The organism is Halodurantibacterium flavum (genome assembly GCF_042681825.1).
In the GTDB taxonomy this organism is placed as follows: domain Bacteria; phylum Pseudomonadota; class Alphaproteobacteria; order Rhodobacterales; family Rhodobacteraceae; genus Halodurantibacterium; species Halodurantibacterium flavum.
The window spans coordinates 1-55,085 of record NZ_JBHUGH010000038.1 but is presented as its reverse complement, the minus strand read 5'-3'; the positions used below and the strand labels follow the sequence as shown (position 1 = coordinate 55,085).

The window sequence follows — 55,085 nt, the reverse complement described above, 5'->3', positions numbered from 1 at the left end:
CGCTTGCCATGGGCAAGATGGGCGCCGCGGAACTGAACTATTCCTCGGACATCGATCTCATCTGCCTGTTCGACGAAACGCGGTTCGATCCTGCGGATTATCACGACGCCCGCGCCGCCTTCATCCGCGTGACGCGCAGGATGACCACGCTTTTGTCCGATACCACGGCGGGGGGCTATGTCTTCCGCACGGATCTGCGGCTGCGCCCCGATGCCTCGGTCACGCCGGTCTGCCTGTCGATGGAGGCGGCGGAACGTTACTACGAGAGCCTGGGCCGGACCTGGGAACGGGCGGCCTATATCAAGGCCCGGCCCTGCGGCGGCGACCTCAAGGCGGGCGAGCGGTTTTTGCGCGCGCTGACGCCCTTTGTCTGGCGCAAGCATCTGGATTTTGCCGCCATCCGCGATGCCCATGACATGCGGCTGCGTATCCGGGACCACAAGGGGCTGAATGGCCGTCTGGTTCTGGAAGGGCATGACATGAAGCTGGGCCGCGGCGGCATCCGGGAAATCGAGTTCTTTACCCAGACGCGCCAGATCATCGCCGGGGGGCGCGATCCCGATCTGCGGCAGCGGGCGACGGTGCCGGGGCTGCGGGCGCTTGCTGAAAAGGGTTGGGTCGGTCATGCCGAGGCGGCGGAGCTGATCGACCTCTATCGCGCCCATCGAGAGGTAGAGCATCGGCTGCAGATGGTGAACGACGCGCAGACCCACGCCCTGCCGACCGTGCCCGAGGGGTTCGACCGGCTTGCGCGGTTCATGGGGCAGGGCGATACCGCGCGTTTCCGGGCTGACCTGCTGGACCGCCTGCAACGCGTCGATCAGTTGACCGAAGGCTTCTTTGCGCCGACCGAGGCTGCGGCAGAGCCCGATCTGTCGGACCATGCGGCAAAGATCGTCGAGGGCTGGCGCAGCTATCCGGCACTGCGATCCGCCCGCGCGGTCGAGATATTCGAGCGGGTCCGGCCCGAGATCCTGCGCCGCCTGCAACGCGCCGCCAACCCGGACGAGGCGCTGACCCAGTTCGACGGCTTCCTTGCGGGGCTTCCGGCGGGGGTGCAGCTTTTCTCGATGTTCGAGGCCAATCCGCAGCTTACGCAGCTGATCGTGGACATCGCGGCGACGGCGCCCGGGCTGGCGCGGTATCTGTCGCGCAATGCGGCGGTTCTCGATGCGGTGATCGGCGGCGATTTCTTTTCCCCATGGCCCGGGGTGGCGGCTTTGGCCGGGGCGCTTGAACAGCGGCTGGCAGAATCGCCCGACTATGAACGCTGCCTTGATGCGGCCCGCCGTTGGGCCAAGGAATGGCATTTCCGGGTGGGCGTGCATCATCTGCGGGGTATCGTCGATGCCGCCGAGGCCGGGCGCCAATATGCGGAACTTGCCGAGGCGGTGGTCGCGGGCGTCTGGCCCGGTTGCCTGGCGGAATTCGCGCGCAAGCACGGGCCGCCGCCGGGACGCGGCGCCGTCGTGATCGGCATGGGCAGCCTTGGGGCAGGGCGGCTGAACGCGCGGTCCGACCTCGACCTGATCGTGATCTACGACGCGGCGGGGGTTGAGGCGTCGGACGGCCCGCGTCCGCTCGCCGCACGCACGTATTATGCCCGGCTGACGCAGGCGCTGGTGACGGCGGTGACGGCGCCCATGTCGGAAGGGCGCCTTTATGAGGTCGATATGCGGCTGCGACCTTCGGGGCGTCAGGGACCGGTCGCCACCAGCCTGCAGTCCTTTCGCGCCTATCAGGCGGAAGAGGCCTGGACCTGGGAACATCTTGCGCTGACCCGCGCCCGGGTGATGGCCGGCCCCGCCGAACTGGGGGCAGAGGTGGAGTCGTTCCGGCAGGAGCTTCTGGCACGGAAATCCGACGGGCCGCGGGTCATCACGGATGTGGCCGAGATGCGCGCCCGGCTGCGGACCGCAAAGCCCGCCGAGGGAGAGTGGGACGCGAAATCCGGGCCCGGACGCCTGCAGGATATCGAACTTATGGCCCAGACGGCGGCCCTGCGATCAGCAAGCCCCGCCCGCGCGACCGAGGCGCAGATCCGCGCCGGCGTGCGACATGGCTGGATCGCGGCTGCGGATGCCGAGACCTTGCTGCGGGTCTACCGGATGCTCTGGCGGTTGCAGGCGGGAACGCGGCTTTTGACGGACCGGCCGCTCGATCCGGCCGAGGTGGGCGAGGGCGCCTGTGCCTTCCTGCTGCGCGAACTCGATGCGACGGGGATCAACGACCTGCGGTCCCGGCTGGACAAGGCGACCCTGGACACGGCAGAAATAATCGACCGCTACATCGGGCGCGGGGACAGCGCCTGACATGGGGAGAAGCACAATGCAGCCGCAAGACGCCGACCCGAAGGGGCTGATCCGCGAAAGCTACAGGATCGAGGGCATCACCGAGGCGGAATGCCGTTCGATCTTTGTCGACTGGGCGCTGAGCCTGCCCGTCGGCGTCGATCAGGCCGAGGCGCTGCGCAGCCTGATCGCGGGCCATGGACGCGAAGGGCATCCGATGACCACGGTCCTGTCGGCCGGTCTTGCCGAAAGCGTGCCGCCCCGCAGGCGCGGCGGGCGCGCGGGACGGATGGCCGAACGTTAACGGGGCAGCGAGGCTGCCTCGCGGGCCAGCGTCTCGATCGCGGCCCAGTCGCCTGCCTGCATCCGGTCCTTCGGGGCGACCCAGCTGCCCCCCACGCAGAGCGTGTTCGGGAGCGACAGATAGGTCGGTGCATTCGCAAGCGTGATGCCCCCGGTCGGGCAAAAGCTGACCTGCGGCAGGGGCGAGGCGAGCGAGCGGAGCGCGGGGGCGCCGCCCACGGCCTCGGCCGGGAAGAACTTTTGGGTAGTATAGCCGCGCTCCAGCAGGGTCATGACCTCGCTCGCCGTCGCCGCGCCCGGCAGCATCGGCAGGCCCCGTGCCTCTGCCGCGTCCAGCAGGCGATCGGTCGCGCCGGGAGAGACGCCGAACTGCGCGCCCGCCTCCTTGGCCGCCGCCACATCCTCGGGTGTCAGCAGCGTTCCGGCGCCGACCACCCCACCCGGCACCGCAGCCATCGCCCGGATGGCATCAAGCGCGACCGGCGTCCGCAGCGTCACCTCCAGCACCGGCAGGCCGCCCGCCACCAGCGCCTCGGCCAGAGGGCGGGCATGGGCAAGATCGTCGATCACCAGCACCGGAATGACGGGGGCGAGGCGGCAGATCTCGGCGGCGCGGGCGCTTGCTTCGGTCGGGGTCATGACAGGCTCCTGATCAGATGACGACGCCGGCGCCTGCGGTCGCAGGCCCGACAGAGGCGCGGAAGGCGCCGAACAGCTCTCGCCCAAGACCATGGGCATTGGCCGAAAGGTCTGGCACGACCGGCGCCCGGTCGTCAAACCCGTCCGCCATGACATCGAGCGTGCCCGCAACCGCGTCCAGACGCACGAGATCCCCATCGCGCAGCCGAGCGAGCGGACCGCCATCGGCCGCCTCGGGGCTGACATGGATCGCGGCCGGCACCTTGCCCGAGGCGCCCGACATGCGCCCGTCCGTCACCAGCGCGACCTTCAGCCCGCGATCCTGCAGGACGGCAAGCACCGGCGTGAGCGAATGCAGTTCGGGCATCCCGTTCGCCTTTGGCCCCTGAAAGCGGACGACGACGATGGTGTCGGAGGTAAATTCGCCCCGCTGGAAGGCCGCCTTGACCGAGGGCTGGTCGTGGAACACGCGCACGGGCGCCTCGATCACATGGCGGTCCGGCGAAACGGCCGAGACCTTGATGACGCCGCGCCCGAGGTTTCCGGCAAGCTGCTTCAGCCCGCCCTGCTTCTGGAACGGGTCCGACGCCGGGCGCAGGATGCGGTCGTTCAGCGTTTCGCCCGCGCCCGCGCCCCAGGTCAGCGCGCCGTCCACCAGCTTTGGTTCCTGCGTGTAATGGGCAAGTCCCTCGCCCGCCACGGTGCGGGTGTCGTCATGCAGAAGGCCCGCCGAAAGCAGTTCGCCGATCATGTAGCCCAGTCCGCCGGCTGCGTGGAAATGGTTCACGTCCGCCAGCCCGTTCGGATAGACCTTGGCCATCAGCGGAACCACGTCCGAAATCTGCGCGAAATCTTCGATGTCGAGAACGATGCCGGCCGCGCGCGCCATCGCGGGCAGGTGCAGGACAAGGTTCGTCGAGCCGCCCGTGGCCATCAGCCCCACGATCCCGTTCACGAACGCGCGTTCGTCGAGGATTTCGGAAACCGGCCGGTAATCGTTGCCAAGCGCGGTGATCGACAGCGCGCGTTCGACGCCGGCGACCGTCAGCGCCTCGCGCAGGGGGGTGTTCGGGTTGACAAAGCTCGACCCCGGCAGATGGAGCCCCATGAACTCCATCAGCATCTGGTTGGTGTTCGCGGTGCCGTAAAAGGTGCAGGTGCCCGGCCCGTGATAGCTGGCCATCTCGGCGGCCATCAGCTCTTCCCGCCCGATCTCGCCCGTGGCAAAACGCTGCCGGACCGCCGATTTTTCGTCGTTCGGCAGGCCCGAGGTCATGGGGCCGGCGGGCAGGAACACGGCCGGGATATGGCCAAAGGTCGCCGCCGCAATCACCAGCCCCGGCACGATCTTGTCGCACACTCCAAGATAAAGCGCCGCGTCAAAGACGTTGTGGCTGAGCGCGACACCAGCGGCGAGGGCGATGACATCGCGGGAAAAGAGCGACATCTCCATCCCGACCTGTCCTTGCGTGACCCCGTCGCACATCGCGGGCACACCCCCGGCGACCTGCGCCGTGCCGCCGGCCGCCCGTGCGGTGCGGCGGATGATCTCGGGATAAACCTCGTAGGGCTGATGCGCCGACAGCATGTCGTTATAGGCGGTGACGATCCCGATATTCGGCGCGCGCCCTTCGGCAAGGGCCGTCTTGTCCGGCCCCATCGCGGCATAGGCATGGGCCTGGTTACCGCAGGTCAGATGCGCGCGGGCAGGCCCTTCCTCGGCGGCGCGGGCCATGCGGGAAAGATAGGCGTCCCGCAAGGGGCGGGACCGTTCGCGGATGCGGTCGGTGACCTGTTCGATCGTGGTGTCGAGTGGCATGGCGCTCCTCGTGTCATCTGGTCCGGGCAAGGCCTGGACGTCGCTGTGGGCTTGGGCAGATGCCTAACACAGTCCGTTAGCGCTAACAAGTCAGGCCGCCGCGCCTTCACGGGAGGATGGGGAAGGGCGCCGCCGATGGCAAGGGCCAAAGGTCGGCCGTGCGGTTGCAGCATTGCGGTCGCTGCATGGCAGCATTGAGGACGTGTCGATGGTAAAGTCAGCCCGGCTGACCTAAATTCAGTCCCACGGGAGGGTTGATCCAACCCAGAGGATGACAGAGATGACCAAAGAGATTTACGGCGACTATTCGGTGACCGACATCGCAGCGATCGAGCTCCGTGCCCGTCAGATGCGCGCCGAAGCCACCCGCGAGATGTTCAGCGCCCTCGGCGCATGGATCGCACGTCGGGTTGCCGCACTGCGTGGCCGCGCACACCAGCCGGCCTGATCTACCATACGATTTCGCGTTCAGGCGCGGTTTGCTGAAAATCCCGGCCCGTTGCGGCCGGGATTTCTGTTTGTGCTTCCTGTCCGTGTCCGCTGCCGCTAGAGGAAGGGCATGACCTATCCCATCATCCGCCTCCGTCCGAAAACCGACGCCCGCGCCATCCGTCACGGAGCGCCCTGGGTCTTTGCCGATGAACTTGTGACGGACCGTCGCACCAAGGCGCTGGCCCCCGGCACGATCTGCGAATTGCAGGATGAGGCCCGCAGCCCGTTGGGGATCGTCACGGTCAACCCGAATTCCAAGATCATCGCCCGGATGCTCGACCGCGATCCGGCGGCGGTGATCGATGGCGCATGGCTCTCACTTCGGATGCGCCGGGCATTGGCGCTGCGCGAACGTCTGTTCGACCAGCCCTATTACCGGCTTGTCCATGCCGAGGCTGACGGATTCCCCGGCGTCGTCATCGACCGTTTCGGCGATCTGGCGGTGATCCAGCCAAATGCCGCCTGGTCCGAGACCATGATCGACCTGATCGCCGAGACGCTGTGCGAGGCGACGGGCGTGACCCGGGTCGTCAAGAACGGGTCGGGCCGGGCGCGGGGCCTGGAGGGCCTGCCCGAGGAAATGGTCGTTCTGCGCGGCGCGGTCGAAGGACCGGTGCCTGTGCCGATGAACGGCGCCACCTACATGGCCGATGTGCTGGGTGGGCAGAAAACCGGGCTTTTCTATGATCAGCGTCCCAACCACGCCTTTGGCGCGCGGCTCGCGCCGGAGGGACGGGTTCTTGATGTCTTCAGCCATGTGGGCGGCTTTGGCCTTGCGGCGCTGGCCGGCGGTGCGCGATCGGCGCTGGCCGTCGACGGGTCGGCACCGGCCCTGCGCCTCGCCGAGGCGGGTGCCGAAGCGAGCGGTTTTGCAGACCGGTTCCAGACGCGGCAGGGCGACGCCTTTGCGGTGATGGAACAGCTTGCCGCCGAGGGCGCCCGGTTCGAGTTCGTCGTCTGCGACCCGCCCGCTTTTGCGCCGGCCAAGCCCGCGCTTCAGGCGGGCCTGCGCGCCTATGAACGTGTGGCGCGGCTTGCGGCGCCGCTGGTGGCGCCGGGCGGATACCTGTGCCTCTGTTCCTGTTCCCATGCCGCCGATCTTGCCGCCTTTCGCACGGCGAGCATCCGGGGCATCGGGCGCGGCGGGCGCCACGCGCAGATGATCCACACCGGTTTCGCCGGCCCGGATCACCCGATGCTGCCGCAACTGGCTGAAAGCGGATACCTCAAGTCGATCTTTTTCCGGCTGGACTGATGCGGGCGTTTCTGGACGCCTGCGTTCTTTATCCCACCGTCCAGCGCGAAATCCTGTTGGGCGTGGCGTCCACGGGGCTTTTCCAGCCGCTCTGGTCGTCCCGCGTGCTGGAGGAATGGGCCCGCGCCACGATCAAGCTGGGGCAAGAGGCTGCGGCACGGGCCGAGATTGCCGACCTGCATCAGAACTGGCCGGACGCCGAAGTCGGGATCCCCGAAGAGCTTGAGGCGCGGCTGTTGCTGCCCGATCCGGCGGATCGCCATGTTCTTGCCGCAGCGCTCGGCGCCGGGGCTGACCTGATCGTGACCGAGAACCTGCGGGATTTTCCGCTTCGCGCCCGTGAGGGAATGCGGATCGAGGCGCCGGACCCCTTTCTGCTGACCCTCTGGCAGACCTCGCCCCAGCCGGTCGCAATGGCGGTCGAAGCCGTGCGCGCCAAGGCAGAGACGCTTTCCGGTGAGCCCCAGCCGCTCCGCCCCCTGCTGAAACGCGCGCGTCTGCCACGGCTGGGAAAGGCGCTCAGCCGATAGAGCGGCGCCAGCGTTCCTCATTCGCCTCGATCGCGGCGATGCGATCCTCGGTGCGGGGGTGGCTTGCCAGCCAGACCGGCGGGCCGCCTGCCGCACCCGTCAGCCCGGGCAGTTTGCGGAACAGCGACTTTTGCGGCCCCGTCCCGATCCCGGCCTTGACCAGCAGCGCAGAGGCATAGGCGTCGGCCTCATATTCATCCTGTCGCGACAGGCGCGCAGCCAAGAGCATCGTAACCCCGTTCGCGATCAGGATGCCCAGCCCCGGCAGGAAACGGTTCAGCACGGATGCCAGCGCCATGCGGATCGCGTTCTGGCCCGAAAAGTCGATCATCCGCCGCTTGGAATGGCCCAGGGCCACATGCCCCAGCTCATGCGCGATGACGCTCGCCATCTCTTCGGCGGTCACGGCGCCGGAGCGGTATTTGTCATAGAAACCCCGGGTCAGGAAAATCCGCCCGTCTGGTGCGGCCAGACCGTTCACCGGTTCCACATCATAGATGTTCACGGGGATGGAGGCGACGTTCAGCGCCTCGGCCATCCGGTCGCAGATCGCCCGCAACGTCGCGTCCGCCATGGGCGTCGACCGCGCGTCCAGCTCCTGCTTGGTCCGCCAGACCGAAAAGCGGTACATCAGGTAGGCATAGGCGATTGCCAGGAGGAGGGGGGTCAATCTGAGCATGTCGGCAATATGGGGCCTTGGCCCGCCTCTGGCTAGGTGAGCATTCGAACCCCGCGCCCGATCCCGTCAAGCGTGAGGGGGACCATGCGGTTCTCGAACAACTCACGGATGAGGTGGAGCGACTGGCTGTAGTGCCAGCGGCTTTCCGGCAGCGGGTTGATCCACAGGTTTCCCGGCCATTGCATGCGGGCGCGCGTCAGCCAGACCTGCCCGGGTTCGGCGTTCCAGTGTTCGTTCGCGCCGCCGGGATGCGTGATCTCATAGGGCGACATGGTGGCATCGCCGACAAAGATGCACTTCCAGTCATGGCCATAGGTGCGCAGGATCTCGGCCGTAGGGATCTGTGCATCCCAGCGGCGGCGGTTCTCGCGCCAGACACCCTCATAGAGGCAGTTGTGAAAGTAGAAATATTCCAGATGCCGGAATTCCGAACGGGCGGCGCTGAACAACTCTTCTACGGCGCGGACATGCGGGTCCATGCTGCCGCCCACGTCCAGGAACAGCAAAAGGCGCACCCCGTTGCGCCGTTCCGGCCGAGTCTGAACGTCAAGCCAGCCCCGTTCCGCCGTCGCGCGGACGGTTCCGTCGAGGTCGAGTTCCTGCGCCGCGCCATCACGCGCCCAGCGACGCAGCCTGCGAAGCGCGACCTTGATGTTGCGCGTCCCCAGTTCGACCGCATCATCCAGATCGCGGAATTCCCGCCGGTCCCAGACCTTGACGGCGCGGCCATGATGGCCCTGATCCTGCCCGATCCGCACGCCTTCCGGGTTGTGGCCATAGGCGCCGAAGGGGCTGGTGCCAGCGGTGCCGATCCACTTGTTGCCGCCCTGATGACGGCCCTTCTGTTCCGCCAGACGCTGGCGCAGGGTTTCCATCAGCCTGTCAAAGCCGCCAAGCGCCCGGATCGCCTCGCGTTCTTCGGCGCTCAGATGTCGTTCGGCGAGCTTTTCCAGCCATTCGCGCGGCAGGTCCAGCGCCTCCAGCACCTGATCCGCAGATATGGTCTCCAGCCCCGCGAAGCTGGCGGCGAAGGCCCGGTCGAACCGGTCGATATGGGCCTCGTCCTTCACCAGCGCGGCGCGCGCGAGGTAATAGAACCCCTCCGGGTCATAGGTGACAAGACCTGCGGCAAGCCCCTCCAGAAAGGCCAGAAACTCCCTCAGCGAGACCGGCAGGTCTGCCGCGCGAAGGTTCCGGAAGAAGGGCAGGAACACCGCTTACATCGCCCTTTCGAGAAAGATGGTGAGGAAGACGCCCAGAAGGCCCAGCATGATCGCCCAGCCCGCACCGTATTGCGCCATGTCGAGCCGGTTGCCGCCGCGCCCCCGCGCCTGCAAGGCCCCGATGATGGCCCCGATCACAACCCCGGCGATAACGATCATCGTGCTCTGTCCCCTGCTGTTCGCCCGAGGCTCGCGATTTCGGCCAGCCGCGCCCGGACCTCTTCATCCGAGCCGAACCCATAGCGCGCCCACCCAAGGCTGTCGAGGCGGTCGGCCTGCGCCTCGGTGCCGCGCCCCAGATCGTCAAGCGCGGTGGCGCGCAGCATCAGGAGGCTGGCAAGCAAGGCCGCGTTCTGGGCCTGATAGGCTGGCTCCATCGCCCGGTCCGTCAGGGCAACGGTGTTCTGCGGCTGCCCTGCGACCAGCGCAAAGGCCGCCATCTGCATGTCGATATGGGCCACATGCACCTGCGCATCCGGCAGATCGCGCCAGACCAGCCCCGCACGCAGAAAGGCCGCTGCGGCCAATGTGCTGCTATCGGGTGCGGCTGCCCGGCCGAGCGCGAAGTAGCTGAGCGCGAGCCTGCTGTCCGTCCAGCCGAGCTCCTGCGCCCGCCCCACGGCGTAATGCGCCGCCTCCAGCCGGTCGGGCCGGCGCACGGGGTTCAGGGCGACATTGATCGCGCCCAACCAGTCGCGCGGAGTTTCGCCCGGATCGGCGGCGGGTCCACGCCGCTCGCCCGCCGGATTGATGCGCCGCAGGATCGCGGGCAGGCGGGCCGCCACCTCATCCCGCGACATGCCCGACCGCAGTTCGGGCGCGTAATAGGCGCGCAGGATCAGCATGTCGAACCCGGTCAGGACCGAATGAAAGTTGTCGTCGTTGAAGATCGTGTCCGACAGCCGGTAAAGGTCGTTCAGCGGCCCCAGCGCCTGCGCAATTTCCTCATGCAGGCAGTCGCGGATTTCCTGCGGGTTGGTATCGTAGGGGATGAAGACCGAGAGCGTTTCGCGCCGTTCGAGCGTCGTCCAGTCCAGGAGGCCAGAACGGCGGTTCTGCCGGAATTCCGTCCAGCTGCCGACACGCGGTACTACAAAGCAGGCCGTTTCTGGGGCATAGGTCGCCAGCATACGGCCCGGCAGGAACTCGACCACGATATTCGCAGCGGCAAGATCCGTCGTGGTGGTGATGTCGATGCGTGCCTCCGACCGGAGCCGCTCGATCAGGATCGCCAGATCGCGCAGCGCGATATCGGGGGCCGGGCCGGCGACGGCAAGCGTGACGGGCCCCTCGAACCGGGTAAAGACCGGCAAGGGGCGACCGTCCTCCAGCCAGAAGGAAAGTTCGAGAAAGTCACGGGCGAGGTCGCCATTGGCGCGGACTGGCGCAGCCGGGCGCGCGGCGGGAAAGACGCGCATCTCGGGCAGGGGGGCCGCTTCGGGATAGGCAGCCGGCCTGGGCGCGGCGCTGCAGGCCGTCAGGACAAGGGCCAGAAGGAGGACGACATATCTCACGGACCGGCAGACCGCGGCGACGAAGTGTCAGAAAAAGGCATCCCGATCTCCCGGAGGTTCAGCGCCCTGACCGGGCCATGAAGGCGAGCCTCTCAAAGAGCTGCACGTCCTGTTCGTTCTTGAGAAGCGCCCCGTAGAGGCGCGGCAAGGCGGTTTTCGCGTCCGCGCGCAGATCCTCGGGCGATAGATCCTCGGCCAGGAGCAGTTTCAGCCAGTCGAGCACTTCGGAGGTCGAGGGCTTTTTCTTCAGCCCCGGTGTTTCCCGGATCTCGTAGAACTGCGTGAGCGCCCGGGTCAGCAACGCCTCCTTTATGCCCGGATGATGCACCTCGACGATCTTCTTCAGCGTCTCGGCATCGGGGAAGCGGATGTAGTGAAAGAAGCAGCGGCGCAGAAATGCGTCAGGCAGCTCCTTTTCATTGTTCGAGGTGATGATGACGATCGGTCGCTGCACTGCACGAATCGTCTCGCCCGTCTCGTAGACGTGGAACTCCATCCGATCGAGTTCCTGCAGCAGATCGTTCGGAAACTCGATATCGGCCTTGTCGATCTCGTCGATCAGCAGGACGACGCGGTCCACGGCCTCGAACGCCTGCCAGAGCTTGCCCTTGCGGATATAGTTCGCGACATCATGCACCCGCGCATCGCCAAGCTGGCTGTCGCGCAGGCGGCTGACGGCATCGTATTCGTAAAGCCCTTGCTGCGCCCGCGTGGTTGATTTGACATGCCATTCGATGATCGGCAGCCCCAGCGCCGTCGCCACCTGGCGCGCCAGTTCGGTCTTGCCGGTGCCGGGTTCGCCCTTGACGAGCAGCGGGCGTTCCAGCGTCACCGCGGCATTGACGGCCACCCGCAGGTCTTCGGTGGCGATATAGGTCCCGGTGCCACTGAACTGCATTCTCTGCCCGATCTTCTGCGTTTTTCTATGTCACGACGATAGACGCCCGCTCATTTTCCCGCAACCGGCTCTATCGCCTAGTGACATTGCCACGGGCTTGCGCTAAACGCGGGGCCGGGAAGGGTGCCGGATGCAAATGACTGAAAAACCTGACGCCGTGCTGTCTGCATCCGGTCTGCATAAGGAAACCGAGATGAAGGCAGAGGTCTTTCTCCCCGAGGATTATCGCCCCGCCGAGGACGAGCCTTTCATGAACGAGCGGCAGCTCGAATATTTCCGCCGCAAGCTTCTGGCATGGAAATCCGAGCTTCTCGACAACAGCCGCGAAACGCTGGAAGGGTTGCAGGACAGCGCCCGGAACGTTCCCGACATCGCCGATCGTGCGAGCGAGGAAACCGACCGCGCCCTGGAACTGCGTACGCGGGATCGCCAGCGCAAGCTCGTCTCCAAGATCGACGCTGCGCTGCGGCGGATCGAGAACGGGGAATACGGCTATTGCGAGGTGACGGGCGAGCCGATTTCGCTGCGCCGCCTCGATGCGCGCCCCATCGCCACCATGACGCTGGAGGCGCAGGAGCGGCATGAGCGTCGCGAAAAGGTGCATCGTGACGACTGATCCTGCAGGGGACTGACGGAATTCAGGCACCGGGGTGGCAGCGCCCCGGTGTTTTCATCTTCGGGATACGTTTCAGGGGCGCAGATGCTCATCGGGCAAAAGGTCACGGTCCTTGGCGCTGGCATAGCGGGGCTTTCGGCAGCCCTCGCGCTCGCGCTTCGGGGGGCAAGCGTCACCGTCCTTGAACAGGCGGACGCGATCCGCGAGGTGGGCGCCGGGCTCCAGATCAGCCCGAACGGTGTGGCGGTGCTGAGGGCGCTGGGGCTCGGCCCGGCGCTGGCCGACGCAGGCACGCGCGGTACTGCGGTGGTGCTGCGCGACGGGGCCTCGGGCAAGCAGGTGTTGCGGCTTGACCTCGCCGGGCTGCGGCCGGAACAGGGATATTACTTCGTCCATCGCGCGGATCTGATCGCCACACTTGCCGATGCGGCGCGTGACGCCGGGGTGCGCATCCACCTGCTGCAGCATGTGACCGAGGTGACGCTGGGCCCGCACCCGCCACGCCTGAAGAACGCCCTGGGCTCGGAATGTGAAACGCCGCTGGTAATCGGGGCGGACGGATTGCGATCCGTCGTGCGGCAAAAGCTGAACGGGACCATAGCGCCGTTCTTTACCCATCAGGTCGCCTGGCGTGCGGTGATCCCCGGCCAGCCCGGCCCTGCCGAGGCCGAGGTTTTCATGGGGCCGGGCCGCCATCTGGTCAGCTATCCGCTTCGGGATGGGGCGCTGCGCAACATCGTCGCCGTCGAGGAACGTCGCCGCTGGGCCGAAGAAGGCTGGCAGCATGAGGACGATCCGCAGAACCTGCGCACCGCCTTCGCGGGTTTTGGCGACCGGGTCCAAGGGTGGCTCGAGGGGCTGGACAAGGTGCATCTCTGGGGTCTCTTCCGTCATCCGATGGCGGAACGCTGGTTTCAGTTGAACGAGGCCGGGCAGGGCGCGGTGATCCTGGGGGATGCGGCCCATCCGACACTGCCGTTCATGGCGCAGGGCGCCAATATGGCGCTGGAGGATGCCTGGGTGCTCGCCGCATCCATCGCCGGACATGACACGCTGGGGGCGGCGCTTGCGGCCTATCAGGCCGCGCGCCAGCCTCGGGTGCGCGCGATTGTCGAGGCCGCGAACCGGAACGCGCGTGCCTATCACCTGCGCGGGCCGGCGCGGACGCTTGCGCATATGGGGCTGAAGGTGGGCGGATGGCTGCTGCCGGATGCGCCGCTCCGGCGGTTCGACTGGATCTATGGCCACGATGTGACCGCCTGATCAAGCTGCGTGATCACTCTGCCGCAAGGCGGATCACCGGCTCCATCTGGTCAAGCACCTCATCGGAAAGATGACATTTCATCTGGTGTCCGTCGCGCAGGCGCATGGGCGGAACCTCGGTCTCGCATTTGTTGCCGGGCACGAGGTGCTTGCGATGGCAGCGGGTCTGGAACGGGCAGCCGGGGGGCGGGTTCATCGCCGAGGGTATGTCGCCCTCCAGCACGATGCGCTGTTTCTGGACCCGCGTATCGGCGATAGGCACGGCGGACAAAAGCGCCTCGGTATAGGGGTGATAGGGTGGGGCAAAGACTTGATCGGTCGTCCCCATCTCGACCACATGGCCAAGGTACATCACCATCACGCGGTCGGACAGGTAGCGCACGATCGACAGGTCATGGCTGATGAACAGCAGGGTGGTGCCGTTCCTGCGCTGGATATCGTTGAGCAAGTCGGTCACGGCCGCCTGCACGCTCACATCCAGGGCAGAAACGGGTTCATCCGCGACGACGATCCGCGCGCCCCCGGCAAAGGCACGGGCGATGCCCACGCGCTGCTTCTGGCCGCCCGACAACTGGCGCGGTTTGCGGGCGGCAAATTCGCGCGGCAGCTTTACAAGGTCCAGCAGTTCGAGCATCCGCCTTTCGCGGTCGGCCTCGCTCTCACCCTCTCCGAATACCTCCAGCGCGCGGATGATCTGGCGGCCCACGGTCATCGAGGGGTTGAGCGTGTCGAACGGGTTCTGGAACACCATCTGAAGGTCGGCGATGGCCTTGGCCCCGCGCTTTTCGATCGGCACGTCCTGCACCGCCCGGTTGCCAAGATGCAACTGCCCACCCGTCGCCGTTTCCAGCCCCATCAGCACCTTGGCGAGCGTTGACTTGCCACAGCCGGATTCGCCGACGATGGCCAGCGTCTCACCCGCGCGGGCCTCGAAGGTCAGGGTCTCGTTCGCCTTGACGACGCGGTTGCCCGAAACCTCGTAATATTTGCGCAGATCATCGGCCTTCAGCACCACATCGCCGATGGGCGCCCGCCCGTTCTGGCGTGGCGGGCTGGGCGGATTTTCCCAGTCGATTTCGTCCAGACGGATGCAGCGGCTTTCGTGGCGCGCCCCGGCGGGCAGCATCGGGATCGGCTGCGCGTCACAGCGTCCGGCCATGAAATAGTCGCAGCGCGGTCCGAAATTGCACCCCGGCGGGCGTTGATGGGGCAGGGGAAAGTTCCCCGGGATCGCCACCAGCGGCCGCGACGTCCGGTCTGCCCCCGGCAGGGGGATCGCGCGGAACAGGGCCTGCGTATAGGGGTGCCGCATTTCGTCGAATACGGTTGCCACGTCACCGGTTTCCACGGCCTCGCCGGAATACATCACGCAAAGCCGGTCGCAGACATCAAGCACAAGCCCGAGGTTGTGACTGATGAAGAGCATCGAGGTGCCGTATTTCCGGCCAAGGTCGCGCACCAGATCGACGATCCCCGCCTCGACCGTCACATCGAGCGCGGTCGTCGGCTCATCCAGGATCAGCAGCGCCGGCTGCGACATCAGCGCCATCGCGATCACGATCCGCTGCTGCTGCCCGCCCGAAAGCTGATGCGGATAGGCGGCAAGGATGCGGTCGGGGTCGGGCAGGCGCACATCCTCGACCATCCGCCGGGCCTGTGCCATCGCCTCGCGCCGCGAGGTGCCGCGATGGATCATCGGAACCTCGGCCAGCTGCGCGCCGACGGTCATCGCCGGGTTCAGGCTTGCCATCGGTTCCTGATAGATCATCGCGATTTCCGAGCCCCGGATCGCGCGCAGATCGCGGTCGGACATGGTGGTCAGATCGCGGCCCTTGAAGCGGATCGTCCCGCCCGTGATCCGCCCGTTCGCCCCGAGGTCGCGCATGACCCCCAAGGCTACGGTCGACTTGCCGCAGCCGCTTTCGCCGACAAGGCCCATCGCCTCGCCCGGCATCACGGTGCAGGAAAAATCCATCACCGCCGGAATTTCGTGCCGCCGGGTGAAGAAGCTGATCGAGAGGTTCTTGATTTCGAGGATCGGCTCCATGGTCAGTCCTTCAGGCTTTCCTCGCGCAGACCGTCCGCGAGAAGGTTGAGGCCGAGAACGAGGCTCATCAGGGACAGGGCCGGCACCAGTGCGGGATGCGGATAGACCGACAAAAGCCTGCGCCCGTCATTGATGGTGGACCCCCAGTCGGGACTTTCGGGGCTGACGCCAAGACCGAAGAAGCCGAGCGTCCCCAGCAGGATCGTCGTATAGCCGATCCGCAGGCAGAAATCGACGATCAGCGGGCCCCGCGCGTTTGGCAGGATCTCCCACAGCATGATGTACCACGGGCCCTCGCCCCGGGTCTGTGCCGCGGCCACATAGTCGCGCGCGCGGATGTCCATCACCAACCCCCGCACGATGCGGAACACGGTCGGCGCGTTCACGAACACCACGGCGACGAAGACGTTCAGAAGGTTCGCGTCCATCCGCCAGACGCCCAGCGGATCGGCATTGAAGGCAAGCCCGGAATAGGCCCAGAGGCCGATCGCCAGCGTCAGCCCGACATAGATATTGCGCCGCAGCGGCGAGGTGAAATAGCGGCTGTTCCAGAGGACCGTGAGGAACAGGATCGGGAAGAGGAAGAGCACGGCGGCCAGCACGGTGGGGATGCCGGTCTGCCGGATTTCGGGCGTCACAAGCAGGTAGAACAGCAGGATGACCGGGAAGGCCAGCACGAGGTTTGCAAGAAACGACAGGAAGGTGTCGAGGCGACCGCCAAAATAGCCGGCGGGCAGACCCAGCATGATCCCCATCATGAAGGCGAATGCGGTCGCGGGCGGTGCGATGGCCAGAACCCGCCGTGCGCCCATCACCATGCGCGAAAAGACGTCCCGTGCCAGACTGTCGCCCCCGAAAAGGTAATAGGGATACTGGTTCCCGGCATTGCCGAGCGGACTGCCCGGCACCGCATTGCGCATCCCGCTGAGCTGCGACAGCGGGTTATGGGTGATGATCATGTCCGCGAAGATCGCCGTGAAGGCCCAGAAGAGCACGAGGCCGAGCCCGATCATGCCGACAGGGCTGTCGAACAGCCGGCCGTAAAGACCCAGCCGCCGCTTGAAGGTGATCGACACGCCGAAGGTCAGAACAAGCGCGATCCAGACCGGAAGGAACTGCATCGCCACCCGCAGAAAAATCTCGCCCCAGCCGAGGGTTTCCATCCCGCCCTCCTAGGCCAGCCGGATACGGGGGTTGAGCAGCACATACCCCACGTCCGAAATCAGTTGCGTCGTCAGCACGACCACCACCGCCACGACCGAGCAGGCGAGCAGAAGGTCGATGTCGTTGTTGCCCGCCGCCTGCACCAGCGTCCAGCCGAACCCCTTGTAGTTGAAGAGCGTCTCGACAATCACGACCCCGTTCAGAAGCCACGGGAACTGCAGCATGATGACGGTGAAGGGTGCGATCAGCGCGTTTCGCAGCGCGTGGCGCAGGACGATATTGCCAAAGCTCACGCCCTTGAGCCGCGCGGTGCGGATATATTGCTGCGTCATCACCTCGGCCATGCTGGCGCGGGTCATCCGGGCGATATAGCCCGTTCCGTAAAGCGCGATGGTGGCCACCGGCAGGGCAAAGTTCCAGAAGGTGATGCGGGTCTCGGCGCTGGTCGCGGTGCCAAGAAACAGCGTCCGCCCCGAGATCAGGCCCCATTCCGCCAAAAGCGGCGAAAGCCCCACCGTCGATGACGCGAGAAGGGTGATGAGCACGACGCCCGACACATATTCCGGTGTGGCGGTGCTGGCGATGGCAAAGGTCGAAAGGGTGCGGTCGGTGCGGCTGCCCTCGCGCATTCCAGCCAGAACGCCAAGGATCAGCGCCGACGGCACCATCACGATCATCACCCAGAACATGAGCCAGCCTGTGGCCGACAGGCTCCAGCCCAGAACGGTCGCGACATCGCTTCGCAGGGTGGTGGAATAGCCCCAATGGCCCTGCAGGACCCCGCAAAAGGCCGGAGCGTCCTCAGGCGATTGACCGCGCGCGATGCAGCGCCCGCGCCCGTCCTCCGCGACCCAGCCGGGCACCACCCCCAGCCATTCGCCATAGCGCAGCAGGACGGGCCGGTTGAAGCCGTTCCGCTCGATCCAGCTTGCGACCTCGGCATCGGTCATCCGGCTGGACGCTTCGGTCCGCGCGAGCTTTTCGAGGTTCGGCGGCAGGTTCGTCAGGTAAAAGACGATGAACGTCAGGCAGAGCGCCGTCAGCAACATCGTCGCCAGACGGCGCAGAATGAACTTCAGCATCCGGGAACCTCTGGCATCGCGGGCGGGAGGAGAGGCAGGCGGCAAGGCCGCCCGCCGCCGTCACGGAAGCCGAGGTCAGGCTTCAAGCCAGTACTTGTAATGGTGCATTTCAAAGGTGGGGTGCATTTCCGCGCCCCTGACATGCGGTTTGGTGTGACGGTAAAGCGAGCGCCAGTAGGGCTGGATCAGCACGCCTTCCTCTTGCATGATTTCCTGAATCCGGTGCATGACCTCGCGCCGCTCGTCCGCGTCCGCAATCGACATGGCCTGCGCCAGAAGGCGGTCGAATTCCTCGTTCGAGAAGGCGGTCTCGTTCCAGGCCACCCCGGACCGGTAGGCGAGCGAGAGGGTCTGCACGCCCAGCGGCCGCATGTTCCATTCGGTCGCCGAGAAGGGATATTTGGTCCAGTCGTTCCAGAAGGTCGCACCCGGCAGGATGGTGCGGCGCACGTTGATCCCCGCGTCGCGCAGTTGGGCAGCCACGGCATCGCAGGTCGCTGCCTGCCAGTCATCGTCAAGCGAGATCAGCTCGAATTCCGTATCCGCGTGACCGGCCTCTTCCAGCAATGCGCGCGCGCCTTCCGGGTCGACCGTCAGCGGCGGAAGCTCGGCATATTCCGGGTGGATCGGGCAGACGTGGTGGTTTTCGCCGATTTGACCCAGGTCGTTATAGCCAAGTTCCAGCACGATCTCGTTGTTGACGGCCATCTGCAGGGCGCGGCGGACGCGCACGTCCTCATATTCGGGGGCGTCCTGGTTGAAGCGGACGGCGAGCGTGGCCGCCGTGATCGCCTCGGACCGTTCCCAGCCGATCGCGTCCATGATGTCGATGAAATCGCCGGTGGTCTGGTAGTTCATGTCGATCTCGTCGGCCTCGGCGGCGGCCACCCATGCGGCGCCGTCCGTGCCGTAATCGGTGAACTCGATCCGGTCGAGCCACGCACCCTCACCCCACCACTGATGTTCGGTGTTCTTGACGAGGACCGCACGAAGCCCGGGTTCAAAGCTTTCCGGGATGAACGGGCCCGTGCCGATGGGGTTCGCAAGGAGGTCACCCCCGTCATAGGACGGGTGCACGACGGCGGCGGGATAATCCGCAAGGTTCGCGATCACCGCGATATCGGGCTCCGAGAGGGTCAGGCGAAGCGTATGTTCGTCCATCACCTCGACCGCGCCTTCGCGCAACTGGTTCGTTTCCGGGTCGATGAGGGCCGCCATACGACCTGCCATCGAGTTCCCTTCGAGTTCCCCGTCGCACCAGCGGGCGATGTTGTGCGCCACGTCCTCGGCGGTAAAGGCATCGCCGTTGTTCCAGGTCACGCCCTGACGGACATGGAAGACGTATTCGGTCGCGTCGTCGTTCACCTCCCAATCCTCCAGCAGGATGGGGGTAAAGGTGCCGTCGGCGTTATACTCGACCATGTATTCGAGCCAGCCGCGATAGAAGTTCGCGATCTGCGACCAGTCGGCCAGCCGCGGGTCCTTGAGCGCCTTGAGCTCCATCTGGATGCGGAGCGTGCCGCCTGCGGTCGGTGTCTGTGCCGCGGCCTGCGGGGCGGCAAGACCGATCAGCCCATAGGCCACGGTCGCCGAAGCGCCGAGCGCGCTTGCCCGGGTCAGGAATTCCCGCCGGCTCAGCAGGCCCTTGCGATATTCTTCTGCGTAAAGCGGGACTGCCGGGTGAAGGCGGTCCGTGGGGGTCTTGCGCGTCATCGTCAGCTCCCTGTTCACCATTCTCGGTCTGGTCTTGCCGGTCCGCGCTGCCCTTGGACCCGCATGTCCTGCGGGTCGTTCGCTACATGGGCCGGAGTTTCATTCCGCACGGTTTCGCGCGGCGCGTCTAGGCGGAATTTCGGCAATCCGTGTTTCAGTTGCGACATTCGCGCATAAAGAAAACGACATCAGCAGGAAGGTCAACCCGCTGATTTCCTTTTGCGCCTCTTGCAGGGTCCATGGCCGCTTTTGGGGCGCGTGTGCCTGTCACGGGAGCGCGATGGCCGTCCACTGCTTCATCCGGTTGCGGAACCATGTCCGCTGCCGCTTTGCATATTGGCGGCTGGCGAGCTTTGCGGCCTCGACAGCCTCGGGCAGCGGCATCCGCCCTTCAAGATGCGCCATGAGTTCCGGCGCACCGATGGCCCGCGCCCAGGCTGCGCCGGGGTCCCGGAAGGCCATGTTCGACCGCACCTCCTCCAGCGCGCCGGCGGCCATCATCTGATCGAAACGGCGGTCGATGCGCTGCGCGAGCCAGTCGCGGTCGGGGCGCAGCACCAATGCATGGGTCTTGTTCAGGGGCAGGGGCGGCGGCCCGGTTTCGTCCTGCCAGAGGGCGAGCCCGCGCCCCGTGGCCCGCAGCACTTCCCATGCGCGCTGAACGCGGGCCGGGTTGCGGATGTCGATGCGGTCGCGCGTTGCCGGGTCGAGATCTCTCAGCAGCGCCTCGAACCCTTGTTCATGGCGGATGCGGTCGGCCTCGGCGCGCAGCTCCGGCGGCGTCGCGGGCATCTCGACCAGCCCGTCCGTGAGCGCCGCAAAGTAGAGCCCCGTGCCGCCGACGATCACCGGCGCCTGCGCCTGCGCCAGAAGTGGCATCACCTCTCGCAGCCACTGGCCGGCCGAATAGGGCTCTCGCCCCACATGACCGTACAGAAGATGGGGCACACGCGCCTCTTCATCGGCCGAGGGGCGCGCGGTGAGAACGCGCCAGCAGCCATAGACCTGCAGCGCATCGGCATTCACGACCGCACGGCCCTGCGCTTCTGCGATCCGCAGCGCGAGCGCCGATTTTCCCGAGGCGGTCGGCCCCGCGATCAGGACCGGCCGCCGGGGATCGAGCGTCGCGATGATATCGTCGGCCTGCTTCATTGCCCTCTGCCTGCCACCCTGCCTGCCGGTGCCGATCCTGCCCGTTGGGCGGTTGAACATGGGGCGGTTTTCCGACATTTTGCGCGCCAGTAAAACAGGCGATCGCGCGGCCCCCGGGTCAGCGCCAGCGAAAGACGATATCCATGACCCAGGAAGACGAGCCGCAGAAGGGCGTAACCTACAAGCGCGTTCTGCTCAAGATTTCGGGCGAGGCGCTTATGGGCCCGCAAGGCTACGGCCTGCATCCGCCCACCGTTCAACGCATCGCGCAAGAGGTGAAATCGGTCCACGATCTGGGCGTCGAGATCTGCATGGTGATCGGCGGCGGCAACATCTTTCGCGGCTTGCAGGGCAGCGCCCAGGGGATGGAGCGGACGACCGCCGACTACATGGGGATGCTTGCGACCGTGATGAACGCGCTGGCCATGCAGTCGGCGCTGGAGGAACTCAACATCTTTACCCGGGTGATTTCCGCGATTCCGATGGATCAGGTCTGCGAGCCCTATATCCGTCGCCGCGCCGTCCGCCACCTGGAGAAAAAGCGCGTCTGCATCTTCGCGGCGGGGACGGGCAACCCCTATTTCACCACCGACACGGCTGCGACGCTGCGCGCAAACGAAATGGCCTGCGAGGCGATCTTCAAGGGCACCAAGGTCGATGGCGTCTATGACAAGGACCCGGTCAAGAATCCGGATGCGAAACGCTATGACCGGGTGAGCTATGACGAGGTGCTGCAAAAGAACCTCGGGGTCATGGATGCCTCGGCGATCGCGCTGGCGCGCGACAACAACCTGCCCATCATCGTGTTTTCACTGGACGAACCCGGCGGCTTCCGCACCATCCTGCGCGGCGAAGGGACCTATACCCGCGTGCATGGCTGACCTCTGCAGGACCTTGCTCCGGGTATCCATTCATTAACTTTGTCACTATACCGTGCACATAACCACGAAAGAGAACAGCATGTCAGAAGACATCGAAATCGACCTCGACGATCTGAAGCGCCGCATGGAAGGCGCGATGGCCGCTCTCAGGCAGGAATTCGCGTCGCTGCGCACGGGGCGCGCCTCGGCGACGATGGTGGAACCGATCATGGTCGATGCCTATGGCTCGCCCACGCCGATCAACCAGGTGGGCACCGTCAACGTGCCCGAACCGCGCATGGTCACGATCAACGTCTGGGACAAGGCGCTGATCGGCAAGGTGGAACGTGCGATCCGTGATTCCGGGCTGGGCATCAACCCGGTCGTGGACGGGCCGATCATCCGCCTGCCGATCCCCGAACTGAACGAGGAACGGCGCCGCGAACTGACCAAGGTGGCTGCCCAATACGCCGAACATGCACGGGTCGCGATCCGCAACGTCCGCCGCGACGGCATGGACCAGCTCAAGAAGGCCAGGGCCGCGGGGATGAGCGAGGACGAACAGAAGATCTGGTCGGATGAGGTCCAGGAACTCACCGATGCGTCCATCGCTGCAGTGGACAAGCTATTGGAAAACAAACAGCAGGAAATCATGCAGGTCTGAGACCGCACGGCAACTGCACGGGCGCCCGCGGGGCAGAGGGGACGATCTTGGCCGCAAAAGACATCACTGTGCAGATGCCGGCCCATGTGGCCATCATCATGGATGGCAATGGCCGTTGGGCGCAGATGCGGGGCTGGCCGCGCCTTGTCGGCCATCGCCGCGGTGTGGAACGGGTGCGCCAGATCGTGCGCGCCTGCCCCGATCTCGGCGTGCGCTATCTGACGATCTACGCCTTCTCGACCGAGAACTGGAAACGTTCGACCGAAGAGGTTCTCGGCCTGATGACGATGTTCGGCCGCTATATCGAGCGGGAATCCGAAACCTTGAAGGCCCAGGGCGTCCGCGTGCGCTTCATCGGCGACCGCAGCCGGCTCAACGCAAATCTTCAGCGTCTGATGGCGGGGATCGAAGAGCGCACTGCAGAGAACGAGTCGCTCAACCTGACGGTCGCGATCAACTATGGCGGCCGGGATGAGATTGCCCGTGCCGCCCGCGCGATGGCCTGCGCCCTGACCGAAGGGCGCATCTGCGCCGAGGAGATCACGGCCGACACGCTGGGCGCCTGGCTCGACACGGCCGATCTGCCCGATCCCGACATCATCATCCGTACCAGCGGCGAAACGCGGACCTCGAACTTCCTCCTATGGCAATCCGCCTATAGCGAGTATGAGTTCACGCCGACGCTCTGGCCGGATTTCTCGCCGGGTGAGCTTGGCGACATCCTTAACCGCTTTGCCTTGCGCGAGCGGCGTTTCGGAGCTGTGACTGCATGACTCAAGGCCCTGCCAGGTTTGGCGACCTGCTGCCGCGCGCCCTTTCGTCGCTTGTGATGGGAATCATCGGCATTGCCGCCATCTGGGCCGGCGGCTGGTGGTTTCTTGCGCTCGTGGCGTTTGCCGTGGGCGCGATGCTCTGGGAACTCCACGCCATGCTGACGCCGGCGCCGCGCCGGCGCCACGGCGCGCTCCTGGCGGCGATGGCAGGGGGGGCGGTGTTCCTGTCAGGGATATTCCCGGTCGGTCTGGTCCTGCCGCTCGCGCTTTTGCCTTCGGTCGCCGGGATCGGCCTGTTGCGCGGCAACCGAAGTCTTTTTGCCGGCTACGGGGCGCTGATCGTGCTTGCGGGCTTCGGGCTTTTCCACCTGCGGCAGGAATTCGGGCTGATCTGGGTCTTCTGGCTGGCGGGTGTGGTCGTGGCGACCGACGTCTTTGGCTATTTCGCCGGGCGGGTGATTGGCGGGCCGAAGTTCTGGCCGCGGGTCAGCCCCAAGAAAACGTGGTCGGGAACGGTTGCGGGATGGGTGGCCTCGGCCGTGGTCGGGGGTGTCGTCATGGCCATGACCGGCGCCTCGGTCGAGCTGCTCGGCATGTCGGTCGCGATGTCGATGGCCGCGCAACTCGGCGACATCACGGAAAGCGCGGTCAAGCGCAAGGTGGGGGTCAAGGATGCCTCGCATCTCATTCCCGGTCATGGGGGGCTTCTGGACCGGTTCGACGGGATGCTGGGCGCCGCGATCTTCCTGATGCTGGTGGAGCGGTTGGTGGACTTCCCGCCCTTCGGGCCGGCTGCGGCGGGGCTCTGACATGCGGCGCATCTCGGTTTTCGGGGCGACCGGCTCGATCGGCGTCAACACGCTCGATCTTGTCGCGCGCAGCGGCGATCAGGTCGACGCGCTGACCGGCGGCCGGAATGTTGCGCTTTTGGCGGAACAGGCGCGGCGCCATGGTGCAGCCCTTGCCGTCACCGCGCATCCCGAATGCTACGCTGATCTCAAGGCGGCGCTCGCCGGCAGCGGGACAGAGGCGGCGGCCGGGCCGGACGCCCTGCTCGAGGCGGCAGAACGACCCGCCGACTGGATCATGTCGGCCATCGTGGGTGCGGCGGGCCTCGCGCCCGGGTTTCGCGCGCTTGCGCAGGGGACGACACTTGCGCTCGCCAACAAGGAAAGCTTGGTCACGGCAGGGCCGCTCCTCATGGCCGAGGCGCGGCGCCAAGGGGCCACGATCCTGCCGGTCGACAGTGAACATTCGGCGATATTTCAGGCCCTCCGCGGTGAGGATATGGCCACGGTCGAGCGGGTGATCATCACCGCCTCGGGTGGTCCCTTCCGGGACTGGTCCGCCGAACGGATCGCCAAAGCGAGCCCAGCAGAGGCCGTCGCGCATCCGAACTGGGCCATGGGTCAGCGGATATCCATCGACAGCGCCTCGATGTTCAACAAGGCGCTGGAAGTCATCGAGACAAAGGAATTCTTCGGGATCGAGAGCAACCGGATCGAGGTTCTGGTCCATCCCCAGTCGATCGTCCATGCGCTGGTCGGCTTTTGCGATGGTGGCCTGATGGCGCATCTCGGACCGGCGGACATGCGCCACGCGATCGGCTTTGCCCTGCACTGGCCCGCGCGCGGACCTGTACCTGTGGAACGTCTCGATCTGGCGCGGCTTTGCGAGTTGCGGTTTCAGGCCCCGGATGAGGCGCGCTTTCCGGCTCTCCGCCTCGCGCGGGAGGTCATGGCGGCGGGCGGTATGGCCGGCGCGGTATTCAATGCGGCAAAAGAGGTGGCGCTGGATCATTTCATCGCCCGCGCCATCCCGTTCAACGCAATGGCCGAGGTGGTGGAAGAGACGCTTACGCGGCTATCGGCCGCAGAGGGGTTCACATCCGCGCCGGATAGTCTTGATTCCGTACTGGCAATGGACCATCTGGCCCGCAAAGGCGCGGCTGACGTGATCGCCGGGCGACCGACACAGCAGGGGTAATTTCGTGGATATCATCGGGTTGATCCCGTCATTTGGCGGCCTGATCTGGACGCTTGCCGCCTTTGTCGTCGCCTTGTCGATCATCGTCGCGGTTCATGAATACGGCCATTACATCGTCGGCCGCTGGTCGGGCATCCATGCCGAGGTGTTCTCGCTCGGCTTCGGGCCGGTGCTTTTTTCGCGGGTGGACCGTCGCGGGACGCGCTGGCAGGTGGCGTTGCTGCCGTTGGGGGGATACGTAAAGTTCCTCGGCGACGCGGATGCCGCATCGGCCACTGCTGATAGCTCGGCCATTGCGGGCATGGACCCGGCGGCGCGCCGCAGAACCATGCAGGGCGCCCCGCTTTGGGCGCGCGCGGCGACGGTTGCGGCGGGGCCGTTCTTCAATTTCGTGATGTCGATCATCGTCTTCGCCGGGTTTTTCATGGTGCAGGGCGTCGCGACCGATGTTCCGACGGTCGGACGCATCACCGATCTGCCCACGGCGTCGCAGGGCACGTCTCAGGGTTTGGCCGAGGGCGACCGGATACTCGCCATCGAGGGACGCGAGACGCCGGATTACCCCGCCTTCTACGCCGCAGCGGGGGCAACGCAGCCGGCGCCCACTGTCGATTATCGCGTCCTGCGCGACGACCGCGAGCTTGTGGTCGAGGGGCCGTTTCCCCTGCCGCCCCTGGTGGGCACGATCCAGTTGCAATCTGCGGCCGCCGCGGCGGATCTGGAGCCGGGGGACGTCATCCTTTCGGTAAACGGCGAGCCGATCAGCAGCTTTGACGAATTGCCGGAACGGGTTGCGGCCTCGGGCGGGCAGTCGCTTTTGCTGGAGGTGTGGCGCGGAGGTGAGACGTTCGAAGTAACGCTCGTGCCCCGGCGCTCGGACGTTCCGACTGCCTCGGGCGGGTTCGAGACCCGGTGGCTGATCGGGATCACAAGTGCGCCGGCCTTTGAGCCCGAAACCCGCGCCACAGGCCCGTTCGAGGCGCTGAATCGCGGGGTGCAGCAGACCGTGTTCATCGCGCAGACGAGCCTCTCGGGCCTCTGGCACATGGTCACGGGGGCGATCAGTTCGTGCAACCTGCGCGGGCCCATCGGGATCGCCGAAACCTCGGGCGCGGCGGCGGCGCAGGGGGTGGAGTCCTTCGTGTGGTTCATCGCGGTTCTTTCGACGGCAGTGGGGCTTCTGAACCTCTTTCCGGTGCCGGTTCTGGACGGCGGTCACCTCGTGTTCCACGCGTGGGAGGCCGTGACCGGCCGCCCGCCAAGCGAGCGTGCGCTCCGTATCCTGATGACCGCCGGATTCGCGATGCTTCTGACCCTCATGATCTTTGCCCTGACCAATGATATCTTCTGCCCCTGAGGGTGCTGCGCCTTTTGACAAGGGGGCGTCTTGCGGCTACTCAGGTGCCAAGGAACGGACAGGGGCAGAAAATGCTGAACAGGATTTCGGGCGGAACAAGCCGACGGCCGGCGCTTGCACGCGTTTCGCATGTCGCATTGGCAGCCATGCTTGCGGTTGCGGTGCCCGCCGGAACATGGGTCGCACCCGCCTTTGCCCAGTCGTTCCGCTTTGACAGCGTTCAGGTCGAGGGGAACCAGCGCGTCGATGCCGGCAGCATCCTGACCTATGCCGGGATCAACCAAGGCGAGACGCTGGACGCAGGCGAACTCAACGCCGCGCTGCAACGCATCCGGAATTCGGGCCTCTTTGAGGAGGTGAGCCTGGAGCCGCAAGGCAGCCGGCTGGTGATCCGCGTTCAGGAATATCCGACGATCAACGTCATTGCCTTTGAGGGCAACGATCGGATCAACAACGAGCGTCTTGCGACCGTCGTCCAGTCGCAGGCCCGCCGCGTCTATTCGCCCGCGCAGGCCGAGGCCGATGCCGCCGCGATCACCGCCGCCTATGCGCAGTCGGGGCGGCTGGCCGCAACGGTTGAGCCCCGTATCATCCGGCGCAGCGACAACCGCGTCGATCTGGTTTTTGAGATCCGCGAGGGGAATGTCGTCGAGATCGAGCGGATCGCCTTTGTCGGCAACCGCAGCTTCAGCGACCGGCGCCTCCGCAACGTGCTGGAAACGCGACAGGCGGGCCTCCTCCGCCGCTTTGTCCAGAGCGATACGTTCATCGCCGAGCGCATCGACCTCGACCGCCAGTTGCTGACGGATTTCTACCGCTCGCGCGGCTATATCGATTTTCAGGTCCTTTCGGCCACGCCGCAACTTGCGCGCGAACGTGACGGGTTCTTCGTGACCTTCACAGTGCAGGAAGGCCTGCAGTACCGGATCGGATCGGTCACGGCTGTCTCGGAACTGCCCGAGGTCGATGCGACCGAGTTCCAGCGCCTGATCGGCACGCGCCCGGGCCAGATCTACTCGCCCGCCCGGATCGATAACGATATCGCGCGTATGGAAAACCTCGCGCTGCGGCAGGGGCTGACCTTTGTCCGGATCGACCCACGCATCACGCGGAACGAACGTGGGCAGATCCTCGACGTGCAATATGTCCTGACGCGGGGCGAGCGGCTTTTCGTCGAGCGGATCGACATCGAAGGAAACTCCCGCACGCTTGACCGGGTGATCCGGCGCCAGTTCCGCACGGTGGAAGGCGACCCGTTCAGCCCGCGCGAGATCCGCGAAGGCGCCGAGCGTATCCGCGCGCTCGGGTTCTTTGCCGATGCGCAGGTGAACGCGCGGCAGGGGTCGTCGGCCGATCAGGTGATTGTCGATGTGGATGTCGAGGAACAGCCGACCGGTTCGCTGTCCTTCGGGGTGAGTTATGGCGTCTCGGCTGGTATCGGTTTCGCCGCCAGCCTGTCAGAGCAGAACTTTCTCGGGCGTGGCCAGTATGTCGATCTGACGATCAACACGACGTCAAGCAACCGCGCCTTCAGCTTCAACTTCATCGAGCCGGCGTTTCTGGAACGGGATCTCGCGCTCAAGTCCAACCTCTACTGGACGCGCACCGACCGCGATTTCGCAAGTTACAACACCCGCACCGCGGGCTTCCGCCCCGCGCTGGAATTCCCGATCAGCGAGCTGGGCCGGCTTGAAGTGCGCTATACCATTTCGCGCGATGAAATCCTGGATGTGGACCCGGAGACGTCCTCGCCGATCATCGTCGCCGAACAGGGCGCGCTGATCACGAGCGCCCTGGGCTACACCTACAGCTTTGACACCGCGCGCAGCCGCATCGACCCGAACCGGCGTTTTGTGTTCCGCATCAGCCAGGATTTCGCGGGCCTTGGCGGCGATGTCGAATCCGTCACGACCACCGCGCTTGGCCGGTTCGAGACGCGGGTCTGGAACGAGGACGTTCTGCTGCGCGCCGAGCTCGAGGGCGGGGCGCTGACCATGATCTCGGGCGAAAGCCGGGTCATCAACCGCTTCAACCTCGGCAGCCGGATGCGCGGGTTCGAGCCGAACGGTGTCGGCCCCCGCGATCTGGAGGCACCGAACGAAGACGCGCTTGGCGGCAACTACTTTGCCATCGCGCGGTTCGAGGCCGAATTCCCTCTGGGCCTGCCGGATGAATACGGCATTTCGGGCGGCGTTTTCATGGATGTCGGGACGCTCTGGGGTCTTGATAACACCATCGGCACCAACGGGGTCGAGGTCGATGACGGCATCAATATCCGGGCGGCCGCAGGCGTGTCGCTGTTCTGGACCACGCCGATCGGACCGTTGCGGTTCAACTTCTCGCATCCGCTGCGCCAGCTCGACTATGACCGTGAGCAGAATTTCGACCTCACGGTTTCGACCCGGTTCTGAGGCGCGATGAGGGCGCTTTTCCTGATCCTCGCGCTGCTCCTTCCGGGGGCGGCTGCGTCGGCACAGGAGACGCGGCCCATTCTGACGCTGCACTCGGACCGGCTTTTTGAACAGTCGCAGTTCGGTCAGCGTATCCAGGAGGAGATCGACGGCGCCTATCAGGAGCTTTCGGCCGAAAACCGGCGCATCGAGGCCGAGCTTGAGGCGGAAGAACGCGATCTGACCCAGCGCCGCAGCCAGATGACGCCCGAGGCGTTCCGTCCTCTCGCAGAGGCCTTCGACGCAAAGGTGGTCGAGATCCGCCGTGAGCAGGAAGCGAAAAGCCGCGATATCGCCAGCCGTAGCGAAGAAGGGTTTCAGGCCTTCATGCAGGTCGCGGTGCCCGTGCTCGGGACATTGATGTCCGAACATGGGGCCGAAGTCATCCTTGAAGCGCGTTCCGTCTTCATCGCGGCCCAGCGGGTCGATATCACCGCCGAGGCTGTTGCGCGCATCGATGAGGCAATCGGGGACGGGACCGATCTTGCGCCCGACGGAGATGATCCGCCGCTGGCGGTTCCGCCGGCCGCTGGCGGCACGGAGGGTGGCCCCGTCGTCCTGACACCGCCGAACGGGATGCAGCCGCCGACGCCTGAGGCGCCACAGGACTGACGGGCCCGTCATGGGCCGGCTTCTTGCCTCATGCGGGGGGAGTTGCTAGTTCAGGGGCAGACCGCCCACGCCGGAACCCCGGCCGACCGGCGCCGCGCTGCAAGGAGAGCACGAATGACCGAAACCCCGGCAAATCCCTGGGCCGACACGCAAACCGCGGATATCCAGCTGATCCAGCGCATCATCCCGCATCGTTATCCGTTCCTCTTTCTTGACCGTGTGGAAGAGATCGAGCTTGGCACCCGTGCCGTGGGCGTCAAGAACGTGACCATGAACGAGCCGTTCTTTCAGGGCCATTTTCCCGGTGTTCCGGTCATGCCCGGCGTTCTGATGATCGAGGCGCTTGCCCAGACCTCGGCGGCGCTGGTCGGGCTGACGCTCGACCTGGTGGACAAGGAGCCGCTGGTTTATTTCATGAATGTCGATGGCTGCAAGTTCCGCCGCAAGGTCGTGCCCGGGGACGTGCTTAAGCTGGAGGTGGTGACCAAGCGTGGCGGCGGTCGCGTCTGGAAGTTCCAGGGCACGGCAAGGGTCGACGGCGAGGTTGCGACCGAGGCAGAGTTCACCGCCATGATCGATCTGCGGAACGGGCGCTGATGCTCGGCGCAGGGATCCATTCCGACGCCCGCATCCACCCTTCGGCGGTGGTGGAAGACGGGGCAACGATCGGCGCGGGGGCCGAAATTGGCCCATTCTCCGTGATCGGCCCCGATGTAACCCTGCACGATGGCGTCATCGTCAAGAGCCATGCCGTTGTCACAGGCTGGACCGAGATCGGTGCCGGAAGCGTGATTTTCCCCTTTGCCAGCGTGGGCGAGGTGCCGCAGGATCTCAAGTATCGTGGCGAGCGCACGCGCCTGATTGTCGGCCAGCGGAACCGCATCCGTGAGGGCGCGACACTGAACACCGGCACCGAGGGAGGCGGCGGCGTGACCCGCGTGGGCGATGACTGTCTTTTCATGTCGGGCGCCCATGTCGGCCATGACGCACAGGTGGGCAGCCGGGTCGTCGTCGCGAACCAGTCCGCCATCGCAGGGCACTGCGTGATCGAGGATGACGTGATCATCGGCGGCCTTTCGGGAATTCATCAATGGGTACGCGTCGGGCGCGGGGCGATTATCGGCGCGGTCACGATGGTGACGAACGACGTAATTCCCCACGGTCTCGTTCAGGGGCCGCGCGGAACGCTTGACGGCTTGAACCTGGTGGGCCTCAAACGGCGCGGGATTGCCCGAGAGGAAATTGCCGCCCTGCGCGCGGCCTATGGAAAACTCTCGTCCGGCGAGGGTGCATTTCAGGAACGCGCCAAGGCGTTGCAGAGCAGCGAGAGCGCGCTTGTTCGCGAGATTGCGGCATTTATCCTTGCAAGCTCCGACCGTTCGTTCCTGGCACCGAGGACATGATGGCGCGCACCGCAATCATCGCTGGCGCGGGGGACTTGCCGGGATTCCTCGCAGGGCACCTGAAAGACCCTGTCGTCGCGCATCTCGACGGTTATCGCCCCGAGGGGGAGTTTCCGGCGCTTGAGAGTTTTCGGGTCGAGCGGCTGGCGCCGTTTCTCGCGCGACTGCATGAACTGGGCGTGTCGGACGTGATCTTTGCCGGGGCTATACAGCGCCCCCGTCTCGACCCCGAGCAATTCGATCCGCAGACGGCCATGATGGTCCCGCGTATCCTTGCGGCGATGCAGCAGGGCGACGATGCCACCCTGCGCGCGGTGATCGCCATATTTGAAGAGGACGGGTTTTCGGTTCTGGGTGTGCCGGATGTCGCGCCGGACCTCCTGCCGGCCGAGGGGGTTCTGTCGACCCGCCAGCCTGATGCGCGCGACCGTCAGGATGCAGCGCGCGCTGCTGCCATCGTTGCAGCACTGGGGGCGGTCGATGTAGGTCAGGGTGTCGTTGTGGCGCGGGGGCTTTGCCTTGCGGTCGAGGCATTGCCGGGAACAGACGTGATGTTGCGCCAGGTGGCCGCGTTGGACGCGTTGCGCCCTGGCGGGGCCGGGCTCCTGTTCAAGGCCGCCAAGGCGGGGCAGGATCGTCGCATTGATCTGCCTGCGCTTGGGGCCCAGACCGTGCGCCTTGCCCATGCGGCAGGGCTGGCCGGTGTCGCCTTTGCGGCGGGGGATGTGCTGTTGCTCGACCGTGACGGGATGACCGAAGAGGCCGATCGCCTTGGCCTCTTCCTCTGGTCGCGTGGGTCGGAATGAATATCTTTCTCATCGCGGGCGAGGCGTCGGGCGACCGGCTTGGAGCGGCCTTGATGGCAGGGTTGCGGCGGGCCGCGCCCGAGGTGCAGTTTTACGGCGTCGGCGGGCCTGCAATGCAGGCCGAGGGCCTGCAAAGCCTTTTCCCTATGGAGGACCTTTCCGTCATGGGGCTTGCAGAGGTGCTGCCGAAATACCGGCACCTGCGCCGGCGCCTGCATGAAACGGCCGAGGCGGCCCTCAAGGTCCGGCCGGACGCCCTGATCGGGATCGACAGCCCGGATTTCTGCCTGCGCGTGGCACGGCTGGTCCGGGCGCAGCGGCCGGACCAGCGGGTGATGCACTACGTCGCCCCCTCGGTCTGGGCTTGGCGGCCTGCACGGGCGCAAAAGATGGCGCAGGTCGTCGATCATGTTCTGGCGCTTCTGCCCTTTGAGCCGGCTTATATGGAAGCCGCCGGGATGACCTGTGACTTCGTCGGCCATCCGGTGGTCTCTGAACCCAGAGCCACTGCGCAAGAGGCGGCAGCCTTTCGCCGCGACCTGGGGGCAGACGGACCGCTGGTCATGGTGCTGCCCGGGTCACGTCGCGGCGAAGTTTCGCGGCTGGCGCCGCGCCTTGGGGGTGCGCTGCGCCTGATCGCGGGCGCACATCCGGATGCGCAGTTCATCGTGCCACGGGTGCGGGGGACGGCCGATCTCGTCGCAGAACTGAGCCGCGACTGGCCCCGTCCGCTGCACCTTCTGGACCCGCAGGATGCGGGAGAGAAACGCGCGGCCTTTGCCGCTGCGGATGTGGCGATTGCAGCCTCGGGCACCGTCTCGCTGGAACTCGCGGCGAATGCGGTCCCGATGGTGATCGCCTATGACTTCAACTGGCTGTCGCGCGCGATCCTGCAACGCATGGTGCGGCTGGATACCGTGACGCTTGTGAACCTCGTTTCGGAAACGCGGGCGGTGCCAGAGTTTCTGGGAAAGAACTGCCGGCCGGAGCCTATTGCCGCCGCTGCGTTGAGGCTGATCGCGGGCGGCCCGGAACGGGCCGCGCAGCTGAAGGCAATGGCGGTGACGATGGAACGGCTTGGCGCAGGGGGCGACCCGCCCGGTGACCGGGCGGCACGCTCTGTTCTCGGGGCGCTTGATTAGCGGCCCTTCCAGATCCACCCGCCGCCAAAGACGCGGGTGCTTTCGGTATCGTAAAAGACGCAGGCCTGTCCTGGGCTGACCCCTTCTTCCGGTGCGATCAATTCGATCTCGGCCTCGGTCGCCGAAAGGGGGCGGATGATCGCGGCCCGCGGGGGGCGGGTAGACCGGACCTTGACCGAAACATGCCATTCCGGGGCCGAGGTGAAGGGCGCATCGCCAAGCCAGTTGATTTCGCGCACAGGAATGGTCCGGGTCGAGAGGGCCTCTTTGGGCCCGACGACCACGCGACGCGATTCAGGGTCGAGCCGGACGACATAGAGCGGATCGCTCAGGCCCCCGATACCCAGGCCACGCCGCTGGCCGATCGTGTAGTGGATGACGCCCCGATGTTCGCCCAGAACCGTGCCGTCCATGTCCACGATCTCACCCGGATCGGCCGCGCCGGGGCGCAGCTTTTCGATCACCGCGGCATAGTTGCCGTTCGGGACAAAGCAGATGTCCTGGCTGTCGGGCTTGTCCGCGACGGGCAGTTTGTATCGTGCCGCAAGCGCCCGCGTCTCGGCCTTGCTTTGCAGGTGGCCCAAGGGAAAGCGGAGATAGGAGAGCTGCTCGGCCGTGGTCGAGAACAGGAAATAGCTCTGATCGCGCACAGGGTCGGCGGCCATGTGAAGCTCCGGCCCGGCGAGGCCCGTCTTGCGCTGTATGTAATGACCCGTAGCCATGCAATCGGCGTCCAGATCGCGGGCCGTGGCCAGCAGGTCGCGGAACTTGACCCGTTCATTGCAGCGGATGCAGGGGACGGGGGTGGCGCCGGCAAGATAAGCATCGGCGAATTCGTCGATCACCGCCTCGCGGAAGGTGTTTTCATAGTCGAGGACATAGTGGGGAAAGCCCATTTCCTCGGCCACCCGGCGCGCGTCGTGGATGTCGCGGCCGGCGCAGCAGGCGCCCTTTTTCGCAAGCGCCGCCCCGTGATCGTAAAGCTGGAGCGTAACGCCCACGACGTCATAACCCTCTTCGGCAAGCTGTGCCGCCACGACGGAACTGTCCACGCCGCCGGACATGGCGACAACGACCCGCGTTTCCGCAGGCGGCTTGGCAAAGCCAAGAGAGTTGAGGGGCATCCGGTCGAGTGGCATCGCGATCTCCTGAGATGCGATGGAATATATGAAAATGCTCTGCACTAACAACCCCGCCCTTCATTCTGCGTTAAGCGGCCCCCGATGAATGTGACGGAAACGGCAAGGGAATGGTTCAGATGTATATCAGGCGCATCGCCGGGCCGCGCTCTGTCACGCTTCCGGATGGAACACGCATGACACGCGCGGATCTGCCGCCACAGGACACGCGCCGATGGGTGGCAAGCCGAAAGGCGCGGGTGGTCCTGGCGGTGAATTGCGGACTTATCCAGCGCGAAGAGGCGCTGCAGCTTTATGATCTGTCGGAGGAAGAGTTCGAGATCTGGTGCGAGGCCGCGCGCCGCCACGGTGAGGCTGGCCTGAAAGTCACAAAGATTCAGGCTTTGAAAGGCGATCAACAACTTTAGGTTGTTTTCGCAATTTGTTCCATGCGAGTAAGAGGTGCTTAACGAGTGCACGGTCATGTTCAGAAGGACATCTGAAGCGGAGAGAATCTCATGCGTATCCTGTTGGTTGAAGACGACCCGACGACATCTCGCAGCATTGAACTGATGCTCACTCATGCCAACCTGAACGTCTATCCGACCCATCTGGGCGAAGAGGGCGTCGATCTGGCAAAGCTCTATGACTACGATCTGATCCTGCTGGACCTCAACCTGCCCGACATGACGGGCCATGAGGTTCTGCGTCAGATCCGGCTGGCGCGGGTCGACACGCCCATTCTGATCCTTTCGGGTGATGATGATTCTGAAAGCAAGATCAAGGGCTTCGGATTTGGCGCGGATGATTATCTGACCAAACCATTCCATCGGGAAGAACTGGTCGCGCGCATTCACGCGATCATCCGGCGGTCCAAGGGGCACGCGCAATCGACAATCCGCACCGGCAAGGTGGCGGTCAATCTGGATGCCAAGACCGTTGAGGTTGAAGGCCGGACGGTCCATCTGACTGGCAAGGAATACCAGATGTTTGAGCTTCTGAGCCTGCGCAAGGGCACGACGCTGACCAAGGAGATGTTCCTCAACCATCTCTATGGCGGGATGGACGAACCGGAGCTCAAGATCATCGACGTCTTCATCTGCAAGTTGCGCAAGAAACTCGCCGAGGCGACGGATGGAGATAACTACATCGAGACAGTCTGGGGCCGTGGCTACGTGCTGCGCGACCCGGCGCCCGAGGATGTGACGCGCCGCATCGCCGTCAACGCCTGAGCAAGCGGCAAGGGCTGGACCCGCGCCCCCCCGCCCCTTATCACAAGGCGGATGGAAGAGCGGGGCCGGCCATGGACGAACCTGTCGCAGTGCAAGATTTGACCGAGGATGCGGCGCGGGCGGAACTCGCCCGTCTCGCGGAACTCATAGAAACGGCGAACCGCGCCTATCACACATTGGACGCGCCCGAGATTTCGGACGCCGAGTATGATGCGCTGCGGCGCCGAAATGCAGAAATCGAGGCCCGCTTTCCGCAGTTGAAGCGGGCGGACAGCCCCTCTGACCGCGTCGGCGCTGCGGTGGCAGAAGGTTTTGGCAAGGTCCGTCACGCGGTGCGGATGCTGAGCCTGGAAAACGCCTTTGACGATGCCGATGTGGCCGAGTTTCAGGAAAGGGTGCGGAAATACCTGAACTACAGCGACCCTCTCACTTTCACCGCCGAACCGAAGATCGACGGCCTGTCCCTGTCGCTTCGCTATGAGGGCGGGGAACTTGTGCAGGCGGCGACCCGGGGCGACGGAGAGGTGGGCGAGAATGTCACCGAGAACGCACGGACGATAGCCGATATCCCGCAGAAACTGGCAGGTGCCCCCGACGTGCTGGAGGTTCGGGGCGAGGTCTATATGTCCCATGACGATTTCGCGGCGCTGAACGAACGTCAGGCGGCGGCGGGGGACCGGCGCTTTGCGAATCCGCGCAATGCGGCGGCGGGCTCCCTTCGCCAGCTTGACCCCGAGATCACGCGCGCGCGGCCGCTGCGCTTCTTTGCCTATGCTTGGGGGGAGCTTTCCGCGCCCCTTGCGGACACGCAGATGGGCGCGATCGAACGACTGGCGGAACTGGGCTTTGTGATCAATCCTCTCACCGGGCTTTGCGCCGGGCCCGAGGAGATGCTCGCCGTCTATCGCAGGATAGAGGGGCAGCGCGCGACGCTGGGCTATGACATCGACGGCGTCGTCTACAAGGTGAACGATCTGGCACTGCAACGGCGGCTTGGCTTCCGCTCTGCCACGCCCCGTTGGGCCATTGCGCATAAATTTCCCGCCGAGCTCGCCTGGACACGGCTTGAGGCAATCGACATTCAGGTCGGGCGGACCGGCGCGCTCAGCCCCGTCGCGCGGCTCTCTCCGGTCACCGTGGGCGGCGTCGTAGTGTCGAATGCCACGCTGCACAACGAGGATTACATCGCGGGCCGGGACGCCAAGGGGCAGACGATCCGCGGCGGGCGCGATATCCGCGTCGGCGACTGGGTCGAGGTCTACCGCGCCGGCGATGTGATCCCCAAGATCAGCGATGTCGATCTGGCGCGGCGGCCCGAGGGCGCCGTGCCCTATACCTTTCCCACCACCTGCCCGGAATGTGGATCGGAGGCCCTGCGCGAACCCGGCGATGCCGTGCGGCGCTGCACAGGGGGGCTCATCTGCCCCGCGCAGGCGGTGGAGCGGCTGAAGCATTTCGTCAGCCGCGCCGCCTTCGACATCGAGGGGCTGGGCGCAAAGCAGGTCGAGGCGTTCTACAAGGACGGCTGGATCACGCAACCCGCCGACATATTCACGCTGGAGGACCGCTATGGCAGCGGTATCCAGCAGCTGAAACACCGCGAAGGCTGGGGGGAGAAATCGGCCGCCAATCTTTTTGCGGCGATCCGGGAAAAGCGGCAGATCCCGCTCCATCGCCTGATCTTTGCACTCGGCATCCGGCATGTGGGCGAAAGCGCCTCGGCCTTGCTGGCGGCGCATTACGGAAGCTGGGCCGCCTTTGAAACTGCCATGTCCACGGCGGAACCCGGTTCCGGCGCCGCCTGGCAGGACCTGATCGCCATCGACGGGGTGGGGGCAGTCATGGCGACCTCACTGGTCACGACCTTCCATCAGGATGCGGAACGCGCCGCGATTGACGCGCTGGTCGCGCATCTCTCGGTGCAGGACGCGGTCCGGCGTGGCGCCGTCGAAAGCCCGATTGCCGGCAAGACGGTGGTTTTCACCGGTACGCTGGAACGCATGACGCGGGCCGAGGCGAAGGCGCGTGCGGAGGAGCTTGGCGCAAAGGTCGCCGGCTCCGTCTCGGCAAAGACGGATCTTCTTGTGGCGGGGCCAGGCGCCGGGTCCAAGGCCAAAAAGGCGGCCGAACTCGGGATCGAGGTCATTGACGAGGACGCCTGGCTCGCGCTGGCCGGCAGCGGCTGATGGCGGGGCGGCCCGAGGCGCTCTTTCCGCTCTTTGCCGGGCTGGAGACGCTGGAGGGCGTCGGACCGCGCATGGCACAGCATTTCGCGGGGCTCGATATCACACGTCCCCGCGACCTGCTGTTCACCTTGCCCCATGCCGTCATCGACCGGCGCCTGCGCCAGAGCATCCGGGAGATCGTGCCCCCTGCCATAGCCACGGTCGAGGCGGAGGTCGTGGCGCATCATCCGCCGCGGACCAAGGGCAAGCCCTATCGGATTGCGATGCGTGACGGCGGGGCCGATTTCATGCTCGTCTACTTTCACGCGCGGTCGGACTATCTGATGAAGCTCTTTCCGCCGGGGGCGCGGCGTATCGTTTCGGGCCGGGTGGAGCAGTTCGACGGCCTTTGTCAGATCGCACATCCCGACCATGTCCTCGCGCCGGAAGAGCTCGCGACGCTGCCGGATTTTGAACCGGTCTATCCGCTCACCTCCGGTCTGACGCAAAAAACCGTGGCGCGCGCTGCGGCAAGCGCCCTTGCGCGGCTGCCCGAGTTGCCGGAATGGATCGACCCGGCTCTTTGCGCCCGCGAAGGCTGGCCCGACTGGCGCGCGGCGTTGCGACTGGCGCATCAGCCACAGGGAAATGAGGGCGTGTCGGCGGACCATCCGGCGCGGCGGCGGCTCGCCTATGATGAGCTTTTTGCCCATCAGCTTACCATGGCGCTGGCACGGGCGACCCGCCGCCGGTCCGCCGGGCGGGAAAGCCGTGAGACGGGGGTTCTGCAGGCAAAGGTTCTGGCGAGCCTGCCCTATGCGCCGACCGGGGCGCAGCGCCGTGCAGTCGCCGAGATCGCCGCCGATCTGGCGCAGCCGACCCGGATGAACCGGCTGTTGCAGGGCGATGTCGGGACGGGCAAGACGCTCGTCGCCTTCATGGCGCTGTTGATCGCGGTCGAGGCGGGCGGGCAGGGGGTGATCATGGCTCCGACCGAAATCCTCGCGCGCCAGCATCTGGAGAGCCTCCGGCCCCTGGCCGAGGCTGCGGGCATCTCGATGACCTTGCTGACCGGCCGGGACAAGGGCGCGGAGCGGGCGCGCAAGCTGCAGGCCCTGGCAGAGGGGCAGACCGATATTCTGGTGGGCACCCATGCCGTTTTCCAGAAGGATGTGGTGTTCCACGACCTGCGGCTTGCGGTGATCGACGAGCAGCATCGGTTCGGCGTTGCCCAGCGGCTGGAACTGGGGGCCAAGGGCAATGCGGTCGATGTGCTGGTGATGACCGCGACGCCCATTCCCCGAAGCCTCGCACTCGCCACCCATGGCGATATGGATGTGTCGGTGCTGGATGAAAAGCCACCGGGGCGGACGCCGGTGCGAACGGCGCTTGTGGCTGCGGCGCGGCTGGATGAGGTCGTGTCACATCTGGCCCGCGCGATTGCGGAGGGTCGGCAGGCCTATTGGGTCTGCCCGCTGGTCGAGGAAAGCGAACTGGTCGCCCTTACCGCGGCCGAGGAACGTTTCCGGCATCTGCGCGCGGCCCTGGGCGAAGGGCGCGTTGACCTGGTTCACGGTCAGATGCCCCCGGCGGAAAAGGACGCCGCGATGGCGCGGTTCGTCGCGGGCGAAAGTTCGGTTCTTGTGGCGACGACGGTGATCGAGGTCGGGGTCAATGTGCCCAATGCCTCGATCATGGTAATCGAGGGGGCTGAGACCTTTGGCCTTGCGCAGCTGCACCAGTTGCGGGGGCGCGTAGGCCGGGGCGCGGCAGAATCGACCTGTCTGCTGATCTATGACGCGCCGCTCTCGGACACGGCGGAGCGTCGCCTGAGGATATTGCGCGAAACCGATGACGGATTCCGGATCGCCGAGGAAGACCTTGCCATGCGCGGGGCGGGCGATCTGATCGGCACCGCGCAATCCGGGCTGCCCCGGTTCCGGATCGCCGATCTGGAGCGCCAGGCAAGCCTTATGGCGCTGGCGCAAAGCGATGCCCGCAAGCTGCTGCATGATGATCCTGCCCTCACGAGCCCCCGCGGCCGGGCTGCGCGGCACCTTTTGTGGCTGATGGAGCAGGACAGGGGGATCAGACTGATCTCTGTCGGGTAATAGGTTCTCGGATGTTCCTATAAAGTTCTTTACAGGCGGTGAAGAAGATGGAACAAATAAGGAACAGATTCGCGATATGGAGATTGAGATGCGCAGTGACATCAAATCCATCCTGACCCGCGCGCCCGGCATTCTGCTGGCGGATGCGGTCGGCGTGGTCTCGCTGGTCGCAATGCTGATAGCAGCGCTGCACCTGCCCGAAGTTTTCTGAGGTTCTGCCCCGCGTCCTTTGTGCCGCCTGCCTGACGGCCCAAGGTGCCCCACGCCTTATGGACGCCTGCCTGCCGCCGGTCCCGAGAGACCGGCGGCTTTTTTTTCCACAGGTTCAGGCGCAGGCGGCGGCCTCGGCCTCGGTCATTGCGTCGGCGGTGGCCTGAAGCGCAAGCATGATGGAATCGTGCCGGTTGCGGTAGTCTCGCGCCGGCATCAGCACCTCCAGCCCGTCAAAAGGCGCGGTGGGGGCGGGTCCGCCCGAACGCAACATGGCCTCCAGCTGGTCGCGGGCCTCTTCCACCTCTGCCCTGGTGCGGCCCAGAATGGCGCCGCCGACGACCGAGGCCGCAGCCTGACCCAGGGCGCAGGCCTTCACATCCTGGCCGAATTCCGCCACCCGGCCATCCTTCATCACCACGTCCACGGTGATGGTCGAGCCGCAGATCGGCGCGCGACGGCGCACGGTCGCCATCGGGGCGTCCAGCCGGCGGGCAAGGGGGATATCTGCGGCAAGCGCAAGAATGCGGCCGGAATAGAGCTTGATGAGATCGCTGTCGGTGCTCATGGCGCGGCCTTTCGCTTTTCCTGTCCGAGCTTTTGCCATAGATAGGCTGCGCCCGCCATCGTGCAAAGGAGTGAGCCATGTCCTTCGATCCCGCAACCCTGCGTTATGATGCGAACGGGCTGATCCCGGCGGTCGCGCAGGACCATGCGACGGGCGAGGTTCTGATGGTCGCGTGGATGAATGCGGATGCCGTTGCGCGTACGCTGGACACGGGCCGGGTGACCTACTGGTCCCGCTCGCGCCAGTCGTTCTGGGCCAAGGGCGAAACATCGGGCCATGTCCAGACCCTGATCGAGATGCGGGTCGATTGCGACCGGGACTGCCTCCTTTTGCTGGTGGATCAGACCGGACCCGCCTGCCACACCAACCGGCGCAGCTGCTTTTACACCGCGATCCGCGAGGGTGCCGAGGTGGAGATCATGCAGCCCCTATAGCCCCGCCATCCGCCGGATATCGTCGGGCGAGGCGCCTTCGGCCCGATAGGCCCGGATGGCACGCGCATCGTCGCGCTTGGCAAGCCGCTTGCCAGCCTCATCGCGCACGAGCGGATGGTGACAGTAGTCGGGTTGCGGGAAACCCAGCAACACCTGCAGCAAACGGTGGATCACGGTGGCGTCGAACAGGTCGGCGCCGCGCACGACCTCGGTGATGCCCTGCGCCGCGTCGTCCACCACCACGGCGATGTGATAGGAGGTGCCGATGTCGCGCCGCGCCAGAACCACATCGCCGACCCCATTGACCAGATAGTCGGCGTCGAGCGCGTGCCAGCCCGACTGCAATGGACCGTTTTCCTGAAACCCGGTCCGGGGCAGATGCGCGACAGCCCGCGCCATATCGAGCCGGATGGCATCCTGCGGCCCGGCCTCGGCCATGGTGCGGCCGCGGCAGGTTCCGGGATAGATCAGTCCGTCCGGCCCCCATGCAACCCCTTCCTGTGGCGCGGAGAGGGCGGCGCGGATGTCGCCTCTGGTGCACCGGCACGGATAGGTGAGCGCCGTCGCCGAAAGCCGGTCAACCGCACGGCGATATTCGGGCAGCCGTTCCGATTGGCGCAGGGGACGGGGCCAGCTCAGGCCGAGCCAGCCGAGGTCTTCCTCGATCGCACGCTCATATTCCGGGCGGCATCTGGGGCGGTCGATATCCTCGATCCGCAGCAGAAAGCTGCCCCCTGCGGCCTGTGCCCGATCCCACGCCGTCAGGGCGGAACAGGCGTGGCCAAGATGCAGGAACCCGGTGGGCGAGGGTGCAAACCGCGTCCGGTACTCAGGCGGCATCCCGCGCAGCCTGTCCCAGCCACTCGGAAAAGGCAGCCTTTGCGCGGTCGGTATAGGCCTTGTACCGGTCCTTGCGCCCGCGGCGCCCGCCCTTGGCGTCAATCGCAGGGAAAAGGCCGAAGTTGACGTTCATCGGCTGAAAGGTCTTTGCCTCGGCCCCGCCGGTGATATGCGTCACCAGTGCCCCCATCGCGGTTTCCGGGGGCGGGGGCGTTATCGGACGCCCAAGGATATCGCCCGCGGCAAGCCGGCCGGCCAGTAGCCCCATCGCGGCGCTTTCGACATAGCCTTCAACACCCGTGATCTGCCCCGCAAAGCGGATATGCGGGCGCGAACGCAACCGCATCTGATCGTCGAGCAGTGTGGGAGAATTGAGGAAGGTATTGCGATGTATCCCGCCCAGACGCGCGAATTGAGCGTTCTCAAGCCCCGGGATCAGGCGAAAGACCTCGGTCTGCGCGCCATACTTCATCTTGGTCTGGAAGCCGACGATATTGTAAAGCGTGCCCAGCTTGTTGTCCCGCCGCAGTTGCACCACCGCATAGGGTTTCACATCCGGCTGATGCGCGTTCGTCAGCCCGACGGGCTTCATCGGGCCAAAGCGCAGGGTCTCGCGCCCCCGCTCTGCCATGACTTCGATCGGCAGGCAGCCGTCGAAATAGCCCGCGGTCTCACCGGGTTTGAACTCGGTCTTGTCGGCGGCGAGGATGGCGTCGATGAACGCCTCATACTGATCCCGGGTCATAGGGCAGTTGAGATAGGCGGTGCGTTCCTCCTCGGTTTCGCCCTTGTCGTAACGCGACTGCGCCCAGGCCACCGACATGTCGATGCTCTCGGTATAGACGATAGGGGCGATTGCGTCGAAGAAGGCGAGGCTTTCCGAGCCGGTTTCGGCGCGGATCGCTTCGGCCAGCGCGCCCGAGGTGAGGGGGCCCGTCGCGATGATCCAGTGGCCCTCGGCCGGAAGTGCCGTGATCTCTCCGGCCTCTACCCTCACATTCGGATGCGCGCGCAGCCGCGCCGTCACCGCCTCGGCAAAGGCCTCCCGGTCGACGGCCAGCGCCCCCCCGGCGGGGAGGGAATGCGCATCGGCCATCGCCATGATCAGCCCGCCCGCCGCCCGCATTTCCCAATGCAGCAGGCCGACGGCGTTCTGTTCGTCGTCATCCGAGCGGAAAGAGTTGGAGCAGACCATCTCGGCCAGATTGCCGGTCTGATGGGCAAAGGTTCCGACCTTTGGCCGCATCTCATGGATCACAACCGGGATGCCGGCCTCTGCGGCCTGCCAGGCAGCCTCGGAGCCGGCCATGCCGCCCCCGACAATATGTAGGGTGTTTGTCATGGCCTGCATTTAACGGGGGCCGGCGAGGCGATCAAGCCTCGCCACCCTCTTCGCCGCCGATCTCGCTGACCACCTCATCCACGCCCTGTTCGGCGATCCGGGCGACGGACACCACGACCTCATCGGGGCCCGTGTTGAACACCTTGACCCCGCCGGCGCTGCGCGAACGGAACGAGATCCCCTGCACAGGCACGCGGATCGACTGCCCGGTCGAGGTGGCAAGCATGATCTGGTCGCCCAGATCCACGGGGAAGGCCGCAACCAGCGGGCCGCCGCGCATCGCCTTGTCCATCGCCATCACGCCCTGACCGCCACGTCCGCGCACGGGATAGCCATGGCTGGAGGACAGCTTGCCGGTGCCGCGCGCGGTGATGGTGAGGATCAGATCCTCGGCCGCCGACATCTGTGCATAACGCTCCAGCGAAAGCTGACCCGCCTCGACCGCTTCTTCGTCCTCATCGGCCTCGGCGCCGTCGTCGAGCGCCCCTTCGGCCGCCCGGCGCATCTTGAGATAGGCGGCACGTTCCTCGGGGGTCGCGTTGAAGTGGCGGATCACCGCCATCGACACCACCCGGTCATCGTCGCCCAGACGGATGCCGCGCACGCCGGTGGAGTCCCGGCCCTTGAAGACGCGGACATCCGTGCTGGGGAAGCGGATGGCGCGCCCCAATGCGGTAACGAGCATCACATCGTCATTCTCATCCGCGATGCGCGCGTTCACCAGGCTCACACCCTCGGGCAGCTTCATTGCGATCTTGCCATTGCGCATGACGTTGGTGAAATCCGACAGCGCGTTGCGCCGAACGTCCCCATCCGAGGTGGCAAAGACGATCTGCAGGTTCTCCCAGTCGGTCTCGGGCACGTCGACGGGCATGATCGCCGCAATCGAAACGCCGGTTTCAATGGGCAGGATGTTGACGATTGCCTTGCCCCGGGCGTTGCGCCCCGCAAGCGGCAGCCGCCAGGTCTTGAGCTTGTAGACCATCCCGTCGGTGGTGAAGAACAGAAGCTGGGTGTGGGTGTTGGCGACGAAAAGCGTCGTCACCACATCGTCTTCCTTGGTGGTCATCCCCGCAAGGCCCTTGCCCCCGCGGCGTTGGGCGCGGAACTCGGCCAGCGAGGTGCGCTTGATATAGCCGCCAGAGGTCACGGTGACGACCATGTCTTCGCGCTCGATCAGGTCTTCGTCATCCAGGTCGCCCGCCCAGTCGGCGATCTCGGTGCGGCGAGGTACGGCATGTGCGGCGCGCACCTCGTCGAGTTCGTCGGTGATGATCCCCATGATCCGTTCGCGCGACCGCAGGATGTCGAGATAGTCGCGGATCTTGGCCGCCAGTTCCTGAAGCTCATCCGTGACTTCCTTGACCCCCATCGCGGTCAGGCGCTGCAGGCGAAGTTCGAGGATGGCGCGGGCCTGTGCCTCCGAGAGGTTATAGGTCCCGTCATCGTTCATCCGGTGGCTCGGATCGTCGATCAGCTGGATGTATTCCGCGATGTCATGGGCGGGCCAGCGCCGCGTCATCAGCTTTTCGCGCGCCTCTGCGGGATCGGCCGAGGCGCGGATGGTGGCCACGACCTCATCGACATTCGACACGGCCACCGCCAGACCGCACAGGATATGGCTGCGCTCGCGGGCCTTGCGCAACTCGAACGCGGTGCGCCGCGCCACGACCTCTTCGCGGAAGTTAAGGAAGTGGGTAAGAAAATCGCGCAGCGTCAACTGTTCCGGCCGGCCCCCGTTGAGCGCCAGCATGTTGCAACCGAACGAGGTCTGCATTGGGGTAAAGCGGTAAAGCTGGTTCAGAACCACATCCGGTGTCGCGTCGCGCTTGAGCTCGACCACCACGCGCACCCCGATCCGGTCGGATTCGTCCTGCACATGGGCCACGCCCTCGATCCGCTTGTCGCGGACCATCTCGGCGATCTTTTCGATCATCGCGGCCTTGTTGACCTGATACGGGATCTCATCCACGATGATCGCGTAGCGGTCCTTGCGGATTTCCTCGACCCGGGTTTTGGCGCGGATGACGACCGATCCACGCCCCTCCAGATAAGCCTTGCGCGCACCCGAACGCCCGAGGATCACGCCGCCGGTCGGAAAATCCGGAGCCGGGATGTATTCCATGAGCTCTTCGCTGCTCAGATCCGGATTGCGGATCAGCGCCTTGGTCGCGTCGATCACCTCACCCAGGTTATGCGGCGGGATGTTCGTCGCCATACCGACGGCGATGCCGCCCGCGCCATTGACCAGCATGTTCGGAAACCGCGCCGGAAGGACAGTCGGTTCCTGGTCCTTGCCGTCATAGTTGTCCTGAAAATCGACCGTGTCCTTTTCGATATCGGCAAGAAGAAAGGCGGCGGGCTTGTCCATCCGCACCTCGGTATACCGCATGGCCGCCGCTGAATCGCCGTCCATCGAGCCGAAGTTGCCCTGACCGTCGAGCAGCTTCAGCGACATCGAAAAGGGCTGGGCCATCCGCACCAGCGCGTCATAAAGGGCACCGTCACCGTGGGGGTGATATTTCCCCATCGTATCGCCCACGGGGCGTGCCGATTTGCGGTAAGGCTTGTCATGCGTGTTGCCGGTTTCATGCATCGCATAAAGAATGCGCCGATGCACCGGTTTCAGTCCGTCGCGGAGATCGGGAATCGCCCGGCTCACGATCACGCTCATCGCGTAGTCGAGATAGGAGGCCTTCATTTCCTCGGCGATGGAGATCGTCGGCCCTTCATGCTGCGGACGCTCGGGGGCCGTTTCATCCGTGTTATCAGGGGGTTCGGGCCGGTCGCTCACGTTGCTCTCGCCTTTTCTGCGGGTCTCTAGATTTAGTTGGGGGCACTATAGCCCATCCCAACTGCTGGGTGCAATCCTATGCGCCCGCCCAGATCGGCAGCCAAAGGGTGCGAGTGCTAACATACTGTTTTAATTGAAAACTAACGCGCCTGTGTCATTCTGATGAAAAGAAGAAGCAGAGAGGTTGGTATGACTGCACAGGAAACGGGTCTCATGCTGCGGGGTTACGGGCTTACCACGGCAGAGTTTTTCTATCGGATGCCCGATTATCGCCATGTCCTGAACAGCTTTGTCTGGCAGGACTATGACCTTGCCCCGGATTATCCTCGGCTGTTCCGCTTCATCGAGTTCTGGCAGGACCAGATCGAGGGGCCGCTCCATTCCGTGCGTTTCACGCATCGCAAGATGATCAGCCCCGGGGAATGGCGCAATGTGGTGGGCGAATTTACGCTGCACTAAGATAGTCAGGCAAAGACCCGGGTGGGCCTGTCGAACACCTTGCGGCCCATCAGGCTTGCCACAAGATCGACCATCAGTCGCGCGGTCCGGCCACGTTCGTCCAGAAAGGGATTCAGTTCCACCAGATCGAGAGAGGTGACCAGCCCGCTTTCGTGCAAAAGCTCCATCACCAGATGCGCTTCGCGGAATGTGGTGCCGCCGGGAACTGTCGTCCCTACCGCCGGCGCGACCGAGGGATCGAGGAAGTCCACGTCGAGCGACACATGCAGCAGCCCGCCCGCTGCCTCGACCCGCAGCAGGAACTCCCGCAGGGGGGCGACGACGCCGCGTTCATCCAGCACCCGCATGTCGTTGATCTCGATCTCATGCGTCAGCAGGGCGGCATGTTCCTCTGGGTCGACCGAGCGGATGCCGAACAGGCAGATGTTCTCTGCAGGAACGGCGGCGGGGAAGGGTGGGAAAACATCAAAACCGCTGCGCCCCGCCAGATAAGCCACGGGCGTGCCGTGAAGATTTCCCGACTGCGTCGTTTCCGGCGTATGAAAATCGGAATGGGCATCCAGCCAGAGCACGAAAAGCGGGCGCCCGACCTCGGCGGCGTGGGCGGCGACCCCGGCGACAGAGCCGAGCGAGAGGCTGTGATCGCCCCCCATGAAGATCGGCATCCCCCGCTTCATCGCATCCTGGCCGGCGCGGGCCAGCGCCTCGGTCCAGGCGACGACCTCGGGCAGGGAGTGAACGGCGGCGTTCGTGGTGGTGAGCGGCCGCCGCTCTGCAGGTACGACATCGCCTGCGTCGCAGGGATCATGGCCAAGGTCCTTCAGCGCGCGCATCAACCCGGCGGTGCGATAGGCGGCCGGCCCCATGATGCAGCCTGCAACCTTTTGACCCGCATCGACAGGCGCGCCGATCAAAATGCAGGTTTTTCCGCCGGTTTTTCCCATCCGAGGTCCCCTTCAGCCGCTGCGTTTGCCAAGCGCAACAAAGGCCGCGCCCCAGATCATCACAAGCCCCAGCGAGAGGATCGCGTTCCAGGCGGGCATCGACAGACCGAGAAACTGCCAGGCGATCTCATCGCAGCGCACCAGCGGCGCGTTCAGGATCTGGTCGAGCAGTTCCTGCGAACTGAGCCCCCCGATGGGTGCCGCGGTACAGGTGGTCGGCCCCTGCCACCAGCCCTGTTCCACCCCGGCGTGATAGACGCCAAGCCCGGCCGTGGTGGCCGCCGCGGCAGCTCCGAGCGCCGCCCATATCCGCGCGGGCAGCGCGAGCGCCACCAGCCCGATCAGGATCGCCGCCAGATGCGGCCAGCGTTGCCAAAGGCACATGGGGCAGGGGGCAAGCCCGCCGACATACTGGAAAAGCAGCGCCCCCCCAAGAAGCGCCGCCGAACCCAGCGTGGCGATGGCAACCAGCATTCTGTCGTTCATAGAAATCTCACCAGTGCAAAGCCGCCGAGCAGGATTGCCGCGAAGAGGGTGAACATCAAGCCCAGCCGGCGCTCGATGAAATCGCGGATCGGCGGGCCGAACTTCCACAACAGGGCCGCCACGAGGAAAAAGCGCAAGCCGCGCGCGATGATGCTGGCGATGATGAAGACCGGCAACGAAAGCGCCGTGGCGCCCGACAGGATCGTGATCACCTTGTAGGGGAAGGGGGTGACGCCGGCCATCAGCACCGCCCAGGCGCCCCATTCGTTGTAGCGCGCGGCGAAGTCGCCGAAATAGGCGTCTTTGCCATAGAACTCCAGCACCGGTCGCCCAAGGCTCTCAAACAGTCCCCAGCCGATGTAATAGCCGAGCATTCCACCGAGAACGGAGGCAAGCGTCGCCACCCCCGCGATCAGGAAGGCGCGCGAGGGGCGGGCGATGATCATCGGTATCATCAGCACATCGGGCGGGATCGGGAAAACCGAGCTTTCGATGAACGCCACGATGGCGAGCGCCCAAAGCGCGTGGCGGCTCGCGGCAAGAGAGAGGGTCCAGTCATAGATGGCGCGGATCATGCGAGCTTCCGGTTGGGTGATGCCATCGACCATGGCACGCCTGCCGCGTCAACCCGCCGGAGGCATTGCGCACAACGGAGTGAATGGGGCCACGGCTTGCCCTCTTTCGGGAAACTGGCAGGGCCTGAAGCGCCGGAGTGATGAGAGACCTTTATCTCTAGCGCGGCGTAAGGTGCAGGAGGTCATGACAGGAGCGACGAAGTTAACGAGTGACATGTACTTCCATCCCGTCACTCCCGCGCCTTCGCGGGGGGTAGCGAAAGTGCCTTTGCCAAGGGAAACCGCGTGATCGGCGGTCCGCGCCTTCACGGGAGCGATCGCGTGTCGCGCGTTACGGTGGACGAAGACCCCGGCAGCCCCGCGCGTGCGCGGGAGTGACGTGCGAAGGGGAAAACGGCTCGCGCGCGTACACGGCAGCCGCGTGCGTGCGCGGGGGCGACGGCGACGGCTTATGCGATCGCTGCCATCCGCGAAAGAAAGATTATATCTCGCAGGCGCGTGAGAGACGCGAATGATGCGCGCCTGCGGTGTCTTGGCTCCGAGTGTTCCGCGCTTGCAGGCGCGAGACGCAATGTTGACAGCGATACTGAGTTGCGTCTGATGGGTGTTTTTCCGGCGCCCGTGCCCGTGCGAGAGAGAAGAGACGCACAATCGTCACCCTCAGCGCCGCGGCGATCCGGTGTCTTTCTCGCGCGAGCGCGCGAGAGCCTCGGTGCGCGCGCCGCGAGATGTCCCACGCCATCGTCAACCCCAATCCGATCTTCGCCGGACAGGCGAGGGAGCATCCGGAAGATTGCGTACATCACCGGAGATAAGCTGTGCAGCGCATAGGTGGGGGAGGCGGTGTGAACCAGAGGACGCGCCCGGGTTGCTATTGAATGCCGCGCAAGCGCCGGGGCCGAATATACAACCTGCATCTCTTGGACAAACGGTAGAGCGTCGGGCACCTCCGGACCCAGGCGGTGTTGACGTGACCTAGAAAAGCTCCACCGCACCGTCATCGGCGGCAAGGCGCGGTCGCTGGGGTGGCGGCGCCTCATGCGGCTGCATGAGCTGCACCTGGGCCTGCCCTGTCACGGGCCAGAATCGCAGCTTGCGGCCCTGTGTCCCGCCGACGTTTTCCGAGGTGATCCGGATGCTCTCGCCGTTCAGGAACCATCGGGCGAACTCGATATTGTCCTGCCCGATATTCCGGAGCCCGGGCAGCATCCGCCCGCCGCCGAAGATCTTGGCCTCCATCCTGCGACGATCGGCCCCGCTTTTGAGGAGGGCGTTGATCATCTGTTCCATCGAGTTGACGCCGTAGCGAAGGCTTGCCTTGTCCCCGAGCCCGCCGTCGGGCAGCAGGAAGTGGTTCATCCCGCCCACACCGGTCACCGGATCATAGACGCAGGCAGCCACGCAAGAGCCGAGAAGCGTGCTGAGCATGTCCCCGGGGCGGTTGGACAGGCGGTATTCGCCCTGCAGCACGTGAATGAGGTTCGGTGGCGGGGCGGTCACAGGTCTTGTCCTGACTGGTGGCGTTGCGTGATGCGGTTGCAGGCGCGCAGGATCGCCGGGCCGATGGCCGCGCCCGGCAGAACTTCATCAACGGCCCCGATTTCGGCGGCGACCCTGGGCATGCCGTAGACGGTGCTGGATTGTGCGTCTTGGGCAATTGTATGCCACCCGCGGTGGCGCAGTTGCAGCAGACCCTGCGCCCCGTCGCGCCCCATGCCGGTCAGAATTGCGGCGACCCCGGGCGGCGCCCTGTCGGCCACCGACCGGAAAAGCGCATCCACAGACGGACGGTGGCCGGAAACGCGTTCGCCTGTCGTCAGCCGGCACTGGGCGCCCGGCTGCATGCGCATTTCCAGATGATGCTGGTCCCCAGGCGCAAGGTAGACGTGACCCGGCAGCAGCGGTGCGCCAGTCCGGGCCTCGCTCACCTCTGGCCGGTAGAGACGGTTGAGACGCTCTGCCAGACCCGCGCTGAAGCTGCCACGGATATGCTGAACGATCATCGTCGGGGGGCAGTCGGCGGGAAACGCCTCCAATATCTGTTCGAGGACCGTCACCCCGCCGGTGGAGGCGCCGATGCAGACGATTGGGCGAAGCTCTGGCGCCGGGGGGGCGGGACCGCGCAGCATTTGCACAAGGCGCGTGGCCACGCGCGTGTAATCGGCCCCGGCAAGACCGCCCATATCCTCCTCCGCGACGGGGATGACCGGGGGGCCGGCTGGGCCAAGATCGGCCCGCGCGCGCTCGACCTCGCCCCGGGCGGGACCAATGAGAAAAATCGCCTCGGCCTCGGACAGGCGCGGATGGCGCAGGGCCTGCGCCGGCGAGACCACGGCGTCGATCACCACCAGGTCGGCTGCGCGCAACCCGTCTGCCAGTTTCATCGCCCGGATTGGCCGCCGGTCGATGAGGATGATTCGCTTGCCCAACCCGTTCTCCTTGCCCGATGGCTCTGTTTCTGGACCAAACCCTTTAATCAATGACTAAGCCCGGTCGCTTGCGAACCACCGCCGGTGCCGCTAGGATTGCAGCGATACCGTTGGGGTGCCCGATCTGCGGGCTGAGAGATGCTGTGCATCAACCCATCGAACCTGATCCGGGTCATACCGGCGGAGGGAACGGTCGCGCGACGTACATTCCGTCAGCGCATCACCTGCTTTCCGCCTGTCCCGAAACCGAGGAGGCGGCATATGACACCCATTGCACTTACGATTGCGGGGTCGGATTCCGGCGGCGGCGCCGGGATTCAGGCCGATCTCAAGACATTTTCCGCGCTGGGCGTCTATGGTGCCAGCGTCCTTACGGCCGTCACGGCGCAGAACACCATGACGGTCACCCGCGTAGAGGCTGTGACCCCTGCGATGATTGCCGCCCAGATCGCCGCGGTCTTTGACGATTTCAGCGTCGGCGCCGTGAAGCTGGGGATGTTGGGTGATGCCGACGCGATCGTGACTGTCGCGGACGGGCTGGCCGGAAAGGACGTGCCGGTGGTACTCGACCCTGTGATGGTGGCGAAGTCGGGTGCGGTGCTTCTGCCCGGCACTGCGATAGAGGCGATGTTGCGGCGGCTTTTACCTGCCGCCACGATCATCACCCCCAACCTGCCGGAGGCCGCGCGCCTTCTGAATCGCCCGGAAGCGGTGGACGCGGTGGAAATGGCGTCACAGGGTCGTGCGCTGCTGGATATGGGCGCGCGCGCGGTCCTGATGAAGGGTGGCCACGGGCGCGGTGAGGTCGTCACCGACCTGCTGGTCACGCCGGGCAGAACCATTGTATTTGAAGCGCCGCGCCAGAACACCCGGAACACGCATGGCACCGGGTGCAGCCTTGCCGCGGCCATCGCGGCGGGGCTTGCCCAGGGGCTGGTTCTGCCCGACGCCATCGCCCGTGCGCATGGATGGCTGCAGGATGCAATCCGGGCCGGCGCCCGTCTTTCCCTGGGCCGGGGGCAGGGGCCGGTGCATCATTTTCACAGGTTCTGGCCGGCATGAGGCCGGTTTCGGTCATCGGGGCTGGGGTTGCCGGCCTCTGCGTCGCGACGGCGCTTCGGGCGCGGGGGATGGAAATCCGCCTGTTCGATACCCGACCTGACCCGGGGCCGCAGGCCTGTTCGTGGTGGGCCGGGGGAATGCTCGCCCCGTGGTGCGAGAGCGAGACAGCCGAGGAACCCGTTCTCCGGCTGGGGCAGCGCGCGGCTGACTGGTGGGACAGGCATGCCGGTGGTGTTGTCCGGAACGGCACCCTTGTTCTGGCCCTGTCGCGCGACCGCGGGGATCTTGCGCGTTTTGCGCGCAGGACGGGCGGTCACCGCGATGTTCCGGCGTCAGAGATAGCGAGGCTTGAACCCGATCTGTCGATGCACCGGCACGGACTTCTTTATGCCGCCGAGGCGCATCTGAACCCGCGTGCGGCGCTTGCGGACCTGCGCCGCCGGTTGGCGGATGCGGATGTTCCGGTAGAGACGGGCACGCCGCCAGACGGCGGTTGGATGATCGACTGTCGCGGACTTGCCGCGCGGGACATGCTGTCGGATTTACGGGGCGTCAAAGGCGAGATGGTCGTGCTGCGCTGCCCGGAGATTACGCTGTCGCGACCGGTGCGCCTGTTGCATCCGCGTCACCCGCTTTACATCGTGCCGCGGGGTGACGGCGTCTTCATGCTTGGCGCCACCCAGATCGAGAGCGCGGACCGCCATCGCCTGACAGCCCGTGCGCTGCTTGAACTGCTCTCGGCGGCCTATGCGCTGCATCCGGCCTTTGCCGAGGCGGAGGTTCTGGAAACCGGGGTGGATGCCCGCCCGGCCTTTGCCGACAACCTGCCCCGCATCCGCCGCCGAGGGCAGAGGATATTCATTAACGGACTTTACCGCCATGGCTTCCTGCTGGCGCCCGCGCTGGCAGAGGCCGTGGCCAGCTACCTGACGGATGGAAAAAGACCGGAGGTTATGGATGAAGATCGAGATTAACGGACAGGCGCAGGAGGTCGCGGCGGATAACCTTCATGATCTGGTGGCCGAACTCGGACTGACGGCCGCGCGGATCGCCACCGCGGTGAATGGTGAGTTTGTGCCGTCGTCGGCGCGGGCGACACGACCCTTGGCCGAGGGGGACAGAGTCGAGGTTCTGTCGCCTATGCAGGGGGGCTGAGCGATGCGTGAGTTTTATGGCACCCGGCTGCAGACGCCCCTGATGCTGGGCACGGCGCAGTACCCCTCGCCCGGCGTGATGGCGCGCGCGTTCCGAAGCTCCGGCGCGTCGGTGGCTACCGTCTCGCTCCGCCGCGAGGGAGGCGCAGGGCAGGATTTCTGGGCGCTGATCCGCGATCTTGGGGTGAAGGTGCTGCCGAACACGGCCGGCTGTCATTCGGTGAAAGAGGCGGTGACGACGGCCCATATGGCGCGCGAGCTTTTTTCCACCCCCTGGATAAAGCTGGAGGTGATCGGCCAGACGGATACGCTGCAACCCGACCCTTTCGGGCTGGTCGAAGCCGCCCGTATCCTGTGCGACGACGGATTTCAGGTCTTTCCCTACATGACCGAGGATCTGGTTCTTGCCGATCGGCTGGTCGAGGCCGGATGCCGGGTCCTGATGCCTTGGGGGGCGCCGATCGGCACCGGGCTGGGCCTGATGAACCGCTATGCCTTGCGCAGCTTGCGGGCCTATTTCCCGGACATTCCACTGGTGATCGATGCGGGGCTTGGCCTGCCAAGCCAGGCGGCCGAGGCGATGGAGATGGGCTATGACGCTGTCCTGCTCAACACCGCCGTCGCGCGGGCGGGCGATCCGGTGGCGATGGCGCAGGCCTTTGCCATGGCCGCCGAGGCAGGCCGGCTTGCCCATGCCGCCGATCCGATGCCGGCGCGCGACATGGCGCAACCCTCGACCCCGGTCATCGGCAAGGCATGGCTCGAATGACGCTGGATCGCTTTTACCCCATCGTCGACAGCGCCGACTGGGTCGCACGGCTGTTGGCCCTTGACGTCCGGCTGGTGCAGCTGCGGATCAAGGACCTGCCACAGGACGAACTGCGCCGCGAGATTGACCATGCGCTGACCCTTGCGCGGGACGCGGGCGCGATCCTGGTAGTCAACGATTATTGGCAGCTGGCCATCGACGCCCGGGCGGACTGGGTGCATCTGGGGCAGGAGGATCTCGACACCGCCGACATCCCCGCCTTGCGACGCGCGGGCCTCCGGCTCGGGATCAGCACGCATGATCATGCGGAGCTTGACCGGGCGCTCGGGTTCAATCCCGACTACGTGGCACTTGGGCCGATCTTTCCTACCCGGCTCAAGGTCATGAAATGGGCGCCGCAGGGAATGGGGCGGATAACCGAGTGGAAGCGGCTGGCAGGGGATCGCCCGCTTTGCGCGATTGGTGGCCTGACGGCCGAAACCGCCCGGCAGGCCGTAGAGGCAGGCGCGGATATGGTCGCTGTGGTGACGGACATCACGCTCAACCCCCGGCCCGAGGCGCGCGTACGGGAATGGCAGCGCGCCCTTGAGGACGGCGCCCGGACCTGAGGAACCTCTTTTCCCTTGGCGCGTTTGATCGGGAAGCCCGGACGCACATCAGGGACAAGCGCACTCAAGGACAAGGAGATCGTCATGTCTGACCTGGACAAGGCAGCCGACAAGACCAAGGACAAGATCGAAGAGGTCCGCAAGGACGCCGAGGCCGAAAGCAACCGCATCCGCGCCCGCGCCCAAGAGGCGGCAGAGCGCGCACAGGAACAGGGTGCCGAACTTTGGCATGAGGCGCGCGAGCGCACCAATGCCATCGCCGGTCGTGCCCGCCATCAGGCCCATGAACTGGGCGAGGCGCTGCGTGAAAACCCCGGCACGGCCGCAACCGCACTGACGACCTTCGGTCTCGTCTGTTTCGGGATCGGGCTCGCCATCGGCTCCGCCCTGACCGACAATCGCCGCTAAGGGGGCCGCAATGGACGACGCGCAGGTGGGATGGATTGCGGCGATCATCATCGGCGGGCTGGCCGGTTGGCTGGCCTCATCGGTGATGAAAAGCGATACCGGGATTTTTCTGAACATCATCTTGGGCATCGTGGGCGCGGCAATAGCGCGCCTTCTTCTGGGTATCTTCGGCGTCGCGTTCGTCGGATGGGTCGGATATCTGGTGGCAGGCTTCGTGGGCGCAGTCATTCTCATATGGCTGGCCAGAGCCGTTCGCGGCCGAAGCTGAACGTTCCTGGATGACGTGGTGGCCTCGGCCCTTTGGGCCGGGGCTCGTTGATTCAGATTCTCGGGAATGGCTCGCTCCCGCCCCGCGCTTTTCGCCATATTTTTCGTTTCTTTTCAGGCCTTTGCTTGATTTTTTTTGTGTCGTGTAATTTTTTGCTTGCGCGTGTCGTTTTGGTTCCGTAGACAGCGCTTCACCGGGCCGGGGGCTTGTTGTTCTCGGTTTGGTTTTCTGGATGGATGCATGCGGGTAGCGCTGCTTTGTGGCGTTTGCTCGTTTGTTTTTGTCTTTTGCTCTTTGACATTGTTGTTTTTTTTTGAAGGGATATGCGGGCGGTTTGGTCTGTTTTTCGACGGATCGGTCTCTTGCATATCGCCTG

56 protein-coding genes and 1 riboswitch (1 of these 57 running past the window's edge) are annotated in these 55,085 nt (G+C 65.5%); of the genes, 33 read left to right on the top strand and 23 right to left on the bottom strand.

All coding sequences use genetic code 11. The annotated features are described in order from the left end of the window. Together ACFSGJ_RS19915 and ACFSGJ_RS19910 are read left to right on the top strand one after the other, a co-directional pair. A protein-coding gene (locus ACFSGJ_RS19915) for a [protein-PII] uridylyltransferase family protein (protein ID WP_390265895.1) crosses the window boundary here: on the top strand, positions 1 to 2,312 show its 3' portion. It extends 472 nt beyond the left edge of the window; 2,312 of the gene's 2,784 nt are visible here — the last part of the coding sequence; its start codon lies off the left edge, out of view; the stop codon is at positions 2,310 to 2,312. Positions 2,313 to 2,328: 16 nt separating this feature from the next. After that, positions 2,329 to 2,595 carry a hypothetical protein gene (locus ACFSGJ_RS19910; RefSeq protein WP_390265893.1) on the top strand — a complete coding sequence of 89 codons (267 nt, stop codon included), beginning with the start codon at positions 2,329 to 2,331 and terminating at the stop codon, positions 2,593 to 2,595. Here the strand turns inward: ACFSGJ_RS19910 and ACFSGJ_RS19905 are convergent. Both ACFSGJ_RS19905 and edd read right to left on the bottom strand, forming a co-directional pair. Next, positions 2,592 to 3,233 (bottom strand): bifunctional 4-hydroxy-2-oxoglutarate aldolase/2-dehydro-3-deoxy-phosphogluconate aldolase, encoded by a 642-nt coding sequence (locus ACFSGJ_RS19905; RefSeq protein WP_390265890.1) that lies wholly within the window; start codon positions 3,231 to 3,233, stop codon positions 2,592 to 2,594. The two genes, ACFSGJ_RS19910 and ACFSGJ_RS19905, sit on opposite strands and share 4 nt — an antisense overlap. A 13-nt stretch (positions 3,234 to 3,246) precedes the next feature. Next, positions 3,247 to 5,052 carry a phosphogluconate dehydratase gene (edd, locus tag ACFSGJ_RS19900; RefSeq protein ID WP_390265888.1) on the bottom strand — a complete coding sequence of 602 codons (1,806 nt, stop codon included), beginning with the start codon at positions 5,050 to 5,052 and terminating at the stop codon, positions 3,247 to 3,249. 280 nt (positions 5,053 to 5,332) lie between these two features. Between edd and ACFSGJ_RS19895 the strand changes: the two genes are divergently transcribed. The 3 genes from ACFSGJ_RS19895 to ACFSGJ_RS19885 all read left to right on the top strand — a co-directional run bounded on the left by ACFSGJ_RS19895 (position 5,333) and on the right by ACFSGJ_RS19885 (position 7,329). Then, entirely contained in the window at positions 5,333 to 5,500 is a 168-nt protein-coding gene (locus ACFSGJ_RS19895; protein ID WP_390265886.1) for an RSP_7527 family protein, read from the top strand. Positions 5,501 to 5,611: 111 nt separating this feature from the next. Continuing rightward, positions 5,612 to 6,799 carry an RSP_2647 family RNA methyltransferase gene (locus ACFSGJ_RS19890; protein WP_390265884.1) on the top strand — a complete coding sequence of 396 codons (1,188 nt, stop codon included), beginning with the start codon at positions 5,612 to 5,614 and terminating at the stop codon, positions 6,797 to 6,799. Then, positions 6,799 to 7,329 carry an RSP_2648 family PIN domain-containing protein gene (locus ACFSGJ_RS19885; RefSeq protein WP_390265882.1) on the top strand — a complete coding sequence of 177 codons (531 nt, stop codon included), beginning with the start codon at positions 6,799 to 6,801 and terminating at the stop codon, positions 7,327 to 7,329. Before ACFSGJ_RS19890 ends, ACFSGJ_RS19885 begins: the two co-directional genes overlap by 1 nt. Here ACFSGJ_RS19885 and ACFSGJ_RS19880 read toward each other — a convergent pair. The 5 genes from ACFSGJ_RS19880 to ACFSGJ_RS19860 are packed head-to-tail and all read right to left on the bottom strand — an operon-like array spanning position 7,319 to position 11,643. Continuing rightward, on the bottom strand, positions 7,319 to 8,008 hold the full coding sequence (locus ACFSGJ_RS19880) for a M48 family metallopeptidase (protein ID WP_390265880.1): 690 nt from the start codon (positions 8,006 to 8,008) through the stop codon (positions 7,319 to 7,321). The two genes, ACFSGJ_RS19885 and ACFSGJ_RS19880, sit on opposite strands and share 11 nt — an antisense overlap. A 32-nt stretch (positions 8,009 to 8,040) precedes the next feature. Continuing rightward, positions 8,041 to 9,222, bottom strand: coding sequence for a vWA domain-containing protein (locus ACFSGJ_RS19875; protein ID WP_390265878.1), 1,182 nt, complete (start codon positions 9,220 to 9,222; stop codon positions 8,041 to 8,043). A gap of 3 nt (positions 9,223 to 9,225) precedes the next feature. Next, complete coding sequence (locus ACFSGJ_RS19870) at positions 9,226 to 9,390, bottom strand: hypothetical protein (protein ID WP_390265876.1); 165 nt, start codon at positions 9,388 to 9,390, stop codon at positions 9,226 to 9,228. Further along, positions 9,387 to 10,745 carry a DUF2927 domain-containing protein gene (locus tag ACFSGJ_RS19865; protein ID WP_390265874.1) on the bottom strand — a complete coding sequence of 453 codons (1,359 nt, stop codon included), beginning with the start codon at positions 10,743 to 10,745 and terminating at the stop codon, positions 9,387 to 9,389. Before ACFSGJ_RS19865 ends, ACFSGJ_RS19870 begins: the two co-directional genes overlap by 4 nt. Positions 10,746 to 10,803: 58 nt before the next feature. Continuing rightward, positions 10,804 to 11,643, bottom strand: a complete 840-nt coding sequence (locus ACFSGJ_RS19860) for an AAA family ATPase (protein WP_390265872.1) — start codon at positions 11,641 to 11,643, stop codon at positions 10,804 to 10,806. A 193-nt stretch (positions 11,644 to 11,836) separates the two neighbouring features. Here ACFSGJ_RS19860 and dksA point away from each other — a divergent pair, with 193 nt between their 5' ends. Together dksA and ACFSGJ_RS19850 are read left to right on the top strand one after the other, a co-directional pair. Next, the gene (gene dksA / locus ACFSGJ_RS19855; protein WP_390266042.1) at positions 11,837 to 12,259 is read left to right on the top strand and encodes an RNA polymerase-binding protein DksA; all 423 of its coding nucleotides are present in this window, start codon (positions 11,837 to 11,839) and stop codon (positions 12,257 to 12,259) included. An 84-nt stretch (positions 12,260 to 12,343) separates the two neighbouring features. Further along, positions 12,344 to 13,522 (top strand): FAD-dependent oxidoreductase, encoded by a 1,179-nt coding sequence (locus ACFSGJ_RS19850; RefSeq protein WP_390265870.1) that lies wholly within the window; start codon positions 12,344 to 12,346, stop codon positions 13,520 to 13,522. A gap of 13 nt (positions 13,523 to 13,535) precedes the next feature. Here the strand turns inward: ACFSGJ_RS19850 and ACFSGJ_RS19845 are convergent, their stop codons facing one another. The 5 genes from ACFSGJ_RS19845 to miaA form a co-directional block, all read right to left on the bottom strand. Further along, positions 13,536 to 15,569, bottom strand: coding sequence for a dipeptide ABC transporter ATP-binding protein (locus tag ACFSGJ_RS19845; protein ID WP_390265868.1), 2,034 nt, complete (start codon positions 15,567 to 15,569; stop codon positions 13,536 to 13,538). Between the two features lie 2 nt (positions 15,570 to 15,571). Beyond that, complete coding sequence (locus tag ACFSGJ_RS19840) at positions 15,572 to 16,732, bottom strand: ABC transporter permease (protein ID WP_390265866.1); 1,161 nt, start codon at positions 16,730 to 16,732, stop codon at positions 15,572 to 15,574. Positions 16,733 to 16,741: 9 nt separating this feature from the next. Further along, the gene (locus ACFSGJ_RS19835; protein ID WP_390265864.1) at positions 16,742 to 17,815 is read right to left on the bottom strand and encodes an ABC transporter permease; all 1,074 of its coding nucleotides are present in this window, start codon (positions 17,813 to 17,815) and stop codon (positions 16,742 to 16,744) included. A gap of 75 nt (positions 17,816 to 17,890) precedes the next feature. Further along, positions 17,891 to 19,528 carry an ABC transporter substrate-binding protein gene (locus ACFSGJ_RS19830; RefSeq protein ID WP_390265862.1) on the bottom strand — a complete coding sequence of 546 codons (1,638 nt, stop codon included), beginning with the start codon at positions 19,526 to 19,528 and terminating at the stop codon, positions 17,891 to 17,893. A gap of 267 nt (positions 19,529 to 19,795) precedes the next feature. Beyond that, positions 19,796 to 20,680: a tRNA (adenosine(37)-N6)-dimethylallyltransferase MiaA gene (miaA, locus tag ACFSGJ_RS19825; protein WP_390265860.1), complete on the bottom strand. Its 885-nt coding sequence runs from the start codon at positions 20,678 to 20,680 to the stop codon at positions 19,796 to 19,798. A gap of 143 nt (positions 20,681 to 20,823) precedes the next feature. Between miaA and pyrH the strand changes: the two genes are divergently transcribed. The 12 genes from pyrH to lpxB all read left to right on the top strand — a co-directional run bounded on the left by pyrH (position 20,824) and on the right by lpxB (position 32,733). Next, positions 20,824 to 21,561, top strand: a complete 738-nt coding sequence (pyrH, locus tag ACFSGJ_RS19820; protein WP_390265858.1) for a UMP kinase — start codon at positions 20,824 to 20,826, stop codon at positions 21,559 to 21,561. 79 nt (positions 21,562 to 21,640) lie between these two features. Further along, a complete protein-coding gene (gene frr, locus ACFSGJ_RS19815) occupies positions 21,641 to 22,204 on the top strand; it encodes a ribosome recycling factor (protein WP_390265856.1) in 564 nt (187 codons plus the stop codon). A gap of 74 nt (positions 22,205 to 22,278) precedes the next feature. Continuing rightward, a complete protein-coding gene (gene uppS / locus ACFSGJ_RS19810) occupies positions 22,279 to 22,977 on the top strand; it encodes a polyprenyl diphosphate synthase (RefSeq protein ID WP_390266040.1) in 699 nt (232 codons plus the stop codon). After that, entirely contained in the window at positions 22,974 to 23,786 is an 813-nt protein-coding gene (locus tag ACFSGJ_RS19805; RefSeq protein WP_390265854.1) for a phosphatidate cytidylyltransferase, read from the top strand. The genes uppS and ACFSGJ_RS19805 overlap by 4 nt, the downstream gene beginning before the upstream one ends. A gap of 1 nt (position 23,787) precedes the next feature. Further along, a complete protein-coding gene (gene dxr / locus ACFSGJ_RS19800) occupies positions 23,788 to 24,963 on the top strand; it encodes a 1-deoxy-D-xylulose-5-phosphate reductoisomerase (RefSeq protein WP_390265852.1) in 1,176 nt (391 codons plus the stop codon). Between the two features lie 4 nt (positions 24,964 to 24,967). After that, complete coding sequence (gene rseP / locus ACFSGJ_RS19795; protein WP_390265850.1) at positions 24,968 to 26,320, top strand: RIP metalloprotease RseP; 1,353 nt, start codon at positions 24,968 to 24,970, stop codon at positions 26,318 to 26,320. Positions 26,321 to 26,391: 71 nt separating this feature from the next. Continuing rightward, entirely contained in the window at positions 26,392 to 28,731 is a 2,340-nt protein-coding gene (gene bamA / locus ACFSGJ_RS19790; protein WP_390265848.1) for an outer membrane protein assembly factor BamA, read from the top strand. A 6-nt stretch (positions 28,732 to 28,737) separates the two neighbouring features. Then, a complete protein-coding gene (locus ACFSGJ_RS19785; protein ID WP_390265846.1) occupies positions 28,738 to 29,382 on the top strand; it encodes an OmpH/Skp family outer membrane protein in 645 nt (214 codons plus the stop codon). Positions 29,383 to 29,496: 114 nt separating this feature from the next. Beyond that, a complete protein-coding gene (gene fabZ / locus ACFSGJ_RS19780) occupies positions 29,497 to 29,979 on the top strand; it encodes a 3-hydroxyacyl-ACP dehydratase FabZ (protein WP_390265844.1) in 483 nt (160 codons plus the stop codon). Further along, positions 29,979 to 30,785: an acyl-ACP--UDP-N-acetylglucosamine O-acyltransferase gene (gene lpxA, locus ACFSGJ_RS19775; RefSeq protein ID WP_390265842.1), complete on the top strand. Its 807-nt coding sequence runs from the start codon at positions 29,979 to 29,981 to the stop codon at positions 30,783 to 30,785. Before fabZ ends, lpxA begins: the two co-directional genes overlap by 1 nt. After that, entirely contained in the window at positions 30,785 to 31,591 is an 807-nt protein-coding gene (locus tag ACFSGJ_RS19770; RefSeq protein ID WP_390265840.1) for an LpxI family protein, read from the top strand. Before lpxA ends, ACFSGJ_RS19770 begins: the two co-directional genes overlap by 1 nt. Then, a complete protein-coding gene (gene lpxB, locus ACFSGJ_RS19765) occupies positions 31,588 to 32,733 on the top strand; it encodes a lipid-A-disaccharide synthase (RefSeq protein ID WP_390265838.1) in 1,146 nt (381 codons plus the stop codon). Before ACFSGJ_RS19770 ends, lpxB begins: the two co-directional genes overlap by 4 nt. Here lpxB and mnmA read toward each other — a convergent pair. Then, positions 32,730 to 33,872, bottom strand: coding sequence for a tRNA 2-thiouridine(34) synthase MnmA (gene mnmA / locus ACFSGJ_RS19760; protein ID WP_390265836.1), 1,143 nt, complete (start codon positions 33,870 to 33,872; stop codon positions 32,730 to 32,732). The genes lpxB and mnmA overlap by 4 nt on opposite strands. A 119-nt stretch (positions 33,873 to 33,991) precedes the next feature. Between mnmA and sciP the strand changes: the two genes are divergently transcribed. The 5 genes from sciP (at position 33,992) to ACFSGJ_RS19735 (ending at position 39,570) form a co-directional block, all read left to right on the top strand. Then, a complete protein-coding gene (gene sciP, locus ACFSGJ_RS19755; protein ID WP_390265834.1) occupies positions 33,992 to 34,279 on the top strand; it encodes a CtrA inhibitor SciP in 288 nt (95 codons plus the stop codon). Between the two features lie 90 nt (positions 34,280 to 34,369). Then, positions 34,370 to 35,083 carry a response regulator transcription factor CtrA gene (gene ctrA, locus ACFSGJ_RS19750; RefSeq protein WP_390265832.1) on the top strand — a complete coding sequence of 238 codons (714 nt, stop codon included), beginning with the start codon at positions 34,370 to 34,372 and terminating at the stop codon, positions 35,081 to 35,083. Positions 35,084 to 35,154: 71 nt separating this feature from the next. Beyond that, entirely contained in the window at positions 35,155 to 37,269 is a 2,115-nt protein-coding gene (gene ligA / locus ACFSGJ_RS19745; RefSeq protein ID WP_390265830.1) for an NAD-dependent DNA ligase LigA, read from the top strand. Then, on the top strand, positions 37,269 to 39,359 hold the full coding sequence (gene recG / locus ACFSGJ_RS19740; protein ID WP_390265828.1) for an ATP-dependent DNA helicase RecG: 2,091 nt from the start codon (positions 37,269 to 37,271) through the stop codon (positions 39,357 to 39,359). The genes ligA and recG overlap by 1 nt, the downstream gene beginning before the upstream one ends. An 88-nt stretch (positions 39,360 to 39,447) precedes the next feature. Beyond that, the gene (locus ACFSGJ_RS19735) at positions 39,448 to 39,570 is read left to right on the top strand and encodes a hypothetical protein (RefSeq protein ID WP_390265826.1); all 123 of its coding nucleotides are present in this window, start codon (positions 39,448 to 39,450) and stop codon (positions 39,568 to 39,570) included. Between the two features lie 114 nt (positions 39,571 to 39,684). On the opposite strand, the gene ACFSGJ_RS19730 is transcribed toward ACFSGJ_RS19735, so the two are convergent. Next, positions 39,685 to 40,137 (bottom strand): iron-sulfur cluster assembly scaffold protein, encoded by a 453-nt coding sequence (locus ACFSGJ_RS19730; RefSeq protein ID WP_390265824.1) that lies wholly within the window; start codon positions 40,135 to 40,137, stop codon positions 39,685 to 39,687. Positions 40,138 to 40,214: 77 nt separating this feature from the next. On the opposite strand from ACFSGJ_RS19730, the gene hisI reads away from it, so the two are divergent. Next, positions 40,215 to 40,571 carry a phosphoribosyl-AMP cyclohydrolase gene (gene hisI / locus ACFSGJ_RS19725; RefSeq protein WP_390265822.1) on the top strand — a complete coding sequence of 119 codons (357 nt, stop codon included), beginning with the start codon at positions 40,215 to 40,217 and terminating at the stop codon, positions 40,569 to 40,571. Here the strand turns inward: hisI and gluQRS are convergent. From gluQRS to gyrA, 3 genes are read right to left on the bottom strand one after another with little or no spacing between them, the layout of a single operon-like run. After that, positions 40,566 to 41,411, bottom strand: coding sequence for a tRNA glutamyl-Q(34) synthetase GluQRS (gene gluQRS / locus ACFSGJ_RS19720; protein ID WP_390265820.1), 846 nt, complete (start codon positions 41,409 to 41,411; stop codon positions 40,566 to 40,568). The two genes, hisI and gluQRS, sit on opposite strands and share 6 nt — an antisense overlap. Beyond that, complete coding sequence (trmFO, locus tag ACFSGJ_RS19715) at positions 41,401 to 42,753, bottom strand: methylenetetrahydrofolate--tRNA-(uracil(54)-C(5))-methyltransferase (FADH(2)-oxidizing) TrmFO (RefSeq protein ID WP_390265817.1); 1,353 nt, start codon at positions 42,751 to 42,753, stop codon at positions 41,401 to 41,403. The genes gluQRS and trmFO overlap by 11 nt, the downstream gene beginning before the upstream one ends. Positions 42,754 to 42,784: 31 nt before the next feature. Further along, a complete protein-coding gene (gene gyrA, locus ACFSGJ_RS19710; protein ID WP_390265815.1) occupies positions 42,785 to 45,547 on the bottom strand; it encodes a DNA gyrase subunit A in 2,763 nt (920 codons plus the stop codon). A gap of 189 nt (positions 45,548 to 45,736) precedes the next feature. On the opposite strand from gyrA, the gene ACFSGJ_RS19705 reads away from it, so the two are divergent. Beyond that, positions 45,737 to 46,006: an usg protein gene (locus tag ACFSGJ_RS19705; protein WP_390265813.1), complete on the top strand. Its 270-nt coding sequence runs from the start codon at positions 45,737 to 45,739 to the stop codon at positions 46,004 to 46,006. Between the two features lie 5 nt (positions 46,007 to 46,011). Here ACFSGJ_RS19705 and rocF read toward each other — a convergent pair whose 3' ends face one another. The 5 genes from rocF to ACFSGJ_RS19680 all read right to left on the bottom strand — a co-directional run bounded on the left by rocF (position 46,012) and on the right by ACFSGJ_RS19680 (position 50,440). Continuing rightward, positions 46,012 to 46,950 (bottom strand): arginase, encoded by a 939-nt coding sequence (rocF, locus tag ACFSGJ_RS19700; RefSeq protein ID WP_390265811.1) that lies wholly within the window; start codon positions 46,948 to 46,950, stop codon positions 46,012 to 46,014. A gap of 12 nt (positions 46,951 to 46,962) precedes the next feature. Beyond that, positions 46,963 to 47,436 (bottom strand): disulfide bond formation protein B, encoded by a 474-nt coding sequence (locus ACFSGJ_RS19695; protein ID WP_390265809.1) that lies wholly within the window; start codon positions 47,434 to 47,436, stop codon positions 46,963 to 46,965. Next, entirely contained in the window at positions 47,433 to 48,011 is a 579-nt protein-coding gene (locus ACFSGJ_RS19690; RefSeq protein WP_390265807.1) for a YqaA family protein, read from the bottom strand. Before ACFSGJ_RS19690 ends, ACFSGJ_RS19695 begins: the two co-directional genes overlap by 4 nt. Positions 48,012 to 48,986: 975 nt before the next feature. Then, on the bottom strand, positions 48,987 to 49,511 hold the full coding sequence (locus tag ACFSGJ_RS19685; RefSeq protein ID WP_390265805.1) for a chemotaxis protein CheD: 525 nt from the start codon (positions 49,509 to 49,511) through the stop codon (positions 48,987 to 48,989). Then, positions 49,508 to 50,440 (bottom strand): chemotaxis protein CheB, encoded by a 933-nt coding sequence (locus tag ACFSGJ_RS19680; RefSeq protein ID WP_390265803.1) that lies wholly within the window; start codon positions 50,438 to 50,440, stop codon positions 49,508 to 49,510. The genes ACFSGJ_RS19685 and ACFSGJ_RS19680 overlap by 4 nt, the downstream gene beginning before the upstream one ends. Positions 50,441 to 50,541: 101 nt before the next feature. After that, positions 50,542 to 50,646, top strand: a riboswitch (TPP riboswitch). Positions 50,647 to 50,701: 55 nt separating this feature from the next. Between ACFSGJ_RS19680 and thiD the strand changes: the two genes are divergently transcribed. The 7 genes from thiD to ACFSGJ_RS19645 all read left to right on the top strand — a co-directional run bounded on the left by thiD (position 50,702) and on the right by ACFSGJ_RS19645 (position 54,709). Continuing rightward, positions 50,702 to 51,502: a bifunctional hydroxymethylpyrimidine kinase/phosphomethylpyrimidine kinase gene (gene thiD, locus ACFSGJ_RS19675; protein ID WP_390265801.1), complete on the top strand. Its 801-nt coding sequence runs from the start codon at positions 50,702 to 50,704 to the stop codon at positions 51,500 to 51,502. Further along, entirely contained in the window at positions 51,499 to 52,476 is a 978-nt protein-coding gene (locus tag ACFSGJ_RS19670) for an FAD-dependent oxidoreductase (protein WP_390265799.1), read from the top strand. Before thiD ends, ACFSGJ_RS19670 begins: the two co-directional genes overlap by 4 nt. Then, positions 52,460 to 52,657, top strand: coding sequence for a sulfur carrier protein ThiS (gene thiS / locus ACFSGJ_RS19665; RefSeq protein WP_390265797.1), 198 nt, complete (start codon positions 52,460 to 52,462; stop codon positions 52,655 to 52,657). Before ACFSGJ_RS19670 ends, thiS begins: the two co-directional genes overlap by 17 nt. Positions 52,658 to 52,660: 3 nt before the next feature. Beyond that, the gene (locus ACFSGJ_RS19660; protein ID WP_390265795.1) at positions 52,661 to 53,425 is read left to right on the top strand and encodes a thiazole synthase; all 765 of its coding nucleotides are present in this window, start codon (positions 52,661 to 52,663) and stop codon (positions 53,423 to 53,425) included. Continuing rightward, positions 53,422 to 54,033: a thiamine phosphate synthase gene (locus tag ACFSGJ_RS19655; RefSeq protein ID WP_390265793.1), complete on the top strand. Its 612-nt coding sequence runs from the start codon at positions 53,422 to 53,424 to the stop codon at positions 54,031 to 54,033. Before ACFSGJ_RS19660 ends, ACFSGJ_RS19655 begins: the two co-directional genes overlap by 4 nt. 84 nt (positions 54,034 to 54,117) lie before the next feature. Further along, positions 54,118 to 54,441 carry a hypothetical protein gene (locus ACFSGJ_RS19650; RefSeq protein ID WP_390265791.1) on the top strand — a complete coding sequence of 108 codons (324 nt, stop codon included), beginning with the start codon at positions 54,118 to 54,120 and terminating at the stop codon, positions 54,439 to 54,441. Between the two features lie 10 nt (positions 54,442 to 54,451). Continuing rightward, complete coding sequence (locus ACFSGJ_RS19645; protein WP_390265789.1) at positions 54,452 to 54,709, top strand: GlsB/YeaQ/YmgE family stress response membrane protein; 258 nt, start codon at positions 54,452 to 54,454, stop codon at positions 54,707 to 54,709. A gap of 113 nt (positions 54,710 to 54,822) precedes the next feature. On the opposite strand, the gene ACFSGJ_RS19640 is transcribed toward ACFSGJ_RS19645, so the two are convergent. Continuing rightward, positions 54,823 to 55,085: hypothetical protein (locus ACFSGJ_RS19640; protein ID WP_390265787.1), on the bottom strand; the 263-nt coding region annotated here is incomplete at its 5' end.

Coding starts and splice junctions, on each gene's coding strand:
- ACFSGJ_RS19690 (WP_390265807.1), bottom strand. CDS start 48,011: ATGATCCGCGCCATCTATGACTGGACCCTCTCTCTTGCCGCGAGCCGC.
- ACFSGJ_RS19655 (WP_390265793.1), top strand. CDS start 53,422: ATGACGCTGGATCGCTTTTACCCCATCGTCGACAGCGCCGACTGGGTC.
- ACFSGJ_RS19650 (WP_390265791.1), top strand. CDS start 54,118: ATGTCTGACCTGGACAAGGCAGCCGACAAGACCAAGGACAAGATCGAA.
- thiD (WP_390265801.1), top strand. CDS start 50,702: ATGACACCCATTGCACTTACGATTGCGGGGTCGGATTCCGGCGGCGGC.
- ACFSGJ_RS19830 (WP_390265862.1), bottom strand. CDS start 19,528: ATGACGCGCAAGACCCCCACGGACCGCCTTCACCCGGCAGTCCCGCTT.
- lpxB (WP_390265838.1), top strand. CDS start 31,588: ATGAATATCTTTCTCATCGCGGGCGAGGCGTCGGGCGACCGGCTTGGA.
- ctrA (WP_390265832.1), top strand. CDS start 34,370: ATGCGTATCCTGTTGGTTGAAGACGACCCGACGACATCTCGCAGCATT.
- miaA (WP_390265860.1), bottom strand. CDS start 20,680: ATGAAGCAGGCCGACGATATCATCGCGACGCTCGATCCCCGGCGGCCG.
- mnmA (WP_390265836.1), bottom strand. CDS start 33,872: ATGCCACTCGACCGGATGCCCCTCAACTCTCTTGGCTTTGCCAAGCCG.
- fabZ (WP_390265844.1), top strand. CDS start 29,497: ATGACCGAAACCCCGGCAAATCCCTGGGCCGACACGCAAACCGCGGAT.
- trmFO (WP_390265817.1), bottom strand. CDS start 42,753: ATGACAAACACCCTACATATTGTCGGGGGCGGCATGGCCGGCTCCGAG.
- ACFSGJ_RS19835 (WP_390265864.1), bottom strand. CDS start 17,815: ATGCTGAAGTTCATTCTGCGCCGTCTGGCGACGATGTTGCTGACGGCG.
- ACFSGJ_RS19910 (WP_390265893.1), top strand. CDS start 2,329: ATGCAGCCGCAAGACGCCGACCCGAAGGGGCTGATCCGCGAAAGCTAC.
- ACFSGJ_RS19850 (WP_390265870.1), top strand. CDS start 12,344: ATGCTCATCGGGCAAAAGGTCACGGTCCTTGGCGCTGGCATAGCGGGG.
- ACFSGJ_RS19660 (WP_390265795.1), top strand. CDS start 52,661: ATGCGTGAGTTTTATGGCACCCGGCTGCAGACGCCCCTGATGCTGGGC.
- ACFSGJ_RS19890 (WP_390265884.1), top strand. CDS start 5,612: ATGACCTATCCCATCATCCGCCTCCGTCCGAAAACCGACGCCCGCGCC.
- ACFSGJ_RS19705 (WP_390265813.1), top strand. CDS start 45,737: ATGACTGCACAGGAAACGGGTCTCATGCTGCGGGGTTACGGGCTTACC.
- ACFSGJ_RS19645 (WP_390265789.1), top strand. CDS start 54,452: ATGGACGACGCGCAGGTGGGATGGATTGCGGCGATCATCATCGGCGGG.
- ACFSGJ_RS19805 (WP_390265854.1), top strand. CDS start 22,974: ATGACTCAAGGCCCTGCCAGGTTTGGCGACCTGCTGCCGCGCGCCCTT.
- ACFSGJ_RS19840 (WP_390265866.1), bottom strand. CDS start 16,732: ATGGAAACCCTCGGCTGGGGCGAGATTTTTCTGCGGGTGGCGATGCAG.
- ACFSGJ_RS19670 (WP_390265799.1), top strand. CDS start 51,499: ATGAGGCCGGTTTCGGTCATCGGGGCTGGGGTTGCCGGCCTCTGCGTC.
- hisI (WP_390265822.1), top strand. CDS start 40,215: ATGTCCTTCGATCCCGCAACCCTGCGTTATGATGCGAACGGGCTGATC.
- dxr (WP_390265852.1), top strand. CDS start 23,788: ATGCGGCGCATCTCGGTTTTCGGGGCGACCGGCTCGATCGGCGTCAAC.
- ACFSGJ_RS19905 (WP_390265890.1), bottom strand. CDS start 3,233: ATGACCCCGACCGAAGCAAGCGCCCGCGCCGCCGAGATCTGCCGCCTC.
- ACFSGJ_RS19735 (WP_390265826.1), top strand. CDS start 39,448: ATGCGCAGTGACATCAAATCCATCCTGACCCGCGCGCCCGGCATTCTG.
- gluQRS (WP_390265820.1), bottom strand. CDS start 41,411: ATGCCGCCTGAGTACCGGACGCGGTTTGCACCCTCGCCCACCGGGTTC.
- thiS (WP_390265797.1), top strand. CDS start 52,460: ATGAAGATCGAGATTAACGGACAGGCGCAGGAGGTCGCGGCGGATAAC.
- recG (WP_390265828.1), top strand. CDS start 37,269: ATGGCGGGGCGGCCCGAGGCGCTCTTTCCGCTCTTTGCCGGGCTGGAG.
- ACFSGJ_RS19845 (WP_390265868.1), bottom strand. CDS start 15,569: ATGGAGCCGATCCTCGAAATCAAGAACCTCTCGATCAGCTTCTTCACC.
- frr (WP_390265856.1), top strand. CDS start 21,641: ATGTCAGAAGACATCGAAATCGACCTCGACGATCTGAAGCGCCGCATG.
- lpxA (WP_390265842.1), top strand. CDS start 29,979: ATGCTCGGCGCAGGGATCCATTCCGACGCCCGCATCCACCCTTCGGCG.
- ACFSGJ_RS19885 (WP_390265882.1), top strand. CDS start 6,799: ATGCGGGCGTTTCTGGACGCCTGCGTTCTTTATCCCACCGTCCAGCGC.
- ACFSGJ_RS19770 (WP_390265840.1), top strand. CDS start 30,785: ATGGCGCGCACCGCAATCATCGCTGGCGCGGGGGACTTGCCGGGATTC.
- ACFSGJ_RS19895 (WP_390265886.1), top strand. CDS start 5,333: ATGACCAAAGAGATTTACGGCGACTATTCGGTGACCGACATCGCAGCG.
- pyrH (WP_390265858.1), top strand. CDS start 20,824: ATGACCCAGGAAGACGAGCCGCAGAAGGGCGTAACCTACAAGCGCGTT.
- bamA (WP_390265848.1), top strand. CDS start 26,392: ATGCTGAACAGGATTTCGGGCGGAACAAGCCGACGGCCGGCGCTTGCA.
- ligA (WP_390265830.1), top strand. CDS start 35,155: ATGGACGAACCTGTCGCAGTGCAAGATTTGACCGAGGATGCGGCGCGG.
- dksA (WP_390266042.1), top strand. CDS start 11,837: ATGAAGGCAGAGGTCTTTCTCCCCGAGGATTATCGCCCCGCCGAGGAC.
- ACFSGJ_RS19880 (WP_390265880.1), bottom strand. CDS start 8,008: ATGCTCAGATTGACCCCCCTCCTCCTGGCAATCGCCTATGCCTACCTG.
- ACFSGJ_RS19860 (WP_390265872.1), bottom strand. CDS start 11,643: ATGCAGTTCAGTGGCACCGGGACCTATATCGCCACCGAAGACCTGCGG.
- ACFSGJ_RS19870 (WP_390265876.1), bottom strand. CDS start 9,390: ATGATCGTTATCGCCGGGGTTGTGATCGGGGCCATCATCGGGGCCTTG.
- sciP (WP_390265834.1), top strand. CDS start 33,992: ATGTATATCAGGCGCATCGCCGGGCCGCGCTCTGTCACGCTTCCGGAT.
- ACFSGJ_RS19695 (WP_390265809.1), bottom strand. CDS start 47,436: ATGAACGACAGAATGCTGGTTGCCATCGCCACGCTGGGTTCGGCGGCG.
- ACFSGJ_RS19785 (WP_390265846.1), top strand. CDS start 28,738: ATGAGGGCGCTTTTCCTGATCCTCGCGCTGCTCCTTCCGGGGGCGGCT.
- ACFSGJ_RS19730 (WP_390265824.1), bottom strand. CDS start 40,137: ATGAGCACCGACAGCGATCTCATCAAGCTCTATTCCGGCCGCATTCTT.
- rocF (WP_390265811.1), bottom strand. CDS start 46,950: ATGGGAAAAACCGGCGGAAAAACCTGCATTTTGATCGGCGCGCCTGTC.
- edd (WP_390265888.1), bottom strand. CDS start 5,052: ATGCCACTCGACACCACGATCGAACAGGTCACCGACCGCATCCGCGAA.
- uppS (WP_390266040.1), top strand. CDS start 22,279: ATGCCGGCCCATGTGGCCATCATCATGGATGGCAATGGCCGTTGGGCG.